The 57,671-nt window shown below is 59.6% G+C and carries 53 protein-coding genes and 1 tRNA gene (1 of these 54 running past the window's edge); 30 read left to right on the top strand and 24 right to left on the bottom strand.

All coding sequences use genetic code 11. The features are described 5' to 3' along the window. Positions 1–385 precede the first annotated feature (385 nt). Positions 386–461, top strand: a tRNA-Thr gene (locus QLG10_RS26730). A 66-nt stretch (positions 462–527) separates the two neighbouring features. On the opposite strand, the gene QLG10_RS26725 is transcribed toward QLG10_RS26730, so the two are convergent. The 9 genes from QLG10_RS26725 to QLG10_RS26685 form a co-directional block, all read right to left on the bottom strand. Further along, complete coding sequence (locus QLG10_RS26725; protein ID WP_020795757.1) at positions 528–1,238, bottom strand: SDR family oxidoreductase; 711 nt, start codon at positions 1,236–1,238, stop codon at positions 528–530. Between the two features lie 45 nt (positions 1,239–1,283). Beyond that, positions 1,284–1,928, bottom strand: a complete 645-nt coding sequence (locus QLG10_RS26720; protein ID WP_110751921.1) for a DsbA family oxidoreductase — start codon at positions 1,926–1,928, stop codon at positions 1,284–1,286. Further along, a complete protein-coding gene (locus QLG10_RS26715) occupies positions 1,925–2,143 on the bottom strand; it encodes a 4-oxalocrotonate tautomerase family protein (RefSeq protein ID WP_020795759.1) in 219 nt (72 codons plus the stop codon). The genes QLG10_RS26720 and QLG10_RS26715 overlap by 4 nt, the downstream gene beginning before the upstream one ends. Before the next feature lie 187 nt (positions 2,144–2,330). Then, positions 2,331–3,482: a Fic family protein gene (locus tag QLG10_RS26710; RefSeq protein WP_282488303.1), complete on the bottom strand. Its 1,152-nt coding sequence runs from the start codon at positions 3,480–3,482 to the stop codon at positions 2,331–2,333. Between the two features lie 272 nt (positions 3,483–3,754). Beyond that, positions 3,755–5,041, bottom strand: a complete 1,287-nt coding sequence (locus QLG10_RS26705; protein WP_282488302.1) for an OprD family porin — start codon at positions 5,039–5,041, stop codon at positions 3,755–3,757. 352 nt (positions 5,042–5,393) lie between these two features. After that, positions 5,394–5,606, bottom strand: coding sequence for a hypothetical protein (locus QLG10_RS26700; RefSeq protein ID WP_110751915.1), 213 nt, complete (start codon positions 5,604–5,606; stop codon positions 5,394–5,396). A 246-nt stretch (positions 5,607–5,852) separates the two neighbouring features. Beyond that, complete coding sequence (gene aguA / locus QLG10_RS26695) at positions 5,853–6,959, bottom strand: agmatine deiminase (protein WP_188265091.1); 1,107 nt, start codon at positions 6,957–6,959, stop codon at positions 5,853–5,855. Positions 6,960–6,964: 5 nt separating this feature from the next. Continuing rightward, complete coding sequence (gene aguB, locus QLG10_RS26690) at positions 6,965–7,843, bottom strand: N-carbamoylputrescine amidase (protein WP_020795765.1); 879 nt, start codon at positions 7,841–7,843, stop codon at positions 6,965–6,967. 273 nt (positions 7,844–8,116) lie between these two features. Beyond that, positions 8,117–11,029: an aminotransferase gene (locus QLG10_RS26685; protein ID WP_282488301.1), complete on the bottom strand. Its 2,913-nt coding sequence runs from the start codon at positions 11,027–11,029 to the stop codon at positions 8,117–8,119. A 186-nt stretch (positions 11,030–11,215) separates the two neighbouring features. On the opposite strand from QLG10_RS26685, the gene rfbC reads away from it, so the two are divergent. The 4 genes from rfbC (at position 11,216) to QLG10_RS26665 (ending at position 15,544) form a co-directional block, all read left to right on the top strand. Beyond that, positions 11,216–11,761, top strand: a complete 546-nt coding sequence (gene rfbC / locus QLG10_RS26680; protein WP_020795768.1) for a dTDP-4-dehydrorhamnose 3,5-epimerase — start codon at positions 11,216–11,218, stop codon at positions 11,759–11,761. A gap of 87 nt (positions 11,762–11,848) precedes the next feature. Then, a complete protein-coding gene (locus tag QLG10_RS26675; RefSeq protein WP_188265094.1) occupies positions 11,849–13,657 on the top strand; it encodes an ATP-binding protein in 1,809 nt (602 codons plus the stop codon). Then, positions 13,654–15,048: a sigma-54 dependent transcriptional regulator gene (locus QLG10_RS26670; RefSeq protein ID WP_110751909.1), complete on the top strand. Its 1,395-nt coding sequence runs from the start codon at positions 13,654–13,656 to the stop codon at positions 15,046–15,048. The genes QLG10_RS26675 and QLG10_RS26670 overlap by 4 nt, the downstream gene beginning before the upstream one ends. Positions 15,049–15,088: 40 nt before the next feature. Next, the gene (locus QLG10_RS26665) at positions 15,089–15,544 is read left to right on the top strand and encodes a YiiD C-terminal domain-containing protein (RefSeq protein WP_110751907.1); all 456 of its coding nucleotides are present in this window, start codon (positions 15,089–15,091) and stop codon (positions 15,542–15,544) included. 83 nt (positions 15,545–15,627) lie between these two features. Here QLG10_RS26665 and cysQ read toward each other — a convergent pair whose 3' ends face one another. Then, on the bottom strand, positions 15,628–16,455 hold the full coding sequence (gene cysQ, locus QLG10_RS26660; protein WP_248678714.1) for a 3'(2'),5'-bisphosphate nucleotidase CysQ: 828 nt from the start codon (positions 16,453–16,455) through the stop codon (positions 15,628–15,630). Then, complete coding sequence (nudE, locus tag QLG10_RS26655; protein ID WP_110751903.1) at positions 16,452–17,018, bottom strand: ADP compounds hydrolase NudE; 567 nt, start codon at positions 17,016–17,018, stop codon at positions 16,452–16,454. Before nudE ends, cysQ begins: the two co-directional genes overlap by 4 nt. 90 nt (positions 17,019–17,108) lie before the next feature. Between nudE and yrfG the strand changes: the two genes are divergently transcribed. Beyond that, complete coding sequence (yrfG, locus tag QLG10_RS26650; RefSeq protein WP_110751901.1) at positions 17,109–17,771, top strand: GMP/IMP nucleotidase; 663 nt, start codon at positions 17,109–17,111, stop codon at positions 17,769–17,771. A 99-nt stretch (positions 17,772–17,870) separates the two neighbouring features. Here yrfG and lysM read toward each other — a convergent pair whose 3' ends face one another. Further along, positions 17,871–18,320, bottom strand: coding sequence for a peptidoglycan-binding protein LysM (gene lysM, locus QLG10_RS26645; RefSeq protein ID WP_020795775.1), 450 nt, complete (start codon positions 18,318–18,320; stop codon positions 17,871–17,873). Positions 18,321–18,449: 129 nt separating this feature from the next. Between lysM and QLG10_RS26640 the strand changes: the two genes are divergently transcribed. From QLG10_RS26640 to QLG10_RS26625, 4 genes are all read left to right on the top strand, one after another. Further along, on the top strand, positions 18,450–19,337 hold the full coding sequence (locus tag QLG10_RS26640; protein ID WP_110751899.1) for a LysR family transcriptional regulator: 888 nt from the start codon (positions 18,450–18,452) through the stop codon (positions 19,335–19,337). Between the two features lie 92 nt (positions 19,338–19,429). Then, the gene (gene fdhD, locus QLG10_RS26635; RefSeq protein ID WP_188265096.1) at positions 19,430–20,269 is read left to right on the top strand and encodes a formate dehydrogenase accessory sulfurtransferase FdhD; all 840 of its coding nucleotides are present in this window, start codon (positions 19,430–19,432) and stop codon (positions 20,267–20,269) included. Continuing rightward, positions 20,266–22,614: an FdhF/YdeP family oxidoreductase gene (locus QLG10_RS26630; RefSeq protein WP_248678711.1), complete on the top strand. Its 2,349-nt coding sequence runs from the start codon at positions 20,266–20,268 to the stop codon at positions 22,612–22,614. The genes fdhD and QLG10_RS26630 overlap by 4 nt, the downstream gene beginning before the upstream one ends. Before the next feature lie 302 nt (positions 22,615–22,916). Beyond that, on the top strand, positions 22,917–23,408 hold the full coding sequence (locus QLG10_RS26625) for a glycine zipper domain-containing protein (RefSeq protein ID WP_110751893.1): 492 nt from the start codon (positions 22,917–22,919) through the stop codon (positions 23,406–23,408). A gap of 64 nt (positions 23,409–23,472) precedes the next feature. On the opposite strand, the gene QLG10_RS26620 is transcribed toward QLG10_RS26625, so the two are convergent. The 3 genes from QLG10_RS26620 to QLG10_RS26610 form a co-directional block, all read right to left on the bottom strand. Continuing rightward, complete coding sequence (locus QLG10_RS26620) at positions 23,473–23,892, bottom strand: thioesterase family protein (protein WP_248678710.1); 420 nt, start codon at positions 23,890–23,892, stop codon at positions 23,473–23,475. 172 nt (positions 23,893–24,064) lie between these two features. Continuing rightward, on the bottom strand, positions 24,065–25,291 hold the full coding sequence (locus tag QLG10_RS26615) for a 3-hydroxyacyl-CoA dehydrogenase (protein WP_282488300.1): 1,227 nt from the start codon (positions 25,289–25,291) through the stop codon (positions 24,065–24,067). A 122-nt stretch (positions 25,292–25,413) separates the two neighbouring features. Then, complete coding sequence (locus tag QLG10_RS26610; protein WP_282488299.1) at positions 25,414–27,342, bottom strand: ATP-dependent DNA helicase RecQ; 1,929 nt, start codon at positions 27,340–27,342, stop codon at positions 25,414–25,416. 383 nt (positions 27,343–27,725) lie between these two features. On the opposite strand from QLG10_RS26610, the gene QLG10_RS26605 reads away from it, so the two are divergent. The 3 genes from QLG10_RS26605 to QLG10_RS26595 all read left to right on the top strand — a co-directional run bounded on the left by QLG10_RS26605 (position 27,726) and on the right by QLG10_RS26595 (position 29,368). Further along, on the top strand, positions 27,726–28,019 hold the full coding sequence (locus QLG10_RS26605) for a hypothetical protein (RefSeq protein ID WP_248678841.1): 294 nt from the start codon (positions 27,726–27,728) through the stop codon (positions 28,017–28,019). Between the two features lie 97 nt (positions 28,020–28,116). Continuing rightward, complete coding sequence (locus QLG10_RS26600) at positions 28,117–28,470, top strand: DUF1493 family protein (protein ID WP_110751883.1); 354 nt, start codon at positions 28,117–28,119, stop codon at positions 28,468–28,470. 43 nt (positions 28,471–28,513) lie between these two features. Continuing rightward, the gene (locus QLG10_RS26595) at positions 28,514–29,368 is read left to right on the top strand and encodes a DMT family transporter (protein ID WP_282488298.1); all 855 of its coding nucleotides are present in this window, start codon (positions 28,514–28,516) and stop codon (positions 29,366–29,368) included. A 60-nt stretch (positions 29,369–29,428) separates the two neighbouring features. On the opposite strand, the gene QLG10_RS26590 is transcribed toward QLG10_RS26595, so the two are convergent. The 3 genes from QLG10_RS26590 to QLG10_RS26580 form a co-directional block, all read right to left on the bottom strand. Next, positions 29,429–30,970 carry a phosphoenolpyruvate carboxykinase gene (locus tag QLG10_RS26590; RefSeq protein ID WP_110751881.1) on the bottom strand — a complete coding sequence of 514 codons (1,542 nt, stop codon included), beginning with the start codon at positions 30,968–30,970 and terminating at the stop codon, positions 29,429–29,431. 179 nt (positions 30,971–31,149) lie between these two features. Next, complete coding sequence (gene hslO, locus QLG10_RS26585) at positions 31,150–32,052, bottom strand: Hsp33 family molecular chaperone HslO (protein ID WP_110751879.1); 903 nt, start codon at positions 32,050–32,052, stop codon at positions 31,150–31,152. 214 nt (positions 32,053–32,266) lie between these two features. After that, positions 32,267–32,671 carry a S4 domain-containing protein gene (locus QLG10_RS26580; protein ID WP_046815335.1) on the bottom strand — a complete coding sequence of 135 codons (405 nt, stop codon included), beginning with the start codon at positions 32,669–32,671 and terminating at the stop codon, positions 32,267–32,269. Positions 32,672–32,947: 276 nt separating this feature from the next. Between QLG10_RS26580 and QLG10_RS26575 the strand changes: the two genes are divergently transcribed. After that, positions 32,948–33,367, top strand: a complete 420-nt coding sequence (locus QLG10_RS26575) for an ATP-dependent zinc protease (protein ID WP_231989933.1) — start codon at positions 32,948–32,950, stop codon at positions 33,365–33,367. Then, positions 33,364–34,269: a 30S ribosomal protein S6--L-glutamate ligase gene (rimK, locus tag QLG10_RS26570; protein WP_020795792.1), complete on the top strand. Its 906-nt coding sequence runs from the start codon at positions 33,364–33,366 to the stop codon at positions 34,267–34,269. The genes QLG10_RS26575 and rimK overlap by 4 nt, the downstream gene beginning before the upstream one ends. Before the next feature lie 115 nt (positions 34,270–34,384). Here rimK and QLG10_RS26565 read toward each other — a convergent pair whose 3' ends face one another. Both QLG10_RS26565 and ompR read right to left on the bottom strand, forming a co-directional pair. Continuing rightward, positions 34,385–35,698, bottom strand: coding sequence for an ATP-binding protein (locus tag QLG10_RS26565; protein WP_110751877.1), 1,314 nt, complete (start codon positions 35,696–35,698; stop codon positions 34,385–34,387). Between the two features lie 128 nt (positions 35,699–35,826). Beyond that, the gene (ompR, locus tag QLG10_RS26560) at positions 35,827–36,567 is read right to left on the bottom strand and encodes a two-component system response regulator OmpR (RefSeq protein WP_020795794.1); all 741 of its coding nucleotides are present in this window, start codon (positions 36,565–36,567) and stop codon (positions 35,827–35,829) included. Positions 36,568–36,927: 360 nt separating this feature from the next. Between ompR and QLG10_RS26555 the strand changes: the two genes are divergently transcribed. The 7 genes from QLG10_RS26555 to tauD all read left to right on the top strand — a co-directional run bounded on the left by QLG10_RS26555 (position 36,928) and on the right by tauD (position 45,236). Next, a complete protein-coding gene (locus QLG10_RS26555; protein WP_188265102.1) occupies positions 36,928–39,252 on the top strand; it encodes a Tex family protein in 2,325 nt (774 codons plus the stop codon). Continuing rightward, entirely contained in the window at positions 39,252–39,635 is a 384-nt protein-coding gene (locus QLG10_RS26550) for a PaaI family thioesterase (protein ID WP_020795796.1), read from the top strand. Before QLG10_RS26555 ends, QLG10_RS26550 begins: the two co-directional genes overlap by 1 nt. Before the next feature lie 274 nt (positions 39,636–39,909). After that, positions 39,910–41,493 (top strand): glutamate--cysteine ligase, encoded by a 1,584-nt coding sequence (gene gshA / locus QLG10_RS26545; protein ID WP_188265103.1) that lies wholly within the window; start codon positions 39,910–39,912, stop codon positions 41,491–41,493. A 237-nt stretch (positions 41,494–41,730) separates the two neighbouring features. Continuing rightward, a complete protein-coding gene (gene tauA, locus QLG10_RS26540) occupies positions 41,731–42,708 on the top strand; it encodes a taurine ABC transporter substrate-binding protein (RefSeq protein ID WP_110751871.1) in 978 nt (325 codons plus the stop codon). A 16-nt stretch (positions 42,709–42,724) separates the two neighbouring features. Next, positions 42,725–43,519: a taurine ABC transporter ATP-binding subunit gene (tauB, locus tag QLG10_RS26535; protein ID WP_110751869.1), complete on the top strand. Its 795-nt coding sequence runs from the start codon at positions 42,725–42,727 to the stop codon at positions 43,517–43,519. Further along, the gene (gene tauC / locus QLG10_RS26530) at positions 43,516–44,349 is read left to right on the top strand and encodes a taurine ABC transporter permease TauC (protein ID WP_282488297.1); all 834 of its coding nucleotides are present in this window, start codon (positions 43,516–43,518) and stop codon (positions 44,347–44,349) included. Before tauB ends, tauC begins: the two co-directional genes overlap by 4 nt. 44 nt (positions 44,350–44,393) lie before the next feature. Beyond that, positions 44,394–45,236: a taurine dioxygenase gene (tauD, locus tag QLG10_RS26525; protein ID WP_188265104.1), complete on the top strand. Its 843-nt coding sequence runs from the start codon at positions 44,394–44,396 to the stop codon at positions 45,234–45,236. A 159-nt stretch (positions 45,237–45,395) separates the two neighbouring features. Here the strand turns inward: tauD and mgrA are convergent, their stop codons facing one another. Together mgrA and QLG10_RS26515 are read right to left on the bottom strand one after the other, a co-directional pair. Next, positions 45,396–46,433: an L-glyceraldehyde 3-phosphate reductase gene (gene mgrA, locus QLG10_RS26520; protein WP_110751863.1), complete on the bottom strand. Its 1,038-nt coding sequence runs from the start codon at positions 46,431–46,433 to the stop codon at positions 45,396–45,398. Between the two features lie 175 nt (positions 46,434–46,608). Next, a complete protein-coding gene (locus QLG10_RS26515) occupies positions 46,609–47,499 on the bottom strand; it encodes a LysR family transcriptional regulator (RefSeq protein ID WP_282488295.1) in 891 nt (296 codons plus the stop codon). 119 nt (positions 47,500–47,618) lie between these two features. Between QLG10_RS26515 and QLG10_RS26510 the strand changes: the two genes are divergently transcribed. Both QLG10_RS26510 and QLG10_RS26505 read left to right on the top strand, forming a co-directional pair. Next, the gene (locus tag QLG10_RS26510; protein WP_248678846.1) at positions 47,619–48,359 is read left to right on the top strand and encodes an SDR family oxidoreductase; all 741 of its coding nucleotides are present in this window, start codon (positions 47,619–47,621) and stop codon (positions 48,357–48,359) included. A 106-nt stretch (positions 48,360–48,465) separates the two neighbouring features. Then, complete coding sequence (locus QLG10_RS26505) at positions 48,466–48,726, top strand: hypothetical protein (protein ID WP_020795805.1); 261 nt, start codon at positions 48,466–48,468, stop codon at positions 48,724–48,726. 8 nt (positions 48,727–48,734) lie between these two features. Here QLG10_RS26505 and betT read toward each other — a convergent pair whose 3' ends face one another. Further along, on the bottom strand, positions 48,735–50,690 hold the full coding sequence (gene betT, locus QLG10_RS26500) for a choline transporter BetT (RefSeq protein WP_177411651.1): 1,956 nt from the start codon (positions 50,688–50,690) through the stop codon (positions 48,735–48,737). 415 nt (positions 50,691–51,105) lie between these two features. Beyond that, positions 51,106–52,032, bottom strand: coding sequence for a serine O-acetyltransferase EpsC (gene epsC, locus QLG10_RS26495; protein ID WP_110751853.1), 927 nt, complete (start codon positions 52,030–52,032; stop codon positions 51,106–51,108). A 189-nt stretch (positions 52,033–52,221) separates the two neighbouring features. Here epsC and QLG10_RS26490 point away from each other — a divergent pair, with 189 nt between their 5' ends. The 6 genes from QLG10_RS26490 to QLG10_RS26465 all read left to right on the top strand — a co-directional run. Then, positions 52,222–53,214, top strand: coding sequence for a D-cysteine desulfhydrase (locus QLG10_RS26490; protein ID WP_282488294.1), 993 nt, complete (start codon positions 52,222–52,224; stop codon positions 53,212–53,214). A 260-nt stretch (positions 53,215–53,474) separates the two neighbouring features. Beyond that, positions 53,475–54,275: a cystine ABC transporter substrate-binding protein gene (gene tcyJ / locus QLG10_RS26485; protein ID WP_020795810.1), complete on the top strand. Its 801-nt coding sequence runs from the start codon at positions 53,475–53,477 to the stop codon at positions 54,273–54,275. Continuing rightward, a complete protein-coding gene (tcyL, locus tag QLG10_RS26480; protein ID WP_020795811.1) occupies positions 54,275–54,940 on the top strand; it encodes a cystine ABC transporter permease in 666 nt (221 codons plus the stop codon). Before tcyJ ends, tcyL begins: the two co-directional genes overlap by 1 nt. A 4-nt stretch (positions 54,941–54,944) precedes the next feature. Next, on the top strand, positions 54,945–55,700 hold the full coding sequence (gene tcyN / locus QLG10_RS26475) for an L-cystine ABC transporter ATP-binding protein TcyN (RefSeq protein WP_020795812.1): 756 nt from the start codon (positions 54,945–54,947) through the stop codon (positions 55,698–55,700). 460 nt (positions 55,701–56,160) lie between these two features. Further along, positions 56,161–56,919: a hypothetical protein gene (locus QLG10_RS26470; RefSeq protein ID WP_282488293.1), complete on the top strand. Its 759-nt coding sequence runs from the start codon at positions 56,161–56,163 to the stop codon at positions 56,917–56,919. Between the two features lie 220 nt (positions 56,920–57,139). Beyond that, positions 57,140–57,671, top strand: partial view of an SfnB family sulfur acquisition oxidoreductase gene (locus tag QLG10_RS26465; RefSeq protein ID WP_282488292.1) — the 5' end (the start) only. 710 nt of this gene lie beyond the right edge of the window; 532 of the gene's 1,242 nt are visible here — the first part of the coding sequence; the start codon lies at positions 57,140–57,142; its stop codon lies off the right edge, out of view.

Raw genomic sequence — 57,671 nt, 5'->3', positions numbered from 1 at the left:
CCTGTGGATAACTCTGTTGATGAAATATTAATGGATCCAATATTTACAGCTGCTTCAGCCCTGAAACAACGCCGGTCAAATTTCGTACACCGAATAAAAAACCCGCAAAACAGGCATTTGCGAACTAATGAGAACGGATCCACAAAAACACTGTAAACCGGGTGAATCGAAATTCGCGTTGTGCATAAGCGCTCGACCAAAAGACATAACCGAACGGCGAATTCACAACAACGCACGCAAGAACAGCATGCCCTGACACCTCGTTTTGGACCGCCCGATGACGATTTACGAGCAGCGAACGTCATCGACAGGGCGCCCAGCAAAAATAGTCAGAATTCAGGGGTTTACAGAACCTTCCCAATCGCTATAATCGTCGCCCTGACATGCCGGTATAGCTCAGATGGTAGAGCAACTGACTTGTAATCAGTAGGTCCCGGGTTCGATTCCTGGTGCCGGCACCATACAAAACAAAGCCCTCGTAGCAATACGAGGGCTTTGTTGTTTCTGCTGTCTGGAAAACCCAGATCTTAGTGACCCGCGCTCTGCCCGCCATCCACGTGGAGGATTTCGCCAGTGACGAACTTGGCGCCGTCCAGGTACACGACCGCGTTGGCGATGTCATCGATCTCGCCCATGTGCCCGACCGGGTGCAGAGCGCCCAGTGCGGCGTGGGTTTCTTCGCCGTGCATTGGGGTCTTGATGATGCCAGGCGATACAGCATTCACCCGAATGCCGCGCTTGGCGTATTCGATGGCCAGGGATTTGGTTGCCGCGTTCAAGCCACCTTTGGTCAGCGAGGCCAGTACCGATGGCACGCCGTCGATGGCGTGGTCCACCAGGCTGGTGGTGATGTTGACCACGTGGCCGCTGCCCTGTTTTTCCATCTCGGCGATGGCCAGTTGGGTGATGTAGAAGAAGCCGTTGACATTCACCGACAACACGTTGGCGTAGTCTTCAGCGGTGTACTGGGTGAACGGCTTGGCGATGAAGATCCCGGCGTTGTTGATCAGGGTGTCGACACGGCCGAAGCGTGCGATCGCTTCACGGATTACGCGCTGTGCAGTCTCTGGTTCGCCAATGTCGCCGGCCACGGTGAGGATGTCTGGATCGGTGGATGGCTTGATCGAGCGCGAGGTCGCGACGATCTGGTAGCCGAGCTCGCGGAAGGCCTTGACCATGCCGTCGCCCAGACCTTGGGATGCGCCAGTGATGACAACGACTTTTTTCGAATTGCTCATGATGAACCTCTACTCATAAATGATGGTTTGAAAAAAACTTGGTAATCAGGCTTTCGCCATTTGTCTCAACATCTGTTCGTAGTACTCGACCGACTGCGAACCGGACACCAGGTGACGGCCGTTGAGCACCAGGGCCGGGACCGAATTGATGCCGTGCTGGTGATAGAACGCTTCAAGCTCACGTACCTCGTCAGCAAAAGCGCCCGACGCCAACACCTCGCGTGCACGGCCCTCGTCCAGTCCGGCTTCACCCGCCAGCCGTACCAGCGTCTGCTGATCGCTCGGGTTCTGGCCTTCGCTGAAGTAAGCGCGAAGCAGGATCTTCTTCAGTGCCACCTGGCGTCCCTCTTCCAGCGCCCAGAGCAATAACCGGTGAGCGTCGAAGGTGTTGTAGAAGTGGGTGCGCTTCTCCAGGTCGAACTTGAAGCCGATGGCATTGCCGCGTTCGATCTGCATTGCTTTGCCATTGGCGACGTCCTGGGCGGTACGTCCGTATTTGCGCATCAAATGCTCGACCGCTTTTTCGCCTTCGGGCGGCATGTTCGGGTTCAGCTCGAAAGGCTTGTAGGTCAGCTCGACCGCCACCTCACCCGCCACGTTCTCGATCGCCTGCTCCAGCGCCGTCGCCCCCAGTGCGCACCATGGGCACACCACATCGGAGACGAAATCGATGGTGACTGAAGGCGTCATGACTGCCCCTCGTCCGCCAGTTGCTTGCGGTACTGGGTGGTGGTGATCCCGGCGTAGCCCCAGTTATCGGTGTCGACTTCCTCGATCACGATGTGGGTCAGGTCAGGGCGTTTGTTGAGGACGCGTTCCAGTGTTTCAGTGATCTCGGCGATCACCTGAGCTTTCTGCTCAGTGGTAACGCCATCGCGGGTGATGCGTACGCTTACGAAAGGCATGAGGGAAACTCCAGTGACCTTCCCGTCGGGATGATGGGAGAGGCGTTGGAGCTCAATGTAGGGAGTTCGCTGGAGGGGATAAAGGTGGGGACGGGAACATCATTAGTTACGTGGCGTAATAGATTCCTGCGTCAATGATGGCTCCGCCGGGAATATTCTCCGTTCGTTCTGAAGAAAAAGCCCCGAGTCATTCGGGGCTTTTCATTTTCGCGCGTTCGTCGGCGTAACGTTTAAATTCATTACTGTCGCGGCTTAGCAACTGCATCAGTTTCGGATGGATAAACAGCTTCTCCTTGCCCACCTGAATTTCCTCCAACACACCAATGGACACGAGATCCTTAAGGTGACGTGAAGCAGCCTGTCGTTGAGCAACTTTCTTGTCGACCACGTTGCTGATGCGGCAGTAGGGCTGTTCGAAGATGACGTCCACCAACTCCCGTGAGTAGGTTTTGGGTAGTTGGTCACGCACAAATTGAGTGGTGTGTTCGGACAATGCGCGGATTGCGGCAATTTTGGCGGTCGTCCAACGCGCGGTTTCCTCTACTGCACTGAGCATGAACAACAGCCATGGCTCCCACGCCTGCTGGGTCGTCACCTCCAGCAAGAGTCGATAGTAATCGGCACGCTGGGCAATGATGTAGCGGCTGAGGTACAGAATTGGCAGGTTCAGCAAGCCTTCCTGAATCAGAAACAGAGTATTGATGACGCGCCCGGTACGACCATTGCCGTCGACAAAAGGATGGATGGCTTCGAATTGATAATGCCCAACCGCCATGCGAACCAGTGGATCGAGATCGGTTTCGTTGTGCAGAAAGCGCTCCCAGTTGGCGAGAAGGTTGCGCTGGTGTTCTTCTCCTTCGGGCGGGGTATAGATGACCTCACCGGTCCGGTCATTGGCGAGCTGCGTGCCGGGTGTGCGGCGAATATCCAGTTTCGCGCCCTTCAACGTACGGCAGATTTCCACGGCGGTGTTGGTGGATAGCGGTCGTTCAGCCAGGGACTGGAATCCTTGGCTCAGCGCCGTTCGATAACGCAGCGCTTCTTTGGTGGCCGGGTCTGCGTGGTTTTCCGTGTCTTGGGCATGCTGGAACAGCAAATCCGTGGTGGTGACGATGCTTTCTATTTCCGAGCTAGCCTTGGCTTCGAGCAACGGAATGGTATTGATCAGAACCGTCTGGTTAGGAATCAACTCTGCTGCCTGTTTCAACTCGGCCAAGGCCGTGCGTGCCTCAATACATTTTTTGAGGACTGCACGTGTTTCCAGCTCGACTCCCGGCGGCAGCAGTGGAAGTTGGTTGTATGGCCTGTCTGCCTGCCATGGCAGCAACGGTTCGGTCATGGATGCATTCCTGATCATTTTGTATGTTTTTTGAGCAGAGATAGACCTCTCTCATGTCGCCAGTGTAGACATGAGTGCATAACGTGTCGCAATTTTCCACTTTTTGCGACACGTCCTCGGAACATGTCGCCGCGGACGACACGTTCACAACACATGTACCCGAAATCGACTTTTGACGACATGACCCATTTAGCACACGAAAAAAAGCCCCGAACCAGTCGGGGCTTCTTTTTACTCAGCCTTGAATCAGGCCTCGCCACTGCTACCGATCATCAGAAAACGTTGATCGGGTAATCCACGAACACACGCACTTCGTTACCGCTGACGTTGTATTCGCTCGACTTCTGCGACACGCGCAGGATGGAGCTGCGCAGCTTGATGCTCAGGTCTTTGGCCGGGCCGCTTTGCACGACGTACTTGAACTGGTTGAAGATTTCGCGCTCGGTGCCGCCTTCGCTGGTAGAGGTGGTGATGTTGTCACCGCGTACGTAGGCGAAGTTGTAGCTCAGGCCCGGTACACCGAAGGTGCTGAAGTCCAGGCCGTAGCCCAGTTGCCAGCTGCGTTCGTCTTCGGCGTTGAAGTCCGACCAGTAGGAGTTGGCCAGGTAGATGGTGTTGCCACCGTCACCGACGCGACCTTGATCCTTCTGGTAGCCGCCGTAGGCGTAGCCCAGGTTGCTGTCGCCGGTGCTGCGCTGGTGCGCCAGGGTGAACGAGTGTGGGCCGGTGGCAAAGGTGGCTGCCAGGCTCCAGATCTTGTTGTCGTCGCCGGTGAGGTTGTTGTCGCGAACGTAGGAATCATCCAGCTTGGTGCGATAGCCGTTGAAGTCCAGGGTCAGGGACTGATCCTTGTCGATCGGGAACACGTAGTTGGCGTTCACGTATTGCTTCTTCAATACGTCTTCGACGTCGGACGCGTACAACGCAGCCTTGAATTGTTCGGTGAACTGGTAGCTGCCGCCCAACACATTAATCGACTTCAGGCCGCCGCTGTCATGGCCTTCGGCGCTTTTACGCGATTCGGCGGTGAAGCGACCGGCGTTCAATTCCAGGCCCTTGATCTCCTTGGAGGTGATCAGGGTGCCGGTGTAGCTTTCCGGAAGCAGGCGACCGTTGTCGTAGCTCAGTACCGGCAGGACCGGCATTTGGTCGCCGTAAGTCAGCGTTGTGCTGGACAGGCGGAATTTGACCGCAGCGCCTGCTTTGGCCAAGTCGTCAGCCGGTTCGCCGCTGGCACCCTTTTTGAAAAAATCGATGCCTTGGGCGCCGCTACGGTCTTCATTGCGCTCCAGGTTGAGCGCGTACAGACCAAAGGCATCCACACCCACACCGATGGTGCCTTGGGTGAAGCCGGACGAGAATGTACCGATGGCCGCTTGGCCCCACTCGGACTTGTCCGGGTTGCCGTCTTTGTAGTCACGGTTCATGTAGGCGTTGCGCAGCAGCACTTTGAGGCTGCTTTCTTCAACAAAACCCTTGGATTCGGCCTGGTCGTTAGCCATGGCCTGCGTAGCGCTCAAAATCCCCAGAGCGATCAGGCTGATTCGCTTGTTCAACATGTTGTTTTCCTTATTACGGGTTGAAACGCGCTGTGTCGATCGGCTGAAACGGCGCTATCGCACTCTTTTTTCATTCCGCAAAGAAAAAGGCCCGCCCACGATCAGTCGCGGCGGGCCTTTTATTATTTTTCGGTCATGGCGGTCTGCCACAGGCGTTGGGCAGGATCGTAGCTGCGGTGTTAACGATATGTCAATTTCATGAATCGTCTGTAAATAGGCGTAAATCGTCTAAGAAGTGAGGTTCCTTGGCAGAAAAACTCAAACCGTGTCAGGCGCGAAGCAACCTGCGCCCACAAAAAAAGCGCTGCCATCCCGGCAGCGCTTTTCTTTTATCAATCCATTGTTTTTCTTCTTATCCTTCCATCACATCCCATAACGCATCCAGTTCTGCCTCGCTGAATAAACCAGCGGGGTAGCGTTCGATCATCGTCCGGCGCGGATCACTATGTGTGGTCTGACGCGTTCCTTTGGACTTGAACCAATTCGCCAGAGTCTGGAGCGATTCAGCATTTACCGCCAGGGGATGCAACGCCCGGTCGCTCACCACATTTACATCGGCGTTCATTTCAGCGCTCTCTCCTGGTTTGCGAGCGGCCTAACTTATCCAAGGTTTATGACAGAACAACTAAGTTCTCCCCCTCCCTGTTTTGCGCCATGAGCGATACAAGAGCTATGCCAAGGTGCCTTGAATGTCGACGAGCGGATACAAAAAAGCCCGCCGTCCAGAAGGACTGCGGGCTCTATACCAGTTGGTGCGCGAAAACGTTTGCCTGATTTTTTTTGCAACTATCTCAAGCTGTTACGAGGGCACTCATTCCTTGTGTGGCGCTGGCTGCTGTTGGGTAAGGCAGTGAATGTTACCGCCCCCCAGTAACAGTTCACGACCTGGAACCATGACCACTTCGTGCTGCGGGAACAGTGTCTGCAAAATCTCTTTTGCCGGAACATCCAGTGGGTCGTCGAAACTCGGGGCAATGATGCCGCCGTTGACGATCAGGAAGTTGACGTAAGAGCCGGCCAGACGCACGCTCGGGTTACGCTCCTGAGTCCCGTCGACCGGATCGACACCGGCACATTCTTCCTCGGTCGCATACAGCGGCCCTGGAATCGGCATCTTGTGCACCGTGAACGGGCGGCCCTTGGCGTCGGTGCTGTTTTGCAGCACCTTCATGGCCGCCTGGCAACGTGGGTAGTTCGGGTCCTGTGGATCGTCTGTCCAGGCCAACAGCACTTCACCCGGACGCACATAGCAGCAGAAGTTATCCACATGGCCATCGGTTTCGTCGTTGAACAGACCGTCCGGCAGCCAGATGATCTTATCCACAGCCAGATTGTCTTTGAGCACCGCTTCGATTTCTGCACGGTTCAGGTGCGGATTGCGATTGCGGTTGAGCAGGCATTCTTCAGTGGTGATCAGCGTGCCTTCGCCATCGACATGGATCGAACCGCCTTCGAGCACGAAGCCCTCGGTGCGATAACGTGGGCTGCGCTCGATTTCGAGGATCTTGCCGCCCACTTGTGAGTCGCGGTTCCACGGCGAATACAGGCCGCCGTCGAAACCACCCCACGCGTTGAAATCCCAGTTCACGCCCCGGACCTCGCCGCTGTTGTTGATGACGAAGGTCGGGCCGGTGTCCCGAACCCAGGCGTCGTCGCTGGACATCTCGACCACGCGGATGTTCGGAACGTCGAGGCGTGCACGGGCGTTTTCGTATTGGCCGGCGGACACCGCCACGGTGACAGGTTCAAAACGGGCGATAGCCTTGGCCACCGCGACGTGCGCGGCTTGTGCAGGCTTGCCGCCCAGGCGCCAGTTGTCCGGGCGCTCAGGCCAGATCATCCAGGTCTGGGTCTGGGGTGCCCACTCGGCCGGCATGTAGAAGCCATCTGCGCGAGGGGTGCTTTTCAAAGTGGTCATGTCGATCAGGACTCCAGGGTACCGTCGAGGGTTTTCAGCGCGCCGTACAAGTTCGGACGACGGTCACGGAACGAGCCCCACGCGCTACGGATGTGTTCCAGTTGGTCGAGGTCGAAGGTGTGAACCAGGATGCCTTCTTCGGTTTCGTTGAGTTCCTGCACCTTCTCGCCGAACTGGTTGGCGATGAACGACGAACCATAGAAGGTTATGTCATAGCCGTCTTGTTCTTCGTTGCCAATGCGATTACTGGCGATCAGCGGCATCAGGTTAGCGCCGGCGTGGCCCTGTTGCACGCGTTGCCAGTGATCACGGGATGAAATGGTCTTGTCGTGGGGTTCGCTGCCGATGGCAGTCGGGTAGAACAGGATTTCCGCGCCTTGCAGCGCCATGCTGCGCGCAGCCTCGGGGAACCACTGGTCCCAGCAGATGCCCACGCCGATTTTCGCGTAACGGGTGTTCCACACCTTGAACCCGGTGTCGCCCGGGTTGAAGTAGTACTTCTCGTGATAGCCAGGGCCATCCGGAATGTGGCTTTTACGATAAATCCCGAGGTTGCTGCCGTCGGCATCGATGATCGCGATGCTGTTGAACCGCGCACGGCCCGCCAGTTCGTAGAAGCTGATCGGCAACACGACTTGCAGCTCCTTGGCGACTTTCTGGAAGTGCTTGATGGCGACGTTGTCTTCCACCGTTGTCGCCAGTTGCAGGTAATCCGGGTTCGGCTTCTGGCAGAAGTACGGCGCTTCGAACAATTCCTGGATGAGGATGATTTGCGCGCCTTTGGCGGCGGCTTCACGGACCAGTCTTTCAGCGACCTCAATGTTGCCTTCGAGGTCCCAGGAACAGGCCATTTGCGTGGCAGCGACAGTAACGTTACGGCTCATGAAGCATCTCCGGGCAAGTGCGTGACGGTCGGGCATGGTTCATCCACACCCTGGCATTGGCGACTTTATATCCGATAAAAATCGGCTTTTGAAGCTTTTAGTTCGCCTTTCGTCTTAAATCACCCACTTAAACCCGATAACAATCGACTTTCACATACCCCATGTAGGAGCTGCCGCAGGCTGCGATCTTTTGATCTTCAAAGCCGTTACTGGCGCCAAAAAGTCAAAAGATCGCAGCCTGCGGCAGCTCCTACAGGGGATCAGCGGTGATACTTACAGTCCTTCGCTTAGCACCTTCGAAAGCATGTCCACGAAGAAATCCACGCTCTGGCGCGAAGTGACCATCGGCGGCTTGATCTTCAACACGTTCAGGTAATCGCCCGTCGGTTGCATGAAAATCCCCAGCTCTCGCAAGCGATCGCACAGCGCGGTGGTTTCTTCGGTGGCCGGTTCCAGGGTTTCACGGTTGCGGATCAATTCCACCCCCAGATAGAACCCGGAGCCGTGCACGGCACCGACCAACGGATGAATATCGATCAGCGCTTCAAGTCGCTCCTTGAAGTACCCGCCAACGACCTGGGCGTTTTCCCAGAGTTTTTCCTCCTCCATCACATCCAGCACCGCCATGCCGATCTGACAACTGACCGGGCTGCCACCGGCGGACGAGAAGAAGTAGCCCTCGGCCTCCAGCGCTTCGGCGATTTCCCGGCGGGTGATCACCGCGCCCAGCGGCTGTCCGTTACCCATGCCCTTGGCCATGGTGATGATGTCCGGTACCACGCCCTGCTCTTCAAAACCCCAGAAGAAATGTCCCATGCGGCCGTAGCCAACCTGCACTTCGTCGGCGATGCACACGCCGCCCTGGGCACGAACCATTGCGTAGACCTGCTGCAAATAACCCGGTGGCAGGGAGATGCCGCCGGCATTGCCGTATACCGGCTCGCAAATGAACCCGGCCAGTTGACGATCTTGCCTGGCGATTTTCGCCAGGTTGTGTTCGACGCTGCGCACGTAGTCCGGCGCGCTGTCAGGGCCGCGGAATTCACCGCGATAGGTGTTCGGCGCGGTCACCGGGTGCACCCAGTCCGGGCGGCTGCTCAAGGCCTTGGGGTTGTCGGCGATCGAAGTCGATACCGCATCCGCGCCTACGGTCCAGCCGTGATAGGCCTCCAGCACGCTGAGCATGTCGCGCCCGCCGCTGTAGGCCCACGCCAGGCGAATCGCCAGGTCGTTGGCTTCGCTGCCGCTGTTGACCAGGAATACCCGGTCCATGCCCTCGGGCGCCAATTTCAGCAGGCGCTCGGAGAACTCGGCCACGGCCGCGTAGTTGAACCGCGAGTTGGTGTTGAGCAACGACCACTGGCGGCTGGCGACTGCCGCCATGCGCGGATGGCCGTGGCCGAGTACCGCGACGTTGTTGAGCATGTCGAGGTACGAGCGGCCCTGCATGTCGATCAGGTGGTTGCGCCAGCCGCGTTCGATGCGCGGCGGGTCGACGTAATAGTGTTTTTGCGTGCGGGCGAAACTGGCGCCACGGCGGGCCAGCAAGGTCTGTGAATCGAGTTCCTCCTGCGCATCGCAAGCCAGTCCCAGCAGCGTCGCGGGCGATGGGCACAGCGCTTGCCATGCGGCGGCACGTGAAGGTGTACAAAACAACGGCGCGCTGAACGAAGCCCCTCGGCACAGCTGCACGATCAACGGTCCGCTGACCGAGCCCAGCACCTGGCCCTTGACCAGCGCCGCGCCGCTATGCAGCGAGGGCGTGACACCCCACAGCCGCACGCTCAATTGCGGACCGTCCAGTTGCAACACCCCGGGCATCGGCTGGTGCACCACCCCGGCGAACGGCGCTTCGACGGCCGTGCCGTGGGGTACGCGCAATTCGACGTGCAGAGGGCAGGTATCCGGCTCGCTGGCCGTGTCAGGGCGCGTGCGTGACAACCGGTATTGCCCATAACGACTGGCCGCCAGGCCGTGGACAGCGGCGGCCTCATCCAACAGGCGCTGATCGATGCCTTCCTGCTCCCAGTTACCGGCCTCGAAATGCGGGCTGAGCACGCCCAGGTCGATCAACGCAAACTCACGCCCCACCAGGCTCGGCAGCAGCGGGGCGAAGCCTTCGCTGCCGATGCCCGGAAGGCTCTGCCCGACAGCCGACAGGATAGCCGTTTCCATCAGCGCCAACGGTACCGACGTGGCCACACGGAAGATCTCCCATTCGTGGACCAGGTTGTCGCGGCTGTAGGTATTGCCCGGATCGATGCTCACCTGTTGTTCACCACTGAGCACCAACACCGCTGCGCGAGCGACGATCAGCGGCCACAGCGCCAGCAGTTCTTCATGCTGCAACGGATTGACCGCGTGATACGCCTGTACCGCTGGCAAAATACAGAACGGATCGCCTTCGCCATGATGCAACAACGCTGCACAGGTCACCGACAGATCGGTAATGCGCCAGGTTCGGATCAAGTCGCCGAAATCGATCACACCTTGCAGTTGCCAATGGCGTTGCGCATCGCGCTGCCACACCACGTTGTCGTCGGTGATGTCCATGTGAATGGCCTGCACCGGCAACTTGTCTTGCAGCGGCAACAAATGGCGCTCGGCCTGCTCGGACGCTTCAACGATCAGTCGGCGTTGGGCTTCATCCTTGATCACCGGCAACAGATGCGCGATCAGTGCGTGGGCGTGACGCGCGTCCCACTGCAGGGTTCGCACCAGCCCAGGATGGTCAAAATCCGCCAGTGCCAGGTCCATTTCACCGCACAGCCGCCCGAAACCGGCGACCACCGTTCGATTGAAATGCTCGAGGTGCGTCAGGGACTGGCCCTCGATGTAGTCCAGCAAACGCACATGCACCGCTTGGCCAGCGACCTCCAGGGACAACAGGTCCGCCCCGTTTTTCGCCGCAATCACACGCGGCACGTGCACATCAGGATGTTCAGCCAGATGCTTGAGCCCGGCATGCTGGGCTTGCAACTCCAGCGCCGAATAGTCGCCCCGGCAGATTTTCAGGACATAACGCCCTTGAGCACTGTCGACGCGAAAGTTCAGATCCTGCTGGCTGCCAAGGGCCTGCAACGTACCGTCGAACCCGTAATGCGCCTGCAAAAGCTCAAGCGCTTGCTCGGCAGAGACTTGCGGGCTGGGCAAACTGGCGCGATGAATCAACGTGGCGAGCGGCATACAACGACCCCTGAAATTTTATTAGGCGCCTATATCGCCACTGCTCGGGGCGATACGCAACCCCCCTTCAGCCGGCTGGCAAGCGGCTGGATCGGTCAACTTCGAAGAAAAAAGCACACGACACTCGCCCTTACAGGCACTCTGGGCAAGAATGGCGACCATCAATGCCCATCGTTGGAGAAACCCATGAATGTTGTGACCACCGACCTGCCCGGTGTTTTGATCATCGAGCCCAAGGTTTTCGGTGACGATCGTGGTTTTTTCTACGAAAGTTTCAACGCGAAGGTTTTCAAGGAAGCCACTGGCCTTAGCACTCAATTCATTCAGGACAACCATTCGCGCTCGCAAAAAGGCGTGCTGCGCGGGCTGCATTACCAACTTGAGAATACCCAGGACAAACTGGTTCGGGTCTGTGCCGGGGAAATCCTTGATGTGGCTGTTGATGTGCGGCGCAGTTCGCCACATTTCGGCCAGTGGGTTGCCGTGCGTCTTTCTGCGCAGAACAATCGCCAACTGTGGATTCCCAAGGGTTTCGCCCACGGTTTCCTGGTGTTGAGTGAGTTCGCCGAGGTTTTGTACAAAACCACTGAGTACTACAACCCATCGGCCGAACGCAGCATTCGCTGGGACGACCCCGACCTGGCCATCGACTGGCCGCTCGATACTGCGCCGCAACTGTCGGCCAGGGACCAGGCCGCGGCATTTTTCAAGGACGCCGACGTCTTCGACTGACACACCGCTCGCACCGGCCGCAAGGTGCGCAGACTGCGTCGGCAAGCCTAGGCATAATGCACCTGTATCCACAGGCGCTCGATGCTCATGACTCCAACCCTTCCCCGCAGACCCCGCTGGCGCAGCCTGGCCCTGCTCGCACTGTGCCTGGCGCCCTTGCTGTGGCCGCTGGAGCATCTGGCCGAGCGCTATTACCGCAGCGAATTGGCTGGGCAGAATCGCCAGACCCTCGATCTCTACGTCGCCAACCTGCTGGGCACCCTGCACCGTTATGAAGTACTGCCGCAGATCCTCGGCGACCTGCCGGCCCTGCGCGCCGTGCTTGGCGCGCCAGACGATGGTGTCACCCAAGGCAACGCCAATCGCCTGCTGAAGAACATCAGTAACCAGACCGGCGCCGAAGTCATGTACCTGATGGACACGACGGGCAAGACCCTGGCCGCCTCCAACTGGGACAAGCACGACAGCTTCGTCGGCCGCAACTTTGCCTTCCGGCCGTACTTCAGCGAAGCCATGGCTGGGCGGCTCGGGCGATTTTTCGGGCTGGGCACCACGTCCGCCAAACGGGGCTACTTCTTTGCCGCCGCCGTGCGAGAGGGCGAAAAAATCATCGGCGTGCTGGTAGTCAAGGTCGACCTCGACCACACCGAGAGCCTATGGGGCAAAACCCCGGAGCAACTGCTGCTGACCGATCACAACGGCGTGGTCATCCTCACCTCGCGGCCGGAATGGCGTTTTCGTTCGACCCGTGAGTTGAGCGAAGAAGAGCGCAAGGCCATTACCGCGATCCAGCCCTACCCCACCCGCGAACCCAAGCCGCTCAAGCTCAATCCCAATGCCTGGTTGACCCAGACTCAGCCGATCGCGGAAACCGGCTGGAACGTCAGCATCCTCGCTCCGCGCACCCTGATCGATCGTCCGGTGCGCACGGTGGTCGCCATCGGTGGCGCGACGCTGCTGGTGTTGATGCTGTTGCTCGGCCTGATGATGCAACGCCGCCGTCATTACCTGGAACGCATCGCCTTCGAAGCCAAGGCCCGACGCGAACTGGAAGGCCGGGTGGCTGAACGTACCAGCGACCTTGAGGGCCTCAACCGCCGACTCAAACAGGAAGTGCTGGAGCGCGAACAGGCCCAGCAAGAACTGGTTCGCGCCCAGGATGACCTGGTGCAGGCTGGCAAGCTCTCGGCGCTGGGAACGATGTCGGCTAGCATCAGCCACGAGCTCAACCAACCGCTGGCAGCCATCCGCAGCTACGCGGAAAACGCCGAAGTGTTGCTCGACCACCAGCGCACCGACGATGCCCGTGGCAACCTCAAGCTGATCAGCGAACTGACCGGGCGCATGGCGTCGATCATCGCTCACCTGCGCGCCTTTGCCCGGCGCGACCGCCACGCCCCGGAAAGCGTCGCCCTGCAACCGGCGCTGGACGATGCCCTGGCCTTGTTGGCCAAGCGCCGGCGCAGCATGGAAGTCGAGCTGATCCGCGATTTGCCCGCCGCCACATTGTGGGTCGAGGCCGGAGAAACCCGCCTGCGCCAGGTGCTGGGCAACCTGCTGGCCAACGCCCTCGATGCCCTGACGGAAAAAGGTCCGCCGCGTAAACTCTGGCTGAGTGCCCAATCCACGGGCGAAGGCGTCAACCTGTACATTCGCGATAACGGCCCCGGTTTCTGCCTGGAGGCCCTGGGCCGCGCCAGCGAGCCCTTCTACACCACCAAGACCCGTACCCAGGGGCTTGGGTTGGGGCTGGCGATCTGCGAGACCCTGATGCGCGCCTTCGGCGGCGAACTGTCGTTCGCCAACCACAAGGAGGGCGGCGCCCTGATTACCCTGAAGCTACGCGCAGGCGCACCGGGTGTGAGCCTGCAACCGTCCGAGGACCGAAGTGCATGAGCATCGACAATCGCATCCAGGTCGTGTTGATCGACGACGATCCCCACCTGCGCCAGGCCTTGAGCCAGACCCTGGACCTCGCCGGCCTGAAGATTCTGCCGCTGGCCGAAGCCAAGGGCCTGGCCGCACAACTGGAGCGCGACTGGCCAGGCGTGGTCGTCAGCGATATTCGCATGCCAGGCATGGACGGCATCGAACTGCTGACCGAACTCCACGCCCAGGATCCGGAACTGCCGGTGCTGTTGATCACCGGCCACGGCGATGTGCCGCTGGCGGTGCAAGCCATGCGCGCCGGTGCCTATGATTTTCTGGAAAAACCCTTCGCCAGCGATGCGCTGCTCGACAGCGTGCGCCGTGCCCTGGCCTTGCGCCGACTGGTGCTGGACAACCGCAGCCTGCGCCTGGCCCTGAGCGATCGCAATGAATTGAGCACGCGCCTGGTCGGGCAGTCGCCCTCGATGCTGCGTCTGCGCGAGCAAATCGGCGCCTTGGCGGCAACTCGGGCAGACGTGCTGATCCTCGGCGAGACCGGGGCCGGCAAGGAAGTGGTCGCACGAGCCTTGCATGACCTGTCGAGTCGGCGCAGTGGTCCGTTCGTGGCGATCAACGCCGGAGCGTTGGCCGAGTCGGTGGTCGAAAGCGAGTTGTTCGGGCATGAGCCCGGTGCTTTCACGGGCGCGCAGAAACGCCGCATCGGCAAGTTCGAATTTGCCAACGGTGGCACGTTGTTTCTCGATGAGATCGAAAGCATGAGCCTGGATGTCCAGGTGAAATTGCTGCGCTTGCTGCAGGAGCGGGTGGTCGAACGCCTGGGCGGCAACCAACTGATCCCGCTGGACATCCGCATCATCGCCGCCACCAAGGAAGACCTGCGCCAGGCCGCCGATCAGGGCCGATTCCGTGCCGACTTGTACTATCGCCTGAACGTCGCGCCATTGCGCATTCCCCCCCTGCGCGAACGCGGTGAGGACGCGCTGGTGCTGTTCCAGCATTTCGCCGATGAAGCCAGCGCCCGCCACGGCTTGCCGCCCCATGAACTGCAACCCGGACAACGCGCCCTGCTGTTGCGCCACGCCTGGCCCGGCAACGTGCGCGAGTTGCAGAATGCTGCCGAACGCTTCGCCCTTGGCCTGGAACTGGCGCTGGATAACAACGAGGTGCAAGGCACGGTCGGCACGACGGTAGAAATGGTCAGCGGCGGGTTGAGCGAGCAAGTGGAAAACTTCGAAAAAACCTTGATTGCCGCCGAACTGGCGCGCTCGCACAGCTCGGTGCGCAGCGTCGCCGAAGCGCTTGGCATTCCACGCAAGACCTTGCATGACAAATTGCGCAAGCACGGCTTGAGCTTCGCCGATAGTGGCGCCCCCACCCACAGCGACGACCTCGATTGAGCCACCGCCCACTTATCCACTGCAAACAAGAGGCCCCTGAATGAGCCGCGACAGTCGTCAACTGGAATCCGTCCTCCATCACGACATTCCCCTCACCCGGGACATGGGCCTGAAGGTGCTCGACTGGCACGATCAACAACTGCGCCTGTACTTGCCGCTGGACGCCAACGTCAATCACAAGAGCACCATGTTCGGCGGCAGCCTGTATTGTGGCGCAGTGCTGGCCGGTTGGGGCTGGCTGCATCTGCGCCTCAAAGAAGAAGGGATAACCGACGGACACATCGTTATTCAGGAAGGGCAGATCAACTACCCGCTGCCGGTGACAGGGGATGCACATGCCATTTGCCAGGCGCCGGGTGCACAGGTGTGGAAGAAATTCCTGGCGATGTATCAGCGATACGGACGGGCGCGGCTGGTCCTGCACACGCGGGTGGTGAACGCGGGTAGCGATGAGGATGCGGTGAAGTTCGAAGGGCAATACGTGTTGCACCGGTAAATCAAAGGTTCGCAGCCTGCGGCAGCTCCTACAGGGTTATGTGTATACCTGTAGGAGCTGCCGCAGGCTGCGATCTTTTGATTTTAATCTCGAGCCAGCGCCAACAGTTTCTCCCGCCATGCAGCCTTGGCCGGCAGTGCGAGGAAAAATTCGTTCAGCAGCGATTCCCGCGCCGGATAGCAGAACGGAGCGCCATTGAGATCCAGCACCTCGCCACCCGCCCCTTCCAGCACGCCTTGCGCCGCCGCCGTGTCCCACTGCGAAGTCGGCGCCAGCCGTGGATAACAATCCGCCGCCCCCTCGGCCAACAGGCAGAATTTCAGGGAGCTGCCGATACTGGCCAGTACCAGTTCACCCAGGCTGGCACTCAATCCGGCCAGCAAGCGTTCCTGTTGTGGACTGGAATGGCGACGGCTGGCCACCACGGTGAACGGTTGGCCAGGCTCCAGCACCTCACGCACCTGAATCGCCACGGGCGTACCCCCCTGATCGCAACGCCACGCGCCGAGCTCGGAGCCTCCGACATAGTAACGCCCGCTAGTCGGCATCGACACCACGCCAAATACCACGCGCCCCTGTTCGATCAACGCGATGTTGACGGTGAACTCTTCGCTGCCGCTAATGAATTCCTTGGTCCCGTCCAACGGATCGACCAACCACCAGCGCTGCCAACTGGCGCGAACACTCTGCGGGATGTTGGCGTCTTCTTCGGACAACACCGGAATACTCGGATCAAGCGCCGTCAGCCCGGCCAGAATCAGATGGTGAGCAGCCATGTCTGCGGCAGTCACGGGTGAATCGTCAGTCTTGGCAGTCACCGCCGTGCCGACGCGCCAAAACGGCAAGATCGCCTCGCCGGCCTTCAATGCCAGCTCGACCACCGGCGCCATCAACGGATGGGGAAAATTCATGGCTGGAACACCCCGCGCTGGATCAGCAGGTCACGGGCCAGGTACAACGCCGCCAAGGCACGGCCTTCAGTGAACTTCGGGTTCTGCGCCAGCGCCGACAATTCGCGCAGGTTGATCTTGTCCACGCCCATCGGCTCCGGCTCGTCACCTTCCAGGCGCTCTTCGTACAGATCAGTGGCCAACACCACCTGGATTTTCTGGCTCATGTAACCAGGTGACAACGACAGCTCGGTCAGATGTTCCAACTGTCGCGCGCCATAACCTGCCTCTTCCTTGAGCTCGCGTTCGGCTGCCGCCAAAACGTCCTCGCCTGGCTCGATCAAGCCTTTAGGCAGGGATAATTCGTATGCATCGGTACCGCCGCAGTACTCTTCGACCAATACGGCATGGTCGGCATCGAGCATCGCAACGATCATCACGGCACCATAGCCTGCGCCCTTGCCGACCAATCGCTCATAGGTGCGCTCTACGCCGTTGGAAAAACGCAGCTTCAGCTCTTCGACGCAGAACAAACGGCTGGTGGCGACAATCTCGCGGGCGAGGATGGTGGGTTTCTGGCGCATGAGCGGCTCCTGGGCGATAGCGGGTTACTATACCCGGCCTATCCTGATTGTTGTCCCCGGATACCTTTTTTTACCGTTGGAGAAGTCTTTATGTCCCTGCTGCCCTGGCACGACATCGATACCGTTCTGCTGGACATGGACGGCACGCTGCTGGACCTGCACTTCGACAACCATTTCTGGCTGGAGCACTTGCCCCAGCGTTATGCCGAACTGCACGGGGTGAGCCGGGCAATGGCCGAACTGGAATTGCAGCCGTTATTTGAACGCAATGCCGGTCAGCTGCAGTGGTACTGCCTGGATTTCTGGAGTACCGAACTGAAACTACCCGTGCGCGAGCTGAAACTGGAAACGGCTCATCTGATCGCCTTGCGCCCGGATGCGGACACCTTCCTGGCGGCGATCAAGCGTGCAGGCAAGCGTGTGGTGCTGATCACCAATGCGCATCGCGATTCGCTGTCATTGAAGCTGGAAAGAATCGAGCTGGCGCCGTATTTCGAACGTTTGATCAGCTCCCACGATTACGGTTTCCCCAAGGAAAACCCGCAGTTCTGGGATGCCTTGCAGGCCGACATCGACTTCGACCCGGCGCGCAGCCTGTTTATCGACGACACACTGCCGATCCTGCGCAGTGCCCGGGAGTTCGGCGTGGCGCATTTACTGGCGGTGAAAGAGCCGGATAGCCGTAAAGGGCCCAAGGACACGGGAGAATTTGCGGCGGTCGGGGATTATCGGGATTTGATAACTGGCCTTTGATTCCTTTAGGAGCTGCCGCAGGCTGCGATCTTTTGACTTTGATCGTAAAAAACCAGATCAAAAGATCGCAGCCTGCGGCAGCTCCTACAGGGCCTCACATTATTCAGGAATCCGCAGCGATTGCCCCGGATAGATCTTGTTCACATCCTTGAGCATCGGTTTGTTGGCTTCGAAGATTTTGTTGTACAGGTTGGCATTGCCGTACACGCGCAGGGAAATGGCGCTCAAGGTGTCGCCCTTCTCGACCACGACAAACTTCGCGGCCACGACCACTGGGCCGGTCACGGTGATCTGGTCTTCAACACCGCTGACACCCGCCACGTTGCCCAGCGTCAGGAGAATTTTTTCCTTCTCTTCCTGCGTCTTCGCTTCGCCGCTGGCGATGACCTTATCGCCCTCGACCTTCACCTGAATCTTGGAAGTATCGATCCCCGTCAACGCACTCTGTACATGCTTGGTCAATGCCTCGCTGTTGGCTTCAGCCTTGTCCGGCGTCAACGCGTCGAGAATTTTTTCACCGGCTTCTTTGAGAAAACTGAACAGGCTCATTGTTTCGCTCTCCTTGGGTTTCGGGTTCCAGACGCAAAAGCCTAGACCACGGCAGCCGTTTGCCAATCCAAACCGACCAATGACGCCGCTTGCGCTAGAATCGACCCCTTCCCGCACCCTGGAGCGAAGATGGACATCAAGCAGCTGAAATTCCTCATCGCTCTGGATGAAACCCGCCATTTCGGCCAAGCCGCCGCACGCTGCCATATTACCCAGCCGACCCTGTCCATGCGCCTGCGCAGCCTCGAGGAAGAACTCGATCTGCCACTGGTCAATCGCGGCCAGCGCTTTGAAGGCTTTACTGCACCTGGCGAGAGGGTGCTGGCCTGGGCGCGCACCGTCTTGGCAGCCTATGACGGCTTGTACGCCGAGGCGGCGGCCTGTCGCGGCAATCTGGTCGGCACCTTGCGCCTGGGCGTGGTGCCGCTGTCGAGTTTCGATCCGTTGCCGCTGATGCAGCGCCTGCACGCAGAACACCCGAACCTGCGCTTTGAACTCTCGGCGCTGAGCTCCGAGCAGATCCTCGAACAGCTGGCGAACAATCGCCTGGACCTCGGCGTATCCTACCTCGAACGCCTGGATGCCGAGCGTTTCGACTCCTTCGCCTTCAGTGAAACCCGCATGGGCCTGCTCTACGATCAGCGCTTCTTTACCTTTGGCGAAGCACCGCTGAGCTGGGAATCGTTGATCGAGTTGCCGCTGGGCATGCTCACCAGCGGCATGCACTTTCGCCAATCCATCGACCACAACTTCCACAGCCGCGGCCTCAACCCACAACCTTTGTTGCAAACCGATGCCGTGCATCAACTGTTACAAGCTGTGCATGGCGGCTTGTGCTGCGCGGTGATGCCGTTGGACGGTGGACTGGAAGGGCTGACCGAGCACTTGCGCCTGCAACCGATCGAAAACGCCCAAACCCTTGGCCGGCTGGGCCTGATCATGCGCCGCAGCGCGCCACGTTCGGCCCTGGCTGAAGCCTGTTTCGCGGTTTATCAACAATCACTGATCGGCGCTTGATCGAGGGCATCTATCGGTAGATCAGTAATAGCAATTAGACGTGGCAAGTTGCCGCGCCTAGTCTTAAAGCTGATCAATCCCTCGGTGATGCCATGAACGCCAAGCGCCCAGCCTGCGCGGCGCCTGCCCTCGAAACGCCTGCGCCCGCCGCCAGCCACACCTACAGCTACAGCAACCTCGAGCACTCGGAGTCAGCCAGCACCGCGCTGGCCGAGGAAGTCGCGTTGGCGATTGCCTTTAACGGTATCAGCCAGGCGGTGATGCTGGTGACGCCCACCGACCTTGAAGATTTCATCGTCGGCTTCAGCCTGGGCAGCGGGATTATCCAGGACGCCTCGGATATCTATGACCTGCAACTCAGCGGCTCGGGCTCAGCGCAGTACGCGCAGGTGACCATCGCCAATCGCGCGTTCTGGAACCTCAAGCAACAGCGTCGGCAGCTGGCCGGTACCAGCGGTTGCGGGCTCTGTGGTGTGGAAGCGGTGGAGCAGGCATTGCCCGAGCTCGAAGTATTGCCCGGCGCGCCCCTGCCACCGGCTGAATGGCTGGACGGCCTGCGCCAGCGCATCAGCGCGTTCCAGCCACTTGGCCAGCACTGCGGGGCGGTGCATGCGGCCGTGTTCATGAACGACCAAGGCCAACTGTTGCTGGGTCGCGAAGATATCGGCCGGCACAACGCGCTGGATAAATTGATTGGCGGCTTGGTCCGCCAAAACATCTCGACGGCTGGCGGACTTGCGATTGTCACCAGTCGATGCAGCCTCGAATTGATCCAGAAAGTCTTGCGCGCCGGCATCCAGACTCTGGTCAGCCTGTCGTCGCCCACCGGGCTCGCTGTGCAATGGGCCCGTCGCCACAACCTCAATCTCATTCATCTGCCACAAAAGAATGCGCCGCGGGTCTACAGCCCAGCGTTGGAGAACCAAGCGTGAGTCAACACCGTCAAGCCGACCAGACACCCGTTCCTCGATACAAGCCCTACAAAGGCCCGGCCGGAGGCTGGGGCGCACTGATCAGCGTCGCCCAGGCCTGGTTGACCAGCGACAACGCGCTGAAAAACCTGCGCATGATGCTCAAGACCAACAAGAACGGTGGCTTCGACTGCCCCGGTTGCGCCTGGGGCGATTCCAATGAAGGCGGCATGGTGATGTTCTGCGAGAACGGCGCCAAGGCGGTGAACTGGGAAGCGACCAAGCGCCGCGTCGATGCCAAGTTTTTCGCCAGGCACAGCGTCACTTCGCTGCTCGAACAAAGCGACTACTGGCTTGAGTATCAGGGTCGGCTGACCGAGCCGATGAGCTATGACGCAGAAACCGACCGCTACAAGCCGATCAGTTGGGACGCCGCCTTTGCGCTGATCGCCAAACATCTGAACGGCTTGTCGAGCCCGAATCAGGCCGAGTTCTACACCTCGGGCCGGGCCAGTAACGAAGCAGCCTTTTTGTACCAGTTGTTCGTGCGCGCCTACGGCACCAACAACTTCCCTGACTGTTCGAACATGTGCCACGAGGCTAGCGGCGTGGCATTGGCGCAAAGTGTCGGCGTCGGCAAAGGCACCGTCACCTTCGACGATTTCGAACACGCCGATGCCATTTTCGTCTGGGGCCAGAACCCCGGCACCAACCATCCACGGATGCTCGAACCGTTGCGAGAGGCAGTCAAACGCGGCGCCCAGGTGGTGTGCATCAACCCGCTTAAAGAGCGCGGCCTGGAACGCTTCCAGCACCCGCAACACGCGATTGAAATGCTTACCAACGGCGACAAACCGACCAATACCGCGTTCTTCCGACCGGCATTGGGCGGCGACATGGCGATCATGCGCGGCATGGCCAAATTCCTGCTGCAATGGGAACGCGACGCACAGAAAGCGGGTGAGCCTGCGGTGTTCGATCACGCCTTCCTCAATGAACACAGCGTCAATGTCCTGGACTACCTGGCCGCCATCGACGACACCCCATGGCAACAGATCGTCGAGCAGTCGGGACTGCCTCTGGTGGAAATCGAACAAGCGGCGCGCATGTATGCCAAGGGCAAGAACGTCATCATGTGCTGGGCCATGGGGATCACCCAGCATCGCCATTCGGTAGCGACCATCCAGGAAATCGCCAACCTGATGTTGCTGCGCGGCAACATCGGTCGGCCAGGCGCCGGCCTGTGCCCGGTGCGTGGCCATAGCAACGTGCAGGGTGACCGGACCATGGGCATCAACGAACGTCCACCCGTGGCATTCCTCGATGCCCTGGAACGACGCTTCCAGTTCAAGGTGCCGCGCGAAAACGGCCACAACGTGGTCGAGGCGATTCATGCCATGGCCGAAGGTCGGGCCAAGGTTTTCATCGGTCTGGGCGGCAACTTCGCTCAAGCGACTCCAGACAGCCCGCGTACCTTCCAGGCCCTGCGCAACTGCGACCTGACCGTGCAGATCAGCACCAAGCTCAACCGCAGCCACCTGACTCACGGTAAAGAGGCCCTGATCCTGCCGTGCCTGGGCCGGACCGATATCGACCGGCAAACCCAAGGTCCTCAAGCGGTGACCGTCGAAGACTCGTTCAGCATGGTCCACGCCTCCAATGGCCAGCTGGAGCCGCTCTCGCAGCAGATGCGTTCTGAGCCAGCGATCCTGGCAGGCATCGCGGCAGCCACGCTGGGCAACCAGCCGGTGGACTGGAACTGGCTGGTGGCAGACTACAGCCGCATCCGCGACTTGATTGCCGATACCATTCCCGGCTTCAAGGACTTCAACGAGAGAGTCAAGAACCCGGGCGGGTTCTACCTGGGCAACAGCGCCGGTGCGCGCAAGTGGAACACTGCATCAGGCCGGGCCAATTTCCGCCCAAATGCGTTGCCCAAGGACCTGGTGCATGAGCGCACCCGTGCTACCGGTGTTTTGCCGGACCTGATCATGCAATCGATGCGCTCCCACGATCAGTACAACACCACGATCTATGGCCTCAATGACCGTTATCGCGGAGTGAAGGGGCAGCGTGACGTGCTGTTCGTCAACGAAGCCGACATCATTCGCCTGGGCTTCAAGCCGGGGCAGAAGGCCGATATCGTTTCAATCTGGGATGACGGACTTGAGCGCCGGGTGAAAGGCTTCACGCTGCTGGCATTTGATATTCCAGCGGGGCAAGCAGCGGCGTACTATCCGGAAGTGAACCCGCTGGTGCCGCTGGAAAGCACCGGGGATGGCAGCCATACACCAACATCCAAGTTCGTGGCGATCCGGCTGGAAGCGGCGAGTGAGACCGGATTGATCATGGCAAAGTCTGCTTAAAGCAAAATCAAAAGATCGCAGCCTTCGGCAGCTCCTACGCTGATCTCTGCAGGAGCTGCCGCAGGCTGCGATCTTTTAACCGTGTCGCTGGCAAAACAATTTCCAAACGCCCACAAAAAAGGCCGTTTCCTCATGAAAACGGCCTATCCGAAGTAGTAAAAGACCGGCGAAAAACCATTAAGTTCCGCCCAAAAAACAGTAACTTATAGAAATGTGCTGAAGTCGTGTTACTCGTCGGATTTCGATTGTCACACCCCTTACACAGCCTCAGGATCGCGTCGTCATCCCCTTGAGGTTCCTCCATGAAGTTCTCCTCGATTCTCTTGTTGTCCCTTGGCCTGGTCAGTGGCATGGCCTCCGCTGGCGGCACCACCGAAGCAGGTGTGGGCGGCGCATTGGGCGGGGTTTTGGGCTCAGTCGTCGGCCAATCGCTTGGCGGCAGTACAGGTTCCACCATTGGCGCGGCCCTGGGCGGCGCGGGTGGTAGCGCAGTCGGCGCAGACAAACACAGCCGCGGCGAAGCCGCCATTGGCGGTGCGTTGGGCGCAGCAGGCGGTAACGTGGTCGGTCGCAGCATGGGCGGCACCACCGGCAGCCTGATCGGCTCCGCAGCAGGCGGCGGTGCCGGTGGCGCGCTGGGTAACTACATGGGTAACAAGGCCGATGAGGACGACGATGATGATCGTCGCTACCGTGGCCATGATGATCGTCGTTACTACCGTGACGGCCACCCAGGTCGCGGTCACGCCTATGGCCATCGCAAGCATCACAAGTACTACCGCCATCGTCACTGATCCCGAAAGGGTTCACTGACAGATAAAAATCGCAGCCCGAGGGCTGCGATTTTTTTTGCCTGGTTTAAACCACCAGACACTCCAATGCATTGCGCAACCCGGCCGGAATCGCCACCGGCTGATTCGATGCCCGTTCGACAAACACATGCACGAAGCGCCCGGCTGCGCAGGCCTCGTCTTCCCCTTGCTTGAACACTGCCAACTCGTACTGCACCGAGCTGTTGCCCAACTTGCCGACCCGCAAGCCGACCTCGATCCGGTCCGGGAAGGCGATGGAAGCAAAGTAGTCGCAGGCTGAACTCACCACGAACCCCACCACCTCGCCATCGTGTATATCCAGGCCACCGACTTCGATCAGGTAGGTGTTCACCGCTGTGTCGAAAAAACTGTAGTAGGTAACGTTGTTGACGTGACCGTAGGCATCGTTGTCGTGCCAGCGTGTGGTGATGGGTTGGAAGTGTGGATAGTCGCAGCGTTGGGGCATTGGTGTGGATTCCTGAGTGTGTTCGCCAGTCTAAAGCGAAATCGCAGTATCGTTCTTCGCGAGCAGGCTCGCTCCCACAGGGATCTTAGTCGTACATAAAATTTGGGTTCACTGAAGATCAACTGTGGGAGCGAGCCTGCTCGCGATGGCGCCCTCGCAGGCGCCACTTCAATCACTTGTCCGCAAACCCTCTACCTGCCGCCGCCAACTCACCAATCAACCGCGCCGGGCGCCAGTGATCACCCTGGCGGGTCTCAAGCGCCAGCAGGCGTTGATGAATATCCGCCAACCCTTGCTGATCTGCCCAGGCCATTGGCCCACCCTTGTCCGCCGGGAATCCGTATCCGTTGAGGTACACCAGATCGATGTCGTGGGCCGATCCGGCAATGCCCTCCTGAAGGATCTTCGCACCCTCGTTGACCAATGCCAGCAAGCAGCGTTCCAGAATTTCCTCCGGGCTGATTTCACGGCGATGGAAACCCAGCCCTTCGCTGACTTCCAACACCAATGCATCGACCATCGGGTCGTGCTCAGCCTGGCGACTGCCCGGCTCGTAGTGGTAGTAGCCGTCGCCGCTCTTCTGACCGAAACGGCCCTGCTCACACAGACGGTTATCCACCTGCACCTCGGGTGCATCCTGCCCTACACCGGACAGTTGCCGGGCGCGCCATTGCAGATCGACGCCAACCACATCGAACATACGGAATGGCCCCATGGCGAAACCAAAGCCTTGCAGCGCCGCATCGACCTGATAGGGATAAGCGCCCTCCAGCAGCATTTTGCGGGCTTCCAGCACGTAGGTGTTGAGCATGCGATTGCCAATAAAGCCGTCGCAATTGCCCGACACCACGCTGACCTTGCCCATGCGCTTGCCCAGCGCCAGCGCAGCATCGATGACCGCCGGTGCAGTCTGGGCACCACGGACGATTTCCAGCAGCTTCATGATGTGGGCCGGGCTGAAGAAGTGCAGGCCCAGGACCTGTTGTGGTCGGCCTGTCACCGCGGCGATGGCGTCGATGTCCAGTGCCGACGTGTTACTCGCCAGAATGGCTTGAGGTTTGAGCAAGCCATCAAGCTCACGGAAGATGGATTGCTTGAGTTCGAGATTTTCGTAGACGGCTTCGATCACCAGGTCGACGTCACGGATAGCCGCATAATCAGCGGCCGCCGTGACCCGCGCGATGCGGGCATCGGCCTCGACCTGATCGATGCGTTCCTGTCGAACACTATGGGCATAGGTGTCCGACACAGTGACCAGTGCCTGTTCAAGCATCTGCGGATTGTTATCGACCCATTGTACCGCTACCCCGGCGCTGGCCAGGCACATGACAATGCCGCGGCCCATGGTGCCCGCGCCGATGACGGCTGCGCGCTGAATATTGAACGGTGTCTGGCTCATGATTATTCTCTTGTTGGCGATCCGAAGACAGCCCTCACCATAGTCAGCCGCCGCGCCTTTTTGAAATTTATTCCTGTGATGAGCCACATTCAGCGGATGGATGCGCTCCGCCAGACACCGAGTTAGAGGTGTGCCTGCGCCCACTCACGAACCTCGGCATACGGATAATCCTCCAACGCCGCAAAACCCGAAATCGTCCGCACCTTGAGCTTGGTAAACAGCGGCACGCTGATCCCACACAGGAACCGTGTCACGCGCTCGGCCGACGGCGCCTCCCCTGTGTGTTGTTCATGCCTGTGGATAAAATCAGCACACAGGGCCTCGAAGTTTTTATCCACAAGTGCCGGTAACGCCGGCGGTGCAGGCAGCCGCGCCACCTGCCCGTGGCAAACCGAACAGTGCCCACACTGACGGGGCGCATTTTCGTCGCCGAAATACTCGGCCAGTCGATAGCCCAGACAGCGATCGGTGGCGAACAGGTCCAGCATGGCGTGAATCCGCGCAATCTCGGTCTGTTCATGCCGAGTGAAACCGGCGTGCAGCTCTTCACTCAACACGGCACTGTCGAAACCGGTTTGCAACAGGCTGTAGACCTCGGTCATCTGCTTGCTTTCAAGCTCGACCCAGCCCTTTTCCTGGAAATAATCCAGGGCCTTCACCACCCGACTGCGCTCGGCCCGGTGCTGTTCATACAACGCATCGAAATTTACCGTGGCCCAGGTACGTGCACGGGTGGACGTCTGGATGATCGCCGCGACGAAATCCCTGCGCTCGCCCTCGAAGCGAGCCAGCAATGCCTCAGGCTCCTGCAGATATTTGAAGCGGTATTCGGCGTAGTAGGCATAACGCGGGGCGATCAAGCCACGAAGCTCCAGTTGAACCAGCAATGTCTTGAGCGGTAGCTGGCGAATGTTGCTTTGGTCCCCCAGAGGCCCCAGGAGAAACTCCCACTGCCCCTCGGGCGCGGCGACCTGCATCTCGTCGAGCACATGGCGGATACCGTCCCGTTCGGGCGTGTCGCCATAGACGAAGTTTTCCAGCACGTTGAGGCTGTCGCGATTGGCCAGCACCAGGCAGTCAGATGGCTGCCCGTCACGCCCGGCACGGCCGATTTCCTGGCTGTAGTTTTCGATGGACTTGGGCAGGTCGAAATGCACCACGTTACGGATGTCGCTCTTGTCGATGCCCATGCCGAAGGCGATGGTGGCGACGATGCAATTGGACTGCCCGCCCATGAAGCGCTTCTGAATGCCTTCGCGCTGCTCATGGGGCAAACCGGCGTGATAGGCCTCAGCTTGAATGCCATTGCGCAGCAGGTGTTCAGCAATGTGCTCGGCGGTTTTCTGTTGGGTGACGTAGACAATGCTCGGTTGGCCGGGTCGCTGGCTCATCCATTCCACAAGGCGCCTGCGCTTATCCTGGCTGCGAACAGGCTCCACCCACAGATTGAGGTTCGGCCGATAAAAGCCAGTGGTGACTACGTCCGCAGGTTCGATGGCGAATTTCGCCTGCATGTCGGCAATCACTTTCGGGGTCGCCGTGGCGGTCAGCAACAACACCTGGGGGATGTTGAACTGGCGCTGATAGTCCGGAAGCTTGAGGTAGTCCGGGCGAAAGTTGTGCCCCCATTCCGAGATGCAATGCGCCTCGTCCACCACCAGCAGCGAGATCGGCACCTGCTGCAGGAAATTACGAAAACGCTCGTTCTTCAAGCGCTCCACGGAGACCATCAGGATTTTCAGTTCGCCGGACTTGGCACGGGCCATGACATCGCTGGCGTCGTCGCGACTCTGGGCCGAATCGATACTGCCCGCGGCAATGCCGTGGCGTTGCAGGAACGCCAACTGATCCTGCATCAACGCCAGCAATGGCGAGACCACCAGCGTCAGGTGCGGCAACAGCACCGCCGACAACTGATAGCAAAGGGACTTGCCGGAACCGGTGGGGAAAATCGCCGCCGCCGAGCGCCCCGCCAATACCGCGCTGACCGCTGCCTCCTGGCCGGGCCGAAACTGTGGATAACCGAAAACCTGTTCCAGGGTGTTGTGCATAAGCTGTCACTCCGTTGACTGCTGCGATGAGCAAAGCCTAGCCGGCGATCGCAGCGAGTCGAGAAAAGGTCGGGGGCAAAAACGATACGGGATGATACAGCGTGTTGATGTCGAAAAATCCTACAGCGTCTGTTGCCCTCCCTACCAAGACTCACCAAACAACGCCCGACACTCCCGTAGGCATTTTTACCTCTAATCGTTTCGCGTACAAAAACCAGCGCCAACGTAGTCCCATCCTCAAAAAACGGTAAATACCCTACAAAATCCGTCCATCAACGCCGTCTTGTCGCATGGCCACGCACCCTCCTATAGTTTTCGGCGCGGCTGAAAACGTGTCTCGGCCTGCCGTGCACGCTTGCCGATTTCGCACAGGACCCACTTTGATGAACACCACAGATCCACTGGCTGACCGCTATCACCTGCTCAAGTCCAGTAACAGTGAAACCCCAGTGCTGGTGATCGACACCGAGGCCGACCCCCTGGAAATCCTCGACGCCGCCCGCCAACGCATCCGTGCCGCCAGCGACCTGCTGGAAACTTTGTATTGCCTGTGCTTCAAACAAGCCGACGCCAGCGACATTCCCAACATCGTCAATGCGTTGTATCTGTTGACCCAGGATGGCAACGACCTGCTCGACATCGCCCGGCAACGCCTGCTCAAAACCACCGTTACCTGAAGTGAACGGGGTTCTGCGGGATGAGCGTCGGTTTCAATCCTTCCACTCCAGTCCAACGACCCATAAGATCTGTTCAAGCCCACCCGGACACCCCGCAATGAACCTCGCCCCCAACCTCCCCGACGACCCCGCCCTTCACCTACTCATCCAGCTACTGCACGAAGAACTCGGCCTCCCCGAACGAAAAACGATCAGCCTCAGCACCTCGATCAACTTCGACCTCGGCTGCAACGGTGCCGATGCACAACACTTGATCGAAACCCTTGAAGAGCACTTCGCCATCGATTTCGTCGACTACGACAGCTATCGCTACTTTCACCCCGAAGGCTACGATGTCTTTCTCAAGCGTAAAGCCAAGGGTCGCGGCAAGAAGGAACCATTGACCATCGGCATGCTCTACCGAGCGATCAAGGCTCAATGCTGGGACACCCGGGAGCTGGAAGGCCTGTAGCGTCCGCGGCGCATAACAATAAGGAAATTGCGTGGACGTATTGATGGGTTTGCTAGCCGCCTTACTGTGGGGCGGTACGGATTTTCTGGTGGGCTTGAACGCCCGAGCGGTTGGCGTCAAACGTGCCGTGTATTTCGGTCAGGCGCTGGGTTTTACCATCATGAGCCTGCTGCTGATACTCTTCCCCGTATTCATTCTCCGGTCCATGGCCGCACCGCTTGAAGTCTGGTTGATCGGCGTCGCTGCCGCTGTGCTGACCGTGTCTGGTGCGTTGGCCTTGTCCAAGGCCTTCGCCCTGGGTAAAGCTTCCATCGTCGCCCCGCTGGTGACCTCCTACGGCGTAGTGACCACGTTGCTGTCCTGGGCTGGCGGTGAGCAGATCAGCCTGCTGCAGTTGCTGTGCATCGCCCTCTGCGTCATTGGCGTGGTCCTCTCCAGCATGCATTCCGACCCGAAGGTGCCACACAGCACGCAGGCGAGCAGTTCCATTGCCTATGCGCTGCTGGCGGCGGTGTTCTACGGCACCAGCTTCTGGCTGCAGGGTCGTTTTGTCCTGCCAGTACTTGGACCGGTGACGATGCTCTGGCTCGCGTATCTTGTCGGGCTGATCGTGCTGGTAGGCATCGTGCTCAGAATCGATGACGGCCTGAAACTCCCGCCGCTTAAAAATTGCCTGACATTGACCGGTGCCAGCCTGATGAACCTCGGCGGTTTTTCGTCATTTGCCTGGGGCGCTGTGGCAGGCTCGGTTTCGGTGGTGACGGTGATCAGTACATTGTCTGGCGGGATTGCGGCGATCCTGGGGTATGTTTTTTTCAAGGAGCGTCTCGGTAAGGTGCAGGTGTCAGGGGTTGTGCTGGTGTTGGTGGGGGCGTTTGTCCTGCATCTGAAAACCTGAAACGCCGCGCACAAAAAAGCCGCCCCGAAGGGCGGCTTTTTCATGGCTTCAATCCAGCGCTTACAGCTTAGGACCGGCAGCCTTGATCGCGTCGCTCACTTCAAACTTCTTGAAGTTCTCGATGAACAGGCCGGCCAGTGCTTTGGCGGCTTCGTCGTAGGCGGCTTTATCGGCCCAGGTGTTACGTGGGTTCAGCAGGCCAGTCTCAACGCCCGGTACGGCCACTGGCACGTCGAGGTTGATGGTGTCCAGGTGCTCGGTCTCGGTACCGATCAACGCGCCGCTCTGGATCGCTGCGATCACCGCGCGGGTGGTCGGGATGTTGAAGCGTTTGCCGACGCCATAGCCACCGCCGGTCCAACCGGTGTTGACCAGGTAGACCTTGGAGCCGAAGCCACGGATGCGCTTGATCAGCAGCTCTGCGTATTCGCCAGCCGGACGCGGGAAGAACGGTGCGCCGAAGCAGGTGGAGAAGGTCGACTTGATGCCGCTGCCCGAACCCATTTCAGTCGAACCCACCAGCGCGGTGTAGCCAGACAGGAAGTGATAGGCCGCTTGTTCTTCGTTGAGGATCGACACGGGCGGCAGCACGCCGGTCAGGTCGCAGGTCAGGAAGATCACAGCGTTCGGCTCGCCACCGAGGTTCTTCTCGGAACGCTTGGCAACATGCTCCAGCGGATAGGCGGCGCGGCTGTTCTGGGTCAGGCTGACATCGGCGTAGTCGGCGTGCTTGGCGTCGTCGATAACGACGTTTTCCAGGACCGCGCCGTGCTTGATGGCTTTCCAGATAACCGGTTCATTCTTCTCGGACAGGTCGATGCACTTGGCATAGCAACCGCCTTCGATGTTGAACACCACGCCCTCGCCCCAGCCGTGCTCGTCGTCACCGATCAGGTAACGGCTTTCGTCGGCGGACAGGGTGGTCTTGCCGGTACCCGACAGACCGAAGAACAGAGTCACGTCGCCTTCTTCGCCGATGTTGGCGGCGCAGTGCATTGGCAGTACGTCGGCAGCCGGCAGCAGGAAGTTCTGCACCGAGAACATGGCTTTCTTCATTTCACCGGCATAACGCATGCCAGCGATCAGCACTTTCTTCTGCGCGAAGTTGATGATCACGCAACCGTCGGAGTTGGTGCCATCACGCTCTGGAACGCATTCGAAGTTGGCAACGTTGAGCACTTGCCATTCTTCACGGCCAGCCGGGTTGTACTGTGCCGGGTTGATGAACAGGCAACGGCCAAACAGGTTCTGCCAAGCAGTCTGGGTGGTCATCTTCACGGCCAGGTAGTGCTCGGAAGCGGCACCTACATGCACGTGGGAAACAAAGTGCTCTTGCGCGTTGTTGAACGCCTCGACGCGGTTCCACAAGGCATCGAACTTGTCAGCCGGGAACTTGCGGTTGATCGGGCCCCAGGCGATGGCGCCCGTGGTGGTTGGCTCATCAACGATGAAACGATCGACTGGCGAACGGCCGGTACGGTGACCGGTACGTACAACCAGTGCGCCGGTATCGGCAAGCTCGCCTTCACCGCGGTTGAGGGCTTCTTTGACCAGATCATCAACACTCAGATCGGTGTACACGGCGTTATTGGCTTGCGTCATGAGGTTCCCCGTCGGCCAGTGGCCGAGTGCTCCAAACGTTTTGTAGTAGAAAGTCGTGCACTACTACCGCGAAAAAAGTGGGCCGGATTATGCCAGAAAAGCCCAAAAAAAGTAGGGCCCTCCCGTCGTAACGGCGCTATTGCGGTACTTTCCAGTGAATTTACCTGCGCTGAACCGTTTTAGTGCCGGGTATCTGACGGCGTCTCAACACCCGCACCCGCGAACAATTGAACGACATCGGCGGCATCGAACAGGTACTGCTGGTTGCAGAACTGGCAATCGATCTCGATATTACCGCCATGTTCGAGCACCAGGTTTTGCGCGTCTTCCATACCCAGACTGACAAGCGCATTGGCTGAACGTTCGCGCGAGCAGCTGCAACGGAAGCGCAGTTTCTGCACATCGAACAGACGAACCTGCTCTTCGTGATAGAGACGATGGAGCACGGTTTCGTTGTCCAGGCCCAGCAATTCATCGGCTGTCAGCGTGGTGGCCAGCGCGGTGAGGTGTTGCCAGCTGGCAGCACGTTCTTCCTCGTCTTTCAGGCGATCGGCGGGCAACTGCTGCAGCAACAGGCCACGGGCGCGGCGACCATCGGCACAGAGCTTGATGCGGGTGCCAATCTGCTGGGACATGACGAAGTAGTTGGTGAAGCAGTCGGACAAGGTTTCGCCATCCAGATCGACGACGCCCTGATAGCGCTGGCCCTGCCGCGGGTCGATGGTCAATGTCAGCGAGCCATCCGGCATCAGGTCGGCCAGGGTGGCATCGGGGGCAATCCGGTCAGCCTCGTAGCGGGCCAGGCCACGGATGTCGCGCTCGCTGGAGCACTCGATCATCAGCAATGGAATCGGGCCTTCGGAGCGGGCCTGAAGGATCAGCAGGCCATCGAACTTCAAGGTGCCGACCAGCAACGCCGCAGCCGCCATCAGTTCGCCGAGCAGTTGCGCAACCGGCTCCGGATAGGCGTGTTTGGCCAGGACTTCAGCGTAGCTGAGTTCCAGCGAAACCATCTCGCCACGGGTGTCGCTGTCATCGAAGATGAAGCGTTGGGTGAAGTCGTTATCCGGTAAGTCGGTCATAAGTCTGGTATCTGAATGGGTGACAAAAATGGTTACAGAACGAGGTTACGCCTTGGCTATAGCGTATGGCTGCCGGGTTGTGGCCTGAAGACCGGTGGCTGTGCGCGCTTTACGACGAATGGCACATGCTCGGCAGACCAATTACCTCATATGGCTACGCACAGGCGCAATTACAAGTCCTTGGCCCGACTCGCGCGATCGGCGGCCGGGTCAATCATTCGTTGCTGCTGCCACGAAACTTGAACAGATCCCGCCGCTGTTTCTTGCTCGGTTTGCCATCAGTGCTCACGCCCAGGGCGCCTGCCTTGCGCTCGGCCGCGGCATTCTCGCGCTTGGCAATGCTGGCTTCGGTTTCGGCGTACAACGTCTGTGCTTCAGGTGCACCACGGCGCACGATCGACAGCGCCTGGACCACCACCGTGCGCTCCTCGAAACCGGTGCGAATCACAAATTCATCGCCAATGCGCGGCTCCTTGCCCGGTTTACAGCGTTCACCCCGGCAGTGCACTTTGCCGCTTTCAATCGCCGCCTTGGCCAAGGCACGGGTTTTGTAAAAACGCGCCGCCCATAACCATTTATCCAGCCGGACTTTGTCATCCTCGTCGTTTTTTTGTGCCATGGGATTTCCTCGTTCTGAAATATTGATGAACTGTACTACCGTTTCTCTCGTACCAAGAATTACGCCGTCTCGGATTACAATGCAGACATTCCAGAACCTCCCCGTGAGGCTGGAAATCCGGGCCGTAGATATCTGTCGCCTTTTAACCATTATTCTGCGTGAATACCGCGAATTCGGCCGCGTGCGGCCAGAGCGGTTTCTACCGGTTGAGCAACTTTGAAGACATTTGACCATTTGACCGTTGTCGGTCTGCGCGAGTGGGTGGCGCTCCCGGATTTGGGAGTCGCGGGCCTTCGGGCAAAAATCGACACCGGTGCCAGCACCTCCAGCCTGCATGCCACCGACATCGAGACTTTCGACCGTGACGGCGAGCAGTGGGTGCGTTTCACCGCGCACCTGGGCACGGTGGTGCAGTTGCGTCACCGCCGCTGCGAAGCACCACTGGTGACGAGAAAAACCATTAAAAGCTCCAACGGTCATGCGCAGGTGCGATACGTGATCAGCACCACCCTGGCCCTCGGCGATCGGGTTTGGCGGGTCGAGTTCACGCTCGCCTGCCGCAAATCCATGCGCTATCGCCTGCTGCTCGGTTCCAAAGCCCTGATTGATGGCCAGTTGGTAGTCAATCCCGGCATCAAGTATGTACAAGACAAGCCGGTGTTCCCGGTATCTACCTCCTCCACAGGTGTTGCATGAAGATCGCTGTGCTGTCGCGGAACCCGCGTCTGTATTCCACCCGCCGCCTGGTCGAAGCCGGTACCGAACGCGGCCATGAAATGGTGGTGGTCGATACCCTGCGCGCCTACATGAACATTGCCAGTCACAAGCCGCAGATCCACTACCGCGGCAAGCCACTGGAAGGCTTCGACGCGGTGATCCCGCGAATCGGTGCTTCGGTCACGTTTTACGGCTGCGCGGTGTTGCGCCAGTTCGAAATGATGGGGGTTTTTCCACTCAACGAATCGGTGGCCATTGCTCGCTCGCGGGACAAGCTGCGCTCGCTGCAATTGCTGTCACGTCGGGGCATCGGATTGCCGGTCACCGGTTTTGCCCACTCGCCGGACGATATTCCCGACCTGATCGAAATGGTCAACGGTGCACCATTGGTGATCAAGGTGCTGGAAGGCACCCAGGGTATCGGTGTGGTGCTGTGCGAAACCGCTACGGCGGCGGAGTCGGTGATCGAGGCATTCATGGGCCTCAAGCAGAACATCATGGTTCAGGAGTACATCAAGGAGGCGGGCGGCGCCGACATTCGCTGCTTCGTGGTGGGTGACAAAGTCATTGCAGCCATGAAACGCCAGGCCAAACCCGGGGAATTTCGTTCCAACCTGCATCGCGGTGGCAGCGCCAGCCTGATCAAGATCACCCCGGAAGAACGCATGACGGCATTGCGCGCGGCGAAAGTGATGGGCCTGGCCGTGGCCGGGGTGGATATCCTGCGCTCCAATCACGGGCCACTGGTGATGGAGGTGAACTCGTCGCCAGGCCTGGAGGGGATCGAAACCACCACCAGCAAGAACGTGGCGGGGATCATCATCGAGCATCTGGAGAAGAATGGCGGGCCGAACATGACCCGGACCAAAGGCAAGGGTTAACACACCGACCGTTCCCACGCGCTACGTGGGAACGCCTCAACGGACGCGTTCGGCTTTGAAAGGGACGCAGAGCGTCCAGGGCTGCATTCCCACGCAGAGCGTGGGAGTGATCGGGTTAGACGGCATCCCGCGGTAGCATCAGCCCCAACGGCAAGCGCACCCGCGCTTCCAGGCCGCCGCCGGAACGGTTGCGCAATTCAACATTGCCGCCATGCATCGAAGCAATTCGCTTCACAATTGCCAAGCCCAGTCCCGTGCCCTTGCCGCCCCGGGCGCGGTCGCCCCGGGTGAACGGGTTGAAAATCGCTTCCAGCTCCGATGGATCTATCCCGGCGCCACGGTCCATGACGCTCAGGACGACATAAGGCGCACTGGTATCCCCCGAGACATACGCCGCCACCTCAACCCCACTGCCCGCGTGATTCAACGCATTGCCAATCAGATTGTTCAATAGCCGCTTCATCGACACCCGACGCAACGGGAACGGTTGAATCGGCTCAAGACGCAAACGCACCTTTTCTTCGTTCTGGTTGTACGGCGCGGCGACTTCACGGACGAGATCGCTCAGGTCCACCTCCTCCACCGACTCATCACGCCCATCGCGAATGAACGCCAGGAACTGATCGAGAATGGCGTCCATGTCCTCGATATCACGCACCATGGCGTCTGTAAGATCGTTATGGTCACCCATCAGTTCCAGCGACAGGCGCAACCGGGTCAGCGGAGTGCGCAGGTCGTGGGAGACCCCGGCCAGCATCAGTTCGCGCTCGCGACCGGCCTGCTCGACGTCTTCGGCCATCTGGTTGAAGGCGCGGTAAACCTCGGTCATTTCACTGGGTGTATCACTGATCGGCAGGCGCACGCTGCGCCCCTGGCCGAGTTGCCGCGCGGCATACACCAGGCGCTTGAGGGGTTGGTTGAGCTGACTGACGAAGATCCACGCCGAAGCCGTGGACAGCAGGCCGATGGCGAGGAACCAGCCGAGCACGTTCCAGATTTTCTGGCCACGCAACGGGTGCGGATACAGTGGCACTTTCAGCCAGCCATCGCCCAGGCTGGGCGCCCGGACCCACAGCGCCGGAGGCGAGTGCATGCGCAATCGCACTTCGGTATCGGCCCCCAGTTCGTCTTGCATCTGCCGCTGATAGATCTCGCTGTAGGGCCAGTGTTGTTCTCCCTCAGGCACGCCGGCGCCGACCACCCGGATCAGGGTTGCAGCCTCGGCAATCTTTTCGCGATTGTTTTCATCGGCCGCCCAGTAGGCGCGCAGCGTCAAGGCGACGCCATGGCTGTATTGGCGGTCAACCAGCACGTCTTCGTTCATCAGCAGATAAACCAAGGTCAGCGCCTTGGAAAACAGGACGACGATCAGCACCAGCCAAAGGGTGCGGGAGAAGAAACTCTGGGGAAACCAAACCGGGGTTTTCATGGGCAACCGTTAAACACGTGCAGGAGTGAGCGATGCTCGCACATTGCCGGTCGAGAGTCTGCGGGCAAGGCCATCAGGCCCTCTGCCCGCACAAACTCGCGCCTACAAATCGACGATCACTTCGCCAATTACTTCGTGGCGGCGCCATCCGGAACGAATACGTAACCCACACCCCAGACGGTCTGGATATAACGCGGCTTGGACGGATCGGGTTCGATCATCCGGCGCAGACGGGAAATTTGCACGTCAATGGAGCGCTCCAGAGCATCCCACTCACGACCACGGGCCAGGTTCATCAGCTTGTCCCGGGTCAATGGCTGGCGGGCGTTCATCACCAACGCCTTGAGCACTGCGAACTCACCGGTAGTGAGCATGTGCACTTCTTCACCACGCTTGAGTTCGCGGGTGGCCAGGGACAGCTCGTAGTCACCGAAGGTCACGCTTTCGTCTTCACTGCCTGGCGCGCCAGGCACCGGAGCCGACTGACGACGCAGGACGGCTTTTACGCGGGCCATCAGCTCGTCCGGATTGAACGGCTTGGCCAGGTAATCGTCGGCGCCCAGTTCCAGGCCCTTGATCCGGCTCAGCTCATCGCCCTTGGCGGTCAGCATGATGATCGGGATTTGATTGTTCGCTCCACGCAAGCGGCGGCAAGCGGTCAGGCCGTCCTCCCCAGGCAGCATCAAGTCGAGGACGACCAGATTGAACACTTCACGCGCCAGCAGGCGGTCCATTTGTTCGGTGTTCGGCACGGCGCGGGCACGATAGCCCTTGCTGACAAAAAAACGCTCAAGCAGGCTGCTGAGGCCTGGATCGTCGTCAACAATAAGAATTTTTTCGCCTTCAGCAATGTTTGCAGTGCTGCTCATTGGATGCTCCTTTGATCTCGGCGCGCATTATGGCGTAGCTGCCGTTATACGCACCGTGTGCATTGTTAGCAGATTTTTCCTTTATCGCCAGAAATCCGGTGATTATGCCTACAACCTGCGATGCCCCCGAATGACAGAACGCTGGTTATAATGCGCGGCCTTTTGTGTCAGGCAACGTCTGATCGTTACCCCGGTTGGCCGCTTTTTATTTTCATGGCGCCGGCAGTAATTGTTCGATTTCACGGGTCAACGGGATACCTTTGATCCAGGTAGCGGCGCAGGCCAGGCCGCTCAACCAGACTCGCCAAGGCCTCATCGTTGCGCCTGCGGGCCTGCTTTCACAATTTGTCAGGTGGTTTTATGGACAGCATCAACAGCCGCATCGCCGAGGAACTCGGTGTACGCCCACAACAGGTCGAAGCGGCCGTCGCGCTACTCGATGAAGGTTCTACCGTTCCCTTCATCGCCCGTTACCGGAAAGAAGTGACCGGCAGCCTCGATGACACCCAATTGCGTCATCTGGAAGAGCGTCTGCGCTACCTGCGAGAACTCGACGAACGGCGCATCAGCATCCTTGCCAGCATTACAGAGCAAGGCAAGCTGACCCCTGCGCTTGAACGCGACATCAAGCTCGCAGACACCAAGACCCGCCTCGAAGACTTGTACCTGCCGTACAAGCAGAAGCGCCGCACCAAGGGCCAGATCGCCCTGGAAGCCGGCCTCGGCGAACTGGCCGACGGCCTGTTCAACGACCCGACCCTGAGCCCGGAAACCGAAGCCGCCCGCTTCATCGACGCCGAAAAAGGCGTGGCCGATGTGAAGGCCGCCCTCGAAGGCGCCAAGTACATTCTCATGGAGCGCTTCGCCGAAGACGCCGGCCTCCTGGACAAGCTGCGCAGTTACCTCAAGCAGGAAGCCACCCTCAGTGCCCGCGTCATTGCTGGCAAGGAAGAGGAAGGCGCCAAGTTCCGCGACTACTTCGAACACGACGAACCGCTCAAGAGCATGCCGTCGCACCGCGCGCTGGCGATTTTCCGTGGCCGCAACGAAGGTATTCTCAGCTCCGCCCTGAAAGTTGGCGATGAACTGCCGGGCACCATGCACCCGTGCGAGGGCATGATCGGCCAGCACGTCGGCATCCAGAACCAGAACCGCGCCGCCGATAAATGGCTGGGTGAAGTGGTGCGCTGGACCTGGAAGGTCAAGCTCTATACCCACCTGGAAACCGACCTGCTGGGCGAACTGCGCGACGGCGCGGAAACCGAGGCAATCAACGTGTTCGCCCACAACCTGCACGACCTGCTGCTGTCGGCTCCGGCCGGCCCGCGCGCGACTCTGGGCCTCGACCCGGGCTTGCGCACCGGGTGCAAAGTTGCGGTGGTCGATTCCACCGGCAAGCTGCTCGATCACGCCACGGTTTACCCGCACGTGCCTCATAACAAGTGGGACCAGACCCTCGCCGTGCTCGCCGCCCTGTGCGCCAAGCATTCGGTGGACCTGATCGCCATCGGCAACGGCACCGCCAGTCGTGAAACCGACAAGCTGGCCGCCGAACTGATCAAAAAATACCCAGCCATGAAGATGACCAAGGTCATGGTCTCCGAAGCCGGCGCATCGGTTTACTCAGCATCGGAACTGGCGTCCAAGGAATTCCCGGACCTGGATGTGTCGATCCGTGGCGCGGTGTCGATTGCCCGTCGCCTGCAGGATCCGCTGGCCGAGCTGGTGAAGATCGACCCGAAATCCATCGGAGTCGGCCAATACCAGCATGACGTGTCGCAGTTGAAACTGGCGCGGGGCCTGGACGCCGTGGTCGAAGACTGCGTGAACGCCGTGGGCGTCGACGTCAACACTGCCTCCGTAGCGCTGCTGGCGCGGATCTCCGGCCTCAACGCGACCCTGGCGCAGAATATCGTCAGCCATCGCGACGAACACGGTGCGTTCAAGACTCGCGCTGCACTGAAGAAAGTCGCGCGCCTGGGCGAAAAAACCTTCGAGCAGGCCGCAGGTTTCCTGCGCGTCATGAACGGCGAAAACCCACTGGATTCGTCGGCAGTGCACCCGGAAGCCTATCCGCTGGTACAGCGTATTGCCGCCGAGACCGACCGCGACATCCGTTCGCTGATCGGCGATGCCGCGTTCCTCAAGCGCCTCGACCCGAAGAAGTTCACCGACGAAACTTTCGGTCTGCCAACGGTCACCGACATCCTGCAAGAACTTGAAAAGCCCGGCCGCGACCCGCGCCCCGAGTTCAAGACCGCCGAGTTCCAGGAAGGCGTCGAAGACCTCAAGGATCTGGAATTGGGCATGATCCTCGAAGGCGTCGTAACCAACGTCACCAACTTCGGTGCATTCGTCGATATCGGCGTGCATCAGGATGGTTTGGTGCACATCTCCGCGCTTTCGGAGAAGTTCATCAAGGATCCACGGGAAGCGGTCAAGGCCGGTGACGTGGTGAAAGTGAAGGTCATGGAAGTCGACATCCCGCGTAAGCGCGTGGGCCTGTCGATGCGCATGAGCGACACCCCGGGCGAGAAAGTCGACGGTGCCCGAGGCGCACGTCCTGGCTCGGCGCCACGCCAATCCCAGAACGCGGCACCGCGCAAGGAAACCACCACTGCAGCGCCGAGCAACAACGCCATGGCGTCACTGTTCGCCAACGCCAAACAGCTGAAGAAGCGCTGATGGATATCCCTGCCGGGTACACCGAAAGCGCATTTTTCAAGCTGTTGGGTTGCCGTTTGCACAGCTTGGAAACCGGGGTGGCGCAAGTCGCCCTGGCGCTTGAGCCACAACTGCGCAATCGCGCCAACAAGCTGCACGGCGGGGCCCTGTTCAGCCTGGTGGACATTGCCATGGGGCTGGCCTGTTCCAGCACCCACGGCTTTGACCAGCAGAGCGCAACCATCGAGTGCAAGATCAACTACATCCGCGCCGTCGCCGACGGCGAGGTGATGTGCACGGCGCGGGTTATCCACCCGGGCCGCCGCACGCTGGTGGTCGAAGCCGACGTGATGCAAGGCGACAAACTGGTCGCAAAAGCACAAGGCACGTTCGCTGTCCTGTAGCTAGATGTCATCGATTTGAGTTAATTTCAGCGCTGTGACCGCAGCGCCGGAGTTTCCTGTGGGAGCGAGCCTGCTCGCGAAGGTGGTGTATCAAGCGACTTCAATGTCGATTGACACTCCCTCTTCGCGAGCAGGCTCGCTCCCACAGGGGATTGCGACGATCAGAACGTGCACGGCGACAAAAACCAGGCGAAAACGCCAGTTTCAACTTCACCCTTGTAGACCGTCTTGCCCACCCCCATATTGGGGCGACTGACGCGTGAAGGAATCCAACTTGAGCGAACTTCTCAACCGCCGCCTGGCCCTGCTCGGCGAGCGCGCTAACCTCTCTCTGCTCGAACAGTGCCTTCACGGCATCGAACGTGAATGCCTGCGCGTGACCGATGAAGGTCGCCTGGCGCAAACGCCGCACCCGGAAGAATTGGGTTCCGCGCTGACCAACGAACAGATCACCACCGACTATTCCGAGTCGCTGCTGGAGTTCATCACCCCAGCCCTGCCCGACCCGGCGGATACGCTGGCGAGCCTGGACAGCATTCACCGTTTTGCCTACAGCAAGCTCGGCAACGAGTACCTGTGGAGCCCCTCGATGCCGTGTCCGTTGCCGGCCGAGGAAGACATCCCGATTGCCTACTACGGCACGTCCAATATCGGGCAGCTCAAGTACGTCTACCGCAAAGGCCTCGCCCTTCGCTACGGCAAGACCATGCAGTGCATTGCCGGCATTCACTACAACTTTTCCCTGCCGGAAAAACTCTGGCCGCTGCTCAAGCAGGCCGAAGGCTTTGTCGGCACCGACCGCGATTTCCAGTCGTCGTCCTATATCGCACTGATCCGCAACTTCCGGCGCTACAGCTGGCTGCTGATGTACCTGTTCGGTGCTTCGCCAGCACTGGACGCTGGCTTCTTGCGTGGTCGTTCGCACCAGCTGGAACAGCTGGACCCGGACACCCTCTATTTGCCGTACGCGACCAGCCTGCGCATGAGCGACCTGGGTTACCAGAGCAACGCCCAAGCGGGCCTGACACCGTGCTACAACGATCTGAACAGCTATACCGATAGCCTGCGCAAAGCGGTGGCGACACCCTATGCACCGTATGTCGAAGTCGGTACCCACCAGGACGGTGAGTGGGTCCAGCTCAATACCAACATCCTGCAGATCGAAAACGAGTACTACTCCAACATCCGCCCGAAACGCGTGACCTATACCGGCGAGCGGCCGATCCAGGCGCTGGTGGCCCGCGGCATCCAGTACGTCGAAGTGCGCTGCCTGGACATCAACCCGTTCCTGCCAATGGGCATCGATCTCATCGAATCGCGCTTCCTCGACGCCTTCCTGCTGTACTGCGCGCTGAACGACAGCCCGTTGTTGACCAACACCAGCTGCTCGAATGCGACCTCCAACTTCCTCAGTGTGGTCAAGGAAGGTCGTCGCCCAGGCCTGCAATTGCAGCGCGACGGGCAACCGGTCGATCTGAAAGAGTGGGCTGGCCAATTGCTGGAGCAGATTGCCCCACTGGCCGCACTGCTTGACCAGAGCCATGGCGGCGACGCCCATAGCAAAGCGCTGGACGCGCAAATGGCCAAGGTCCAGAACCCTTCCCTGACGCCATCGGCCCAGGTGCTGGCGGCAATGGCCGAGCACAAGGAAAGCTTTGCTCAATTCTCCCTCCGTCAGAGCCGGGCACACGCCGAGTTTTTCCGCAGCGAGCCGTTGCCGGCAGAGCAACAGGCCAGGTTTGAAGAGCTGGCGCGTTCATCGCTGGCCCAGCAAGCCGAGCTTGAGCAGAACGAAGTGGGTGATTTCGATGTGTTCGTTGGTGCGTACCAGGCGAGCATTCTGGCAATCAGCAACTAGCGCACTGATCGTTCCCACGCTCTGCGTGGGAATGCAGCCCGGGACGCTCTGCGTCCCAAAGCCGAACGCGGAGCGTCCGTGGAGGCGATCTTTCGCTGCGCGTGGGAACGACCAGCTACGCTCCGGCTTAGAATTTTCCGCTCATAAGCTAATTCGAAAAAGTTATTTATTTTCGAATTCTTATATCATTTAGTCTCATTTCACGCCGACTCTCGGTCGCCTGAATGGAGCTTCCCGATGAAACTGAATTTTCCCCTTCGCCTCCTGGCGGCCGCCTCTCTGGCGGCGGCGAGCTTTCTGGCCCAGGCAGCCGACGTGACTGTCGCCTACCAAACCACCGTAGACCCGGCAAAAGTCGCACAGGCCGACGGCGCGTACGAAAAAGCCACCAAGGCCGACATCAACTGGCGCAAATTTGATAATGGTGCCGACATCATCGCCGCCATTGCTTCCGGCGACGTGCAGATCGGCTACCTCGGTTCCAGCCCGCTGACAGCAGCGATCACCCGCAAAGTACCGGTTGAAACCTTCCTGATCGCTACCCAGATCGGCGCCGCCGAAGCGCTGGTGGCCCGCGACGGTTCAGGGATCAAGACCCCCCAAGACCTCATCGGCAAGAAGATCGCCGTACCCTTCGTCTCCACAGGCCACTACAGCCTGCTGGCTGCGCTGAAGCACTGGAACATCGATCCATCGAAAGTCACTGTCCTGAACCTGGCCCCACCAGCGATCATTGCCGCCTGGAAACGCGGTGACATCGACGCCACCTATGTGTGGGACCCGGCCCTGGGTGTGGCCAAGGAAAACGGCAAAGTCCTGATCACCTCCGGCGAACTGGCCAAGTTCGGGGCGCCCACCTTTGACGCCTGGATCGTGCGCAAGGACTTCGCCGAGAAGCACCCGCAAATCGTCACCGCGTTTGCCAAAGTGACCCTGGATGCCTACGCCGATTACCGCAAAGACCCACAAGCCTGGCTCGCCAATCAAGGCAACGTCGACAAGCTGGTAAAACTGTCTGGGGCGAAGGCCAGCGACATTCCACTGCTGCTGCAAGGCAACGTCTACCCGCTGGCGGCTGATCAAGTGGTCACCCTCGGCGCACCGACCACCAAGGCGATCACCGACACCGCTGTGTTCCTCAAGGAACAAGGCAAGGTTGATGCTGTATTGCCGGACTACGCGCCGTACGTCAGCGCCAAGTTCATCACGGATTGATAGGGAGTTAATGGCGATGGCTTTGCTACAGCTGGAGCGCATCAGCGCACAGTACCCCGGCAGCCCCACACCTGTGCTGGCGGATATTTCCCTGACGCTGGGGCCCCAGCAGTTGCTGGTTGCCCTCGGCCCCTCCGGCAGTGGCAAGACCTCGCTGTTGAACCTGATTGCCGGTTTCGTCGAGCCCAGTGCCGGGCGCATTACCCTCGACGGCGTACCGGTCAAAGGCCCGAGTGCCGAGCGCGGTGTGGTGTTCCAGGATGACGCCCTGCTGCCCTGGCAGGACGTGCTGGCCAATGTAGGCTTCGGCCTGGAACTGGCTGGCATTGCTCGGGGTAAACGCGAAATCCGCGCAAGGGAAATGCTGGCGCTGGTGGACCTTGCCGGTTTTGAAAACCGCCGGATCTGGCAACTCTCCGGCGGCCAGAAACAGCGTGTCGGCCTGGCCCGCGCGCTCGCTGCCGATCCGCGAGTATTGCTGATGGACGAACCCTTCGGGGCCTTGGACGCCTTCACCCGCGAACAGATGCAAGAGCTGCTGCTGCAAGTCTGGCGGCGCACCGCCAAACCGGTCTTCCTGATTACCCACGACATCGAAGAAGCCGTGTTTCTCGCCACGGATCTGATTCTGCTGGCACCCAATCCTGGGCAGATCGTCGAGCGTCTGCATCTGGATTTCGGTCAACGTTACGCCGCGGGAGAATCGGCACGGTCGATCAAGTCCGATCCGCGCTTTATCGAGACCCGCGAACACGTGCTTGCCAAAGTGTTCTCCCAACGCAGCGCCGCCCAGCGGCAGGAGCGCGCATGAGCAGCTACGAAATTCCCGCCGCAGCGGTTAAACCGGGTACTACGGCCATTACGCTGCGCCGTAGCTTGAGTACTCGCTGGATCAGTGTGTTGACATTGATCGCGCTGATATTCATTTGGTGGGCTGTCACCGCCACAGGAATGATCGAGCCGCTGTTCCTGCCGCCACCGTCCGCCGTGCTGCAAAAAGGCTGGCTGCTGGTCACCACCGGCTACATGGATTCGACGTTGTGGCAGCATTTGGGCGCGAGCCTGAGCCGCATCGGCCTGGGCCTTGGCTTTGCGGTGCTGACGGCCGTGCCAGTCGGTATCGCTATCGGACATAACCGCATTGCACGCGGGATTCTCGATCCGGTGATCGAGTTTTACCGCCCTATTCCACCGCTGGCTTACCTGCCGCTGATCGTGATCTGGTGCGGTATCGGCGAATTGTCGAAAGTGCTGCTGATCTACCTGGCCATTTTCGCCCCGATTGCCATCGCTACCGCCACTGGCGTACGCACCGTCGACCCGGCCAAATTGCGCGCCGCGCAGTCACTGGGCGCGACCCGCGCACAATTGATCCGCCATGTGATCCTGCCGAGCGCCTTGCCGGACATTTTGACTGGGGTGCGCATTGGCTTGGGCGTGGGTTGGTCGACGCTGGTGGCCGCCGAACTGATTGCCGCCACCAGCGGCCTGGGCTTCATGGTGCAGTCCGCTGCGCAGTTCCTGGTCACCGATGTGGTGGTGCTGGGGATCCTGGTGATCGCGCTGATTGCCTTCGCGATGGAGATGGGCCTGCGTGCCCTGCAACGCAAGCTGGTGCCATGGCACGGCCAGGCTCACTAATGCCTCCAGTTTTTGTTCGATACCCCGGATTGAAGAGAACCACCATGAGCAACTTGACCATCGTCCCTCTAAGCTCGGCCCTCGGCGCACAGATCAGCGGCGTCGACGTCAGCCAGCCGCTGAACCTGGAACAACGCGACGCCATTGAGCACGCGCTGCTCAAGCACCAGGTGCTGTTCTTCCGTGACCAACCGATCACCCCGCAGCAGCAGGCACGATTCGCCGCCAATTTCGGTGACCTGCACATCCATCCGATCTACCCGAATGTGCCGGAACAACCGGAGGTGCTGATCCTCGACACCGCCGTCACCGACGTGCGTGACAACGCGATCTGGCACACCGACGTGACCTTCCTTCCGACCCCGGCCATGGGCGCCGTCCTCAGCGCCAAACTGCTGCCGGAGTTTGGCGGCGATACCCTGTGGGCCAGCGGCATCGCGGCGTATGAAGCCTTGTCGGCGCCCATGAAAAACCTGCTCGAAGGGCTGACCGCCACCCACGACTTCACCCGTTCGTTTCCGCTGGAGCGCTATGGCAACACGCCTGAAGCGCTGGCCCAGTGGGAAGAGACTCGGCGCAAGAATCCGCCACTGTCTCACCCGGTGATCCGCACGCATCCGGTGAGCGGGCGCCGTTCATTGTTCGTCAACGAGGGCTTCACCTCGAAGATCAACGAGTTGTCGGAAACCGAAAGCGAGGCGATTTTGAAGTTCCTGTTCGCTCATACCACCCGCCCGGAATTCACCATTCGCTGGCGCTGGCAGAAAGACGACATCGCGTTCTGGGACAACCGCGTGACTCAGCATTACGCGGTGGATGATTACCGCCCAGCGCGCCGGGTGATGCAGCGGGCGACGGTGCTGGGGGATGTGCCTTTCTTTCGCTGATCCGCCAGTTTTGTACTGACTCTGATGGCCCCATCGCGGGCAAGCCCGCTCCCACAGGTTCAACAGTGTCCACAGACTTTGTGTAAGACTCGGACACTGTGGGAGCGGGCTTGCCCGCGAAGAGGTCGGAACAGGCACCAGAAATCCAGTGCCGATCACTTACTCAGCCGTCGACGGCTTCTCCCAAAGATTGATCCCACCCTCTTGGGCAAACCGGTCAATCTCCGACAATTCCTCAGCACTGAAGCTCAAATTCTTCAACGCCCCGACGTTCTCGATGATCTGCTCCGGTCGGCTCGCGCCGATCAACGCCGAGGTCACCCGCGGGTCACGCAGGGTCCAGGCCAGCGCCAGTTGCGCCAGGCTTTGACCGCGACGCTTGGCGATCTCATTGAGCGCACGCACATGGGCAATGTTGGCCTCGGACAAGTGCGAAGCCTGCAACGAACCACCGCCCGGACGGTTGACTCGCGCATCCGCCGGCACGCCGTTGAGGTATTTGTCCGTCAGCAGCCCCTGCGCCAATGGAGTGAATGCAATGACACCGGTGCCGAGCTCGTCGGTGGTGTCCAGCAAGTCTTTTTCCACCCAGCGATTGAGCAAGTTGTAGGCCGGTTGGTGAATCAACAGCGGTACTTTCCACTCCTTGAGCAGCGCCGCCATTTCACGGGTTTTCACCCCGGAATAAGACGAGATGCCGATGTACAGCGCCTTGCCCTGCTGCACCGCCGTGGCCAGCGCGCTGGCGGTTTCCTCCAGCGGGGTGTCCGGGTCGAAACGGTGGGAATAGAAAATATCCACGTAGTCCAGGCCCAGGCGCTGCAGGCTCTGGTCAAGGCTGGCGAGCACGTACTTGCGCGAACCGCCGCCCTGACCGTAAGGACCGGGCCACATGTCCCAACCGGCCTTGCTCGAAATGATCAACTCGTCACGGTACTGCTTGAAGTCTTCACGCAGCAAACGCCCGAAGTTGATCTCGGCACTGCCGTACGGCGGACCGTAGTTATTGGCCAGGTCGAAATGGTTGATGCCCAGGTCGAACGCCGTGCGCAACAACGCACGCTGGGTGTCGATCGGCGTGCTGTCGCCAAAGTTGTGCCACAGGCCCAGGGACAGCGCAGGCAGTACCAGCCCACTGCGGCCCACGCGGCGGTAAGGGATGGAGTCGTAGCGGTTTTCGGCAGCGGTGTAAGTCATCGAATCCTCACTTGTCTGTCTTGAATCTGGTTACGTCTGCTTCGCCAGTCGCCCAGCATACGCCCAGATAAACGCCAGAAAACCCCGGATTCGAATATTGGCTGAAACGTTTCACAGATGATCGTTCCCACGCTCTGCGCGGGAATGCCTCAACGGACGCTCTGCGTTCGGCTCTTCATCCGGCATCCGCAAACACCTCCCCCAACCAATCCACGAATACCCGAACCCGTGGCGACATGTGTCGGTTGTGCGGGTACAGCACTGACACCGGCATCGGTGGCGGCGGTGTTTCGATGAGGACTTCCTTTATCAGCCCCTGCGCGATCTGCGTTTCCATGCGGTAGCGCGGGCACTGGATCAAGCCCAGTCCGGCAATCGCCGAGGCGGCATAGATCTGAGCGCCAAACACCGAGACGGCCCCCGCGATGGACACTTCCTTGCGCTCGCCATCGACCATGAATTCGAACGGAAACAATTTGGCCGTCGTGCGCGAGACGTAGTTCACCGCGCGATGGTTTTGCAGATCGGCCAGGCTTTTGGGCTCGCCGTATTGGCGCAGATAGCCGGGGCTGGCGCAGGTGATCTGGCGCAGGTTGGCGACGCGTTTGCCGATCAGTGTGGAATCGCCAAGGGAACCGGCGCGCAGCACGCAATCGACGCCTTCGGTGATGAGGTCAACCTGGCGATCGGCCTCGCTGAGGGACAGTTCGATGTCCGGGTAAAGGGCCATGAATTGCGGCAGGGCCGGGATTACGAAGTGTTTGGCCAAGGTGCCGTGCAAGTCGACGCGCAGCCGGCCTTTGGGCGCCACGCTACGGAACGCCAGCTCCGCTTCTTCCAGCTCCGCGAGCAATTGCACACATCGCGAGTAGTACGCCTCGCCATCCAGCGTAGGGCGCACCCTGCGTGTGCTGCGTTCCAGCAAACGCGTGCCCAGCCAGGCTTCGAACTGATTCAGCGTGTGGGTCAACGTTGCACGCGGCAGGTTCAGGTCGGCCGCCGCCAGGGTAAAGCTGCTGCGCTCGTAGATGCGCACGAACACCTTCATCGCTTTGACTTGATCCACGCTCGCCTCCCCCGCTCTATTGTTGATGTTTTTTGAACAGTAAAGGCAACTCTCGTGCATTTATCGGCCTGAGTAAACATGTGAGATTGGCCCCCACACCCAATCAACAGGACATTGCCATGACCACTCAAACTTCCAGGGTTGCCCTCGTGACCGGCGCTTCGCGCGGCATCGGTGCCGTCATTGCCAGGCAACTGGCCAGCGAAGGCTTTGCTGTCGCCATCAACTACGCCCACAGCGCCAGCGAGGCTTCACGACTGGTTGTAGAGTTGCGCCAGGCGGGTCATCGAGCCATAGCGATCAAGGCGGACGTGGCCAGTGCCGATGACGTACGCCGGATGTTCGATGAGACCGAAGCACACTTGGGCAAAGTCGACGTGCTGGTAAACAACGCTGGTATCCTCAAGGTCATGCCCCTGGCGCAGCACAGCGACGAATTGTTCGAACAGAACTTCAACATCCATGCGCGCGGCACCTTCAACACCCTGCGCGAAGCCGCCACACGCTTGAATAGCGGCGGGAAGATCATCAATTTTTCCAGCAGTACCGTCGGCCTGAATCTGCCGGGCTACGCCGTGTACATCGCCAGCAAGGCCGCGGTGGAATCTTTGACCCAGGTATTTGCCAAGGAGATGCGCGGGCGCAATATCACGGTCAATGCCGTGGCACCGGGGCCGGTGGCGACCGATTTGTTCCTGCATGGAAAGAGCGAAGAGCAGATCCAGAGTTTCGCCAAAATGGCGCCACTGGAGCGCCTAGGGCAACCAGAGGATATTGCCCGTGTCGTGACGTTCCTGGTCGGGCCGGAGGCGGCGTGGGTCAATGGGCAGATTCTGCGGGTGAATGGCGGGCTGGTTTAACTATGCTCACACTAAAACCGCAGCGACACCATTCGCGAGCAGGCTCGCTACCACAGGGATCGCGGTGAATCTTGTGGCAGCACTCACCTGAAGGGGGGCACATACCATGCACACCACCATCATCATCACCTTCGGGCTGATCCTGCTTGCCTTGATGCTGTACATCGGCGAAAAAATCGGCTTCCCCCGCCAGGTCCTCGCCTACAGCTTTATCGTGCTGTGGCTGGCCCTGACGCTGATCAATGGCGCGGTGGGCATCGTGCATGCCCGCCAGCCATTGGGCACGGAGGTGATGGTTGGCAGCGCCGTGTTCGGTATCCCGGTGGCGGCGCTGGTGTTGTTCATGGTGTTGACCACCGAGACCTGAAGAGCTGCTCAACGCACCAGGTGCAAGAACTGCATGTGCCGCTCGTACTGGTCAAGGATGTCGTTGATGATCTGCTCCTTGGTGTATCCCACCAGATCGTAATTCTGGCTACCCTCGCTCAGATGCACTTCAGCCCGGTAATAGCGACGATTATTGAGCTGCTTGGAACCCATGCCACCCCGGGCAAACGACGGCGTGAAGTAGCCGCGCATTTGTACCTGGTAGATGAACGGGTGTTCGTCGCCGTGACCGATTTCCAGGCTGACGCTGTCGTTGACCGGTTCCGGATGAGTCACGACGCTCAGGCCCTTTTCGATAAACACTGCCGACACCTCTTCGATGGCGGGGCGCACCGTCGAATCGAGGAAGCGGTAGACCTCATCCCGCGATGGAAAATGCACCGCCTGGCTCAAGCGCTGCCGCCAGCCACCGCGTCGCGAGCCGGACACCGGCGCCAGGGAATGCATCTGCGCAATCTGCTTTTGCGACTCCAGATAGAACGCTTTGTGCAGCCCCCACATCATCAACAGCAAAATCAGCGAGAACGGCAGCGAAGTCAGGACCACAGCTGACTTCAATGCATCAATGCTGCCGGAGAACAGCAACGCGCTGGTCACCAGTGCGGTCATCGCCCCCCAGAACACCCGCAGCCATTTCGGTCCGTCCTCATCAGGGTTGCCACCCTTGGCGGACAGCGTCGACAACACCACGGTGCCGGAGTCGGCGGAAGTGACGAAGAACACGAAGCTGATGAACACCGTGACCGCGATCACGGTTTTGCTCCACGGGTAGGTTTCCAGCAGCAGGTAAAGAGTCATCGACGGGTTGTCGATGGCCGACATGCCCAACGCCGACATGCCGTGGTTGAGCACTTGGTCGATGGCACTGTTGCCGAAGATCGACATCCACGCCAGGGTGAAACCCAGCGGAATCAGCAATACACCGAAGACAAACTCACGGATGGTCCGGCCACGGGAAATCCGCGCAATGAACAGCCCCACGAACGGCGACCATGCGATCCACCAGGCCCAGTAGAACACCGTCCAGCCGCCCAGCCAGTCGCTGGGCTTGTCGTAGGCGTAGAGGTCGAAACTCTTCATCGGCAAGGCGCCAAGGTAGTCGCCAACGTTCTGGATCAGGGTATTGAGCAAGTGCTGCGTGGGCCCGGCGAACAACACGAACAGCAGCAACGCACAGGCCAGCAGCATGTTGATATCGGACATCACCCGCACGCCCTTGTCGACGCCGGACACCGCCACGATGATCGCCGCGCCCATCATCAAGGTGATCAGCCCGACCTGAATCCACTGGGTGTGGGCAATGCCGAACAGGTAGTCCAGGCCCGAATTGAGGTGCAACACACCAAAGCCCATGTCGGCGCCGAGACCGAAGACCGTGGCGATGATGCCGAAGCCGTCCACCGCGTAGCCAATGGGGCCATTGATGCGCTTGCCGATCAGCGGGTACAGCGCCGAGCGCAAGGCCAGCGGCAGGTTATGTCGGTAGGCGAAGTAGGCCAGCGCCATGCCGACAAAGGCGAACACGCCCCAGCCGTGCAGGCCCCAGTGCAGAAACAGGATCTGCATCGCCTGCCGCGCCGCATCCGCCGTGCCGGCCTCGCCCTGAGGCGGTTGCAGCATATGGGTCAAGGGTTCGGACACGCAGAAGAAAAACAGCGTGATGCTGATTCCGGCAGCGAACAGCATGCCGGCCCAGGACAGATAACTGAATTCGGGCTCGTCGTGGTCGGCACCGAGTTTAATCTTGCCGTAGCCCGATAACGCGGTGACCACCACGAAGACCAGATACAGGGTCATCGCCAGCATGTAGTACCAGCCAACCGTGTTGGCTGCCCAGTTTTGCGCCGCCAGTAACCAGGCGCCGGCCTGTTCCGGCATGGCCATGACCACGACACCGAACAACAGGATGAAGGTCGCCGCGAAGTAGAAAACCGGCGGATTCATGCGGATCAGGCCGCTTGGGGGAATGGACGATGCACTCATTGAAGGTGCACCTCGAAGGGGTTGGACGTGGCTGTAGAAATCGGACTCAGCAAAGGCAAGCCTCCTGTTGTGAGCGGGCAGCGAACCACCGGTTTAACTTGAATGAACGTTCAAGTTAAACATGAATAGGGTGCTAAGGACTAATCGCAAGGCTCGGCGGTCGTGGTTGAACACTAGCTCAAGGAGGTGTATTACGCGGATTTTGGAGGATTAGCCCACCGCAAAATTGCTGGATGCCATTACCAGGGTTCGCCTTGAAACCATTCGCGAGCAAGCCCGCTCCCACATTAGACCGAGTTGCCAGGCAGGTACGCATCTAATGTGGGAGCGGGCTTGCTCGCGAAGGCGGCATATCGAGCAGCGGAGGTCTCAGGACTTACTTCTGCGCCCCGTCATCAAGCTGCAAATTCGCCTGGGTCAGGTTACTGCCTGCCGGTACGCTGCGGGTCAGCCAGACATTACCGCCAATGGTCGAGCCCTTGCCGATGGTGATCCGCCCCAGAATCGTCGCGCCGGCATAAATCACCACGTCATCCTCGACGATCGGATGCCGCGCCTGGCCCTTCTGCAACTGGCCGTCTTCGTCCGCTGGAAAACGCTTGGCACCCAAGGTCACCGCCTGATAAATGCGCACCCGTTCGCCGATGATCGCGGTCTCGCCGATCACGACACCGGTCCCGTGGTCGATGAAGAAACTGCGGCCGATCTGCGCGCCCGGGTGAATGTCGATGCCGGTGGCCGAGTGGGCGATTTCCGCGCTGATCCGTGCCAGCAACGGCAGCCCGGCGCGATATAAATGGTGCGCGAGGCGATGGTGAATCACCGCCAGAATACCGGGATAGCACAGCAACACCTCGTCGACGCTACGCGCCGCCGGGTCGCCGTGATAGGCCGCCAGGACGTCGGTGTCCAACAGGCTGCGCAGCCCCGGCAACGCGAGGGCGAAGTCCTGGATGATCTGGATGGTTTTAGCCTCGACCTCAGTGTCGACCTGGGCGCTGTGCCGTGCGGCATAGCGCAATTCAAGCCGCGCCTGAGCCAGTAACGCGTTTAACGCCACATCAAGGGTGTGGCCGACGTAGAAATCTTCACTCTCTTCGCGCAAGTCCACCGGCCCCAGGCGCATCGGGAACAGCGCACCGCAGAGCGCTTCGAGAATATCCGCCATGGCCGCCCGTGACGGCAACTCGCGACCACCCTGCTCACCACTGGCGCGGCCGTTTTGTGCACGCCACTGCTCACGTGCCGTGCGCAGTTGGCTGACGATGGTTTGCAATTGCCAATGGCTGGAACGTTCACTCACGGTAAAAACTCCTCACGGGCGGCCGGACTGTCTGGCCGCACTAACGGCGATACTTTACGGCAAGGCCCGCAAGCCAAATTAAGAACCAATTGTGCTGTGATAAGCACAATCGGCTATAAGCGATTGGCGGTTGCCCCGATAAAGTGGCGTGCCTATAGTCCAGTGACCTTCCACCGCCAGTACGGAACCATGATCAAACAACAGCTTGCCCGCTTTAATCGTCTCGACCTGCTCGGTCAGCCCACTGCCCTGGAAAAACTCGAACGCCTGTCGGCCTGGCTGGGTCGCGACATCTACGTCAAACGCGATGACCTGACGCCACTGGCGATGGGCGGCAACAAGTTGCGCAAACTTGAATACCTGGCCGCCGACGCCCTGGCTCAGGGCGCCGATACATTGATCACGGCCGGGGCACTGCAGTCCAATCATGTGCGCCAGACCGCGGCCATTGCCGCCAAGCTGGGCCTTGGTTGCGTGGCCCTGTTGGAAAACCCGCTGGGCACCGACGACGCCAATTACGTCGGCAACGGCAATCGGCTATTGCTGGACCTGTTCGATGCCAAGGTCGAGTTGGTAGAGAACCTGGATAACGCCGATGAGCAACTGCAAGCCTTGGCCAACCGTCTGCGCAGCAACGGCAAGGAGCCGTACCTGGTGCCGATCGGTGGTTCGAATGCGCTGGGCGCCCTGGGTTATGTGCGAGCCGGGCTGGAACTGGCCGAGCAGATCAAGGACACCGGGCTGAATTTCGCCGCGGTCGTCCTGGCCTCGGGCAGCGCCGGGACACACAGTGGCCTGGCACTGGCGTTGAGTGAAGCATTGCCGGATTTGCCAGTCATCGGCGTCACCGTTTCGCGCAGCGATGAAGATCAGCGACCAAAAGTCCAGGGCCTGGCCGAGCGCACCGCCGAGTTGCTGGAGATGCCATTGCCGGCGAGTTTCAAGGTCGAGTTGTGGGATGAATATTTCGCACCGCGCTATGGCGAGCCCAATGCCGGGACGTTGGCAGCGGTGAAGCTGGTGGCTGGTCAGGAAGGCCTGCTGCTGGACCCGGTCTACACTGGCAAGGCCATGGCGGGGCTATTGGACGGGATCGGGCGCCAGCGTTTCAATGAGGGGCCGATCATCTTCCTGCACACCGGTGGAGCGCCGGCGTTGTTCGCCTATACAAGCTTTCTGTAAGAACCAAGGATCAAAAGATCGCCGCCTCTGCAGAAGCTACCGAAGGCTGCGATCTTTCCGGGTCGCATATATTCTTTTAGGAAATAACAAAAATAGAATTTATTATTTTCTAATCTAAAAGCGGCATCATATAGTCTCGCCGCAGGCGAATTTGCAGCGAGACGCATAGGCTGCTTTAGGGCAGGATATCGCAGTCGTCCAAATCCCGATTTTGCCAACTTTCCTTAAGCGTCTTCCATAAGAAAACACAGGGGCTTGTCATGAATTTTTCCGCACTACGTCGAAATCTGCTGGTGGGTTCGCTAGGTCTGGCCTTGAGCGCCGGCCTGATCGGCCAGGCATGGGCCGGTGAGCAACTGAAACAGATCAAGGATAAAGGCGTGATCAACGTCGGCCTGGAAGGTACTTATCCTCCGTTCAGCTTCGTCGATGAAAACGGCAAGCTTTCGGGTTTCGAGGTCGAGCTCTCCGAAGCCCTGGCCCAGAAGCTGGGCGTCAAGGCCAAAATTCAGCCAACCAAGTGGGACGGCATTCTCGCCGCTCTCGAATCCAAGCGCCTGGACATAGTGGTCAACCAGGTAACCATCTCCGACGAGCGCAAGAAGAAGTATGACTTCTCCGAGCCATACACCGTTTCCGGTATCCAGGCGCTGGTGCTGAAGGACAAGGAAGCCGCGTTGAACATCAAGAGCGCCGCCGACTTGTCCGGCAAGAAAGTCGGCGTGGGCCTTGGCACCAACTACGAACAGTGGGTGAGAGCCAACGTACCAGGCGCCGACGTGCGTACCTACGACGATGATCCGACCAAGTTCGCCGACCTCAACAACGGCCGTACCGACGCCATCCTGATCGACCGTCTCGCCGCGCTTGAATACGCCAAGAAAGCACCGAAAACCGTCGCTGCCGGCCAGGCGTTCTCTCGCCAGGAAGCCGGTATTGCCCTGCGCAAAGGCGAGCCGGAACTGCTGGCTGCCGTGAACAAGGCCCTCGACGAGCTGCGTGCCGACGGCACCCTGGCCAAGATCTCGGAAAAGTACTTCCAAGCTGACGTCACCAAATAATGGAAGCTGCTTTCCAACTCGCACTGGATTCCGCGCCCTTTCTGCTCAAGGGCGCGTATTACACGGTCATCCTCAGCCTGGGCGGAATGTTCTTCGGCCTGGTGATGGGGTTCGGTCTGGCGTTGATGCGCCTGTCGCGCTTCAAATCGGTCAACTGGCTGGCCCGCATCTACGTGTCGTTCTTTCGCGGCACTCCGTTGCTGGTGCAACTGTTCGTGATCTATTACGGCTTGCCGCAATTGGGCATGGAGCTCGATCCACTGCCCGCGGCCCTGATCGGCTTCTCGCTGAACATGGCGGCCTACGCCTGCGAAATCCTGCGCGCCGCGATCGGTTCGATTGAACGCGGGCAGTGGGAAGCCGCTGCCAGTATCGGCATGACCCGTGCGCAAACATTGCGCCGGGCCATCCTGCCGCAAGCGATGCGTACCGCATTGCCGCCACTGGGCAACAGCTTTATCTCGCTGGTTAAGGACACCGCGCTGGCCGCTACCATCCAAGTGCCGGAGCTGTTCCGTCAGGCGCAACTGATTACCGCACGCACCTTCGAAGTGTTCACCATGTACCTTGCCGCCGCGCTGATCTACTGGGTCCTGGCCACGGTGCTATCGCACCTGCAGAACCAGTTGGAAGCACGGGTCAATCGGCACGACCAGGAGTCCTGACCCCATGATTGTCGTGGAAAAACTGACAAAGCAGTTCAAGGGTCAAGTCGTGCTCAACGGCATCGATCTGCAAGTGAAGGAAGGTGAGGTGGTGGCAATCATCGGGCCAAGCGGCTCGGGCAAGACCACCTTCCTGCGCTGCCTGAACTTCCTCGAAGCACCCACCAGCGGCCGGATCAAGGTCGGCGACATCGAAGTCGATACCAGCCGCCCATTGAACCAGCAACAGAGCCTGGTGCGCCGTTTGCGCCAGCACGTGGGCTTCGTGTTTCAGAATTTCAACCTGTTCCCCCACCGCACAGCCCTGGAAAACGTTATCGAAGGCCCGATCATCGTCAAGAAGATCCCGCACGCCGACGCCGTTGCCTTGGGTAAAAAGCTGTTGGCCAAGGTAGGCCTGGCAGGCAAGGAGGACGCCTACCCGCGCCGCCTTTCCGGTGGTCAGCAACAGCGCGTGGCGATTGCCCGAGCGCTGGCGATGGAACCGGAAGTGATTCTGTTCGACGAACCGACCTCGGCGCTCGACCCGGAGCTTGTGGGTGAAGTGCTGGCGACCATCCGCGGCCTGGCCGACGAGAACCGCACCATGGTCATCGTCACCCACGAAATGGCTTTCGCCCGTGACGTGGCCAATCGCGTGGTGTTTTTTGACAAGGGTGTGATCGTCGAACAAGGCGAGGCCAAGGCATTGTTTGCCAACCCCAAGGAAGAGCGCACGAAACAGTTTCTCAGCAAGTTCCTGAACAACGCACACCATTAAACTCCTCGTAACACCTGTCAACTTCCATGGATGGAAGTGACACCTCCCCGACATAAACTCCAATCCTTAGATTATTTATATACCTGTGCGCTACATGCATATTTTGTCAGTGCGCTCGATACATATATGTATAGCGCAACAGTTTAATGACTGATTCTCGAGCACCCCCAAAACCGCGCCGAACCCTCAAAAAATGGCGCCCTTGGCGAGTATTATTCGACGTATCTGGACAGCTTGTTAACTTCAAAGCGTAGGATAATTCTGAATAACGCCCGACGTCCCATTTAACCAACCCACTCTATTGACACTTACTCTGGCTAACTCTTATCTAGTCTCTTTCCAGCGGCACCGCTCGCGCCCAGTCATTATTTAAATTCAAAGTAATGAACGGTTTTGCTGTTCGAATTCACGTTTTGTTTTCCCCAAACGGACTTCATTGCAAAACATCAAGGAGACTTCCATGAAAAGCACCTCAACTAAAACCGGACTTGCCGCCCCGACTCTCGCGCAATCACACAAGGCAGGGATCAACCTCGCCTCGGCGACGCACTTGCTGATCGAGGTGCCGCCCTACCCCGCGATGGACGAAGGCGACCTGATCGAACTGTTCTGGGACAACTGCTACGTCGCCTCCAGGGTTCTGACGGCCAACGAGATTGGCCAACCCGTCCAGCTACGGGTACCCGAGAGTTTTATCGCTAGCGGCTCTTCATACGTCCACTATCGAATCATGCAGATAGGACAAGCACCGATCGTATCCCCCGCCCAGCGTGTGCAGTCCAAACTCGAGTGTCCGGGTGGGCAGGTATCTGCATTGAGTGGTGACGAAAATCAGAGCCTGGCCCCGGTAACCATTCCTGAAACGATTCGGCGCCAGGGAGTGAACCCCAACCAGATCAAGCGTGGCGTGCCGGTGACCATCGAGCCTTACGTGAACATGGCCGCCGATGACGAAATCACCTTGCGATGGGGCGACGTCCGCATGGATTTGCCCCCACTCAAGGAACGCGATGTGGGCCAGCCGGTTCAGGTCTGGGTGCCTGCGGCGATCATTCTGGAAGCCGGCGAAGACCTGCGACTGGAAGTGACTTACTGCATCCTCGATCGCGTAGGCAACAATTCTCGCTGGGCACCCGCACGGACATTGAAGATTGGTTGTGCCAATCCCTACCCCAAGGAGCCGAAGAAGGAACACCTCCAGGCCGCAGAACGTCGTTAGCGATGGCAGCGATCCTATAACCTTCCATGCATATTACTAAAAGTTAGTTTTAAAAATATTTATACAAGATTAGGGTATATGCACCGGACCACCGGACATTCTTGTTTTCGTTCGCCGCACCCCGCGGCGTTTTCATGAGATGTGAGGTAGGTATGGTCCGGAACACAATCACCCCAGTGCAGATCGCCAGGGCATTGCGTGTAGCCAGGGAGTGGCGCTGATGTCCAGTCTGGCTGACGCAATCGTCCAGAGTGACCTGGACGTCGCCCCATTGTTGTTGCCCGCACAGGTGCTGCGCAACGACGCTCAAGCCATCAAGGCCGCCCTTGAGCTGGCGCAAGTCGCTCGCCTGCAAGCGGCCAGGCGCGACCAGCAGCGCAAGCTGCCGTGGTCGGAAGTCGAACAGTTCACCCGAAGCGGCCTGGGCAGCATTGCCATCCCCCACGAGTACGGTGGCCCACAGGTTTCATTCGTCACCCTGGCCGAAGTGTTCGCGATCATTTCCGCGGCAGACCCGGCCCTGGGGCAAATTCCACAGAACCAGTTCGGCATCCTGAACCTGATACTCGGCAGCGCTACCGAAGCGCAGAAAAAACAGCTGTTCAAAAGCGTGCTCGAAGGCTGGCGCATTGGTAATGCCGGGCCGGAACGTGGCGCTAAAAATACCCTTGAACTCAAGGCGCGCATCACTGCCGATGGCGACGGTTTTGTCCTCAACGGCCAGAAGTTTTATTCCACCGGCGCGCTGTTCG

The organism is Pseudomonas sp. V98_8 (genome assembly GCF_029967975.1).
Classification (GTDB): Bacteria; Pseudomonadota; Gammaproteobacteria; order Pseudomonadales; family Pseudomonadaceae; genus Aquipseudomonas; species Aquipseudomonas umsongensis.
Note: the sequence above shows the minus strand (reverse complement) of the source record. Positions and strands in the feature narration are given on the sequence as shown.

Coding starts and splice junctions, on each gene's coding strand:
- QLG10_RS26620 (WP_248678710.1), bottom strand. CDS start 23,892: ATGCCCCAACGCTGCGACTATCCACACTTCCAACCCATCACCACACGC.
- QLG10_RS26700 (WP_110751915.1), bottom strand. CDS start 5,606: ATGAACGCCGATGTAAATGTGGTGAGCGACCGGGCGTTGCATCCCCTG.
- aguA (WP_188265091.1), bottom strand. CDS start 6,959: ATGACCACTTTGAAAAGCACCCCTCGCGCAGATGGCTTCTACATGCCG.
- QLG10_RS26665 (WP_110751907.1), top strand. CDS start 15,089: ATGAGCCGCGACAGTCGTCAACTGGAATCCGTCCTCCATCACGACATT.
- hslO (WP_110751879.1), bottom strand. CDS start 32,052: ATGACCGACTTACCGGATAACGACTTCACCCAACGCTTCATCTTCGAT.
- yrfG (WP_110751901.1), top strand. CDS start 17,109: ATGTCCCTGCTGCCCTGGCACGACATCGATACCGTTCTGCTGGACATG.
- tauC (WP_282488297.1), top strand. CDS start 43,516: ATGAGCAGCTACGAAATTCCCGCCGCAGCGGTTAAACCGGGTACTACG.
- tcyJ (WP_020795810.1), top strand. CDS start 53,475: ATGAATTTTTCCGCACTACGTCGAAATCTGCTGGTGGGTTCGCTAGGT.
- QLG10_RS26490 (WP_282488294.1), top strand. CDS start 52,222: ATGATCAAACAACAGCTTGCCCGCTTTAATCGTCTCGACCTGCTCGGT.
- QLG10_RS26605 (WP_248678841.1), top strand. CDS start 27,726: ATGAACACCACAGATCCACTGGCTGACCGCTATCACCTGCTCAAGTCC.
- lysM (WP_020795775.1), bottom strand. CDS start 18,320: ATGAGCCTGTTCAGTTTTCTCAAAGAAGCCGGTGAAAAAATTCTCGAC.
- QLG10_RS26580 (WP_046815335.1), bottom strand. CDS start 32,671: ATGGCACAAAAAAACGACGAGGATGACAAAGTCCGGCTGGATAAATGG.
- QLG10_RS26470 (WP_282488293.1), top strand. CDS start 56,161: ATGAAAAGCACCTCAACTAAAACCGGACTTGCCGCCCCGACTCTCGCG.
- QLG10_RS26725 (WP_020795757.1), bottom strand. CDS start 1,238: ATGAGCAATTCGAAAAAAGTCGTTGTCATCACTGGCGCATCCCAAGGT.
- QLG10_RS26675 (WP_188265094.1), top strand. CDS start 11,849: ATGACTCCAACCCTTCCCCGCAGACCCCGCTGGCGCAGCCTGGCCCTG.
- tauB (WP_110751869.1), top strand. CDS start 42,725: ATGGCTTTGCTACAGCTGGAGCGCATCAGCGCACAGTACCCCGGCAGC.
- aguB (WP_020795765.1), bottom strand. CDS start 7,843: ATGAGCCGTAACGTTACTGTCGCTGCCACGCAAATGGCCTGTTCCTGG.
- QLG10_RS26625 (WP_110751893.1), top strand. CDS start 22,917: ATGAAGTTCTCCTCGATTCTCTTGTTGTCCCTTGGCCTGGTCAGTGGC.
- ompR (WP_020795794.1), bottom strand. CDS start 36,567: ATGAGCAGCACTGCAAACATTGCTGAAGGCGAAAAAATTCTTATTGTT.
- QLG10_RS26685 (WP_282488301.1), bottom strand. CDS start 11,029: ATGCCGCTCGCCACGTTGATTCATCGCGCCAGTTTGCCCAGCCCGCAA.
- nudE (WP_110751903.1), bottom strand. CDS start 17,018: ATGCGCCAGAAACCCACCATCCTCGCCCGCGAGATTGTCGCCACCAGC.
- QLG10_RS26505 (WP_020795805.1), top strand. CDS start 48,466: ATGCACACCACCATCATCATCACCTTCGGGCTGATCCTGCTTGCCTTG.
- rimK (WP_020795792.1), top strand. CDS start 33,364: ATGAAGATCGCTGTGCTGTCGCGGAACCCGCGTCTGTATTCCACCCGC.
- QLG10_RS26640 (WP_110751899.1), top strand. CDS start 18,450: ATGGACATCAAGCAGCTGAAATTCCTCATCGCTCTGGATGAAACCCGC.
- QLG10_RS26555 (WP_188265102.1), top strand. CDS start 36,928: ATGGACAGCATCAACAGCCGCATCGCCGAGGAACTCGGTGTACGCCCA.
- QLG10_RS26590 (WP_110751881.1), bottom strand. CDS start 30,970: ATGACGCAAGCCAATAACGCCGTGTACACCGATCTGAGTGTTGATGAT.
- QLG10_RS26565 (WP_110751877.1), bottom strand. CDS start 35,698: ATGAAAACCCCGGTTTGGTTTCCCCAGAGTTTCTTCTCCCGCACCCTT.
- tcyL (WP_020795811.1), top strand. CDS start 54,275: ATGGAAGCTGCTTTCCAACTCGCACTGGATTCCGCGCCCTTTCTGCTC.
- QLG10_RS26600 (WP_110751883.1), top strand. CDS start 28,117: ATGAACCTCGCCCCCAACCTCCCCGACGACCCCGCCCTTCACCTACTC.
- QLG10_RS26705 (WP_282488302.1), bottom strand. CDS start 5,041: ATGTTGAACAAGCGAATCAGCCTGATCGCTCTGGGGATTTTGAGCGCT.
- QLG10_RS26615 (WP_282488300.1), bottom strand. CDS start 25,291: ATGAGCCAGACACCGTTCAATATTCAGCGCGCAGCCGTCATCGGCGCG.
- tauD (WP_188265104.1), top strand. CDS start 44,394: ATGAGCAACTTGACCATCGTCCCTCTAAGCTCGGCCCTCGGCGCACAG.
- QLG10_RS26550 (WP_020795796.1), top strand. CDS start 39,252: ATGGATATCCCTGCCGGGTACACCGAAAGCGCATTTTTCAAGCTGTTG.
- QLG10_RS26510 (WP_248678846.1), top strand. CDS start 47,619: ATGACCACTCAAACTTCCAGGGTTGCCCTCGTGACCGGCGCTTCGCGC.
- tauA (WP_110751871.1), top strand. CDS start 41,731: ATGAAACTGAATTTTCCCCTTCGCCTCCTGGCGGCCGCCTCTCTGGCG.
- betT (WP_177411651.1), bottom strand. CDS start 50,690: ATGAATCCGCCGGTTTTCTACTTCGCGGCGACCTTCATCCTGTTGTTC.
- QLG10_RS26720 (WP_110751921.1), bottom strand. CDS start 1,928: ATGACGCCTTCAGTCACCATCGATTTCGTCTCCGATGTGGTGTGCCCA.
- QLG10_RS26715 (WP_020795759.1), bottom strand. CDS start 2,143: ATGCCTTTCGTAAGCGTACGCATCACCCGCGATGGCGTTACCACTGAG.
- QLG10_RS26670 (WP_110751909.1), top strand. CDS start 13,654: ATGAGCATCGACAATCGCATCCAGGTCGTGTTGATCGACGACGATCCC.
- fdhD (WP_188265096.1), top strand. CDS start 19,430: ATGAACGCCAAGCGCCCAGCCTGCGCGGCGCCTGCCCTCGAAACGCCT.
- rfbC (WP_020795768.1), top strand. CDS start 11,216: ATGAATGTTGTGACCACCGACCTGCCCGGTGTTTTGATCATCGAGCCC.
- QLG10_RS26595 (WP_282488298.1), top strand. CDS start 28,514: ATGGGTTTGCTAGCCGCCTTACTGTGGGGCGGTACGGATTTTCTGGTG.
- QLG10_RS26710 (WP_282488303.1), bottom strand. CDS start 3,482: ATGACCGAACCGTTGCTGCCATGGCAGGCAGACAGGCCATACAACCAA.
- mgrA (WP_110751863.1), bottom strand. CDS start 46,433: ATGACTTACACCGCTGCCGAAAACCGCTACGACTCCATCCCTTACCGC.
- tcyN (WP_020795812.1), top strand. CDS start 54,945: ATGATTGTCGTGGAAAAACTGACAAAGCAGTTCAAGGGTCAAGTCGTG.
- QLG10_RS26610 (WP_282488299.1), bottom strand. CDS start 27,342: ATGCACAACACCCTGGAACAGGTTTTCGGTTATCCACAGTTTCGGCCC.
- cysQ (WP_248678714.1), bottom strand. CDS start 16,455: ATGAATTTTCCCCATCCGTTGATGGCGCCGGTGGTCGAGCTGGCATTG.